We start from the raw sequence: 41,718 nt of genomic DNA, 5'->3' as shown, positions 1-41,718 counted from the left end.
CGCCGCGCGCCGTCATCGAGCACCCACACCTGTCGGCTGTTAGTTTTTAAAGAACATTCGCACGAGGCGCCTTGCCTTCGCTGCGTTGCTGCATCAGCAGCAGAGAAAGGAGATTATGAAGAACCTTTCAGTGTTCGTCAACAGGTTTTTACTACCGCAACCCCCGCCGACTCCGCCGGAAAACCGCGTTACTGCCGGCTCCCCCGCCTTCCCCGCTTCCCTCGCGCCGCGGTGTCCGCCGCGCGAAAGAGCGGAATTCTAGGCGCTTGCAATCGCAGTTGCAAGCGTTTTTTCGACATTGCCATCAGCGATGTTTGAAGACGGGTTTGCGCTTCTCGACGAACGCAGCCATCCCCTCCTTCTGGTCCTCGGTTGCGAACAATGAATGGAACAGCCGGCGCTCGAAATGCACACCCTCCGCCAAAGTTGTTTCGTAAGCGCGGTTGACGGACTCCTTCACCATCATCACCGCTGGCATCGGAAACTCGGCGATCGTTGCTGCCGCGGCAATCGCCTCATCGATTAAGGTCGCCGCGGGAATCACACGCGACACCAGACCCGCGCGCTCGGCTTCAGCGGCCTCCATAAACCGAGCCGTCAGGCACATATCCATCGCCTTCGCCTTCGATACTGCCCGCGGCAATCGCTGCGTGCCGCCCGCGCCCGGCATGACCCCGAGCTTGATTTCCGGCTGACCGAACTTTGCCGTGTCGGCTGCAAAGATGATGTCGCACATCATCGCGAGCTCACAGCCGCCACCCAATGCGAAACCGGCCACTGCTGCGATGATCGGCTTCCGAATCGATCGGACGGCTTCCCAATTTCGAGTGATGTAGTCGCCCTTATAGACGTCCATATAGGAATAGGTCGCCATCATTCCGATGTCCGCACCCGCCGCAAACGCCTTTTCACTCCCGGTGATGACAATGGCGCCAATGCCCTCATCCGAGTCGAACGTACGCAGGGCCTCACCGAGTTCGTCCATCAGAGCGTCGTTGAGCGCGTTGAGCGCTTTTGGACGGTTCAACGTAACAAGACCGACGCGGCCACGCGTCTCAACCAGAATGTTCTCGAAAGCCATGCACTCCTCCTAAGTGTTTACCTGCAGGCGCGAGGGGCTCGCGCTGCATCCTAATAATGCTAACATTCACCAACCAACCGGTCGGTCAATGAATCGACAAGGTTCCTTCTAACGATCAGTGAGTACCTCGCCCGCCATGACCCATCCGTTATTTACGAAGCACGAAGACACGCTGCAGAAAGCTCTTACCGCTATCGAGACCCGCGGCTACTGGAGTCCGTTCCCGGAAATGCCGAGTCCCAAAGTGTACGGGGAAACCGCGAACGCGGACGGCGAAGCGGCATTCAAGGCCCATCTGAACAAGACGTTCGAACTCGACCAGCCAATCACGGGCGAGACGGTTGGCGCAGAGCAATCGCCGTTCGGCTTTCCACTTGGCATCCGCTACCCGAAGTCGGAGCCGGATGCACTGATCACTGCCGCCGCCCAAGCCCAACGCAAATGGCGCGAAGGCGGTCCGAAAGCGTGGATCGGCGTGAGCCTCGAAATCCTCGCGCGTATCAATCGCTTGAGCTTCGAGATCGGCTATAGCGTCATGCACACGACTGGCCAGGCTTTCATGATGGCGTTCCAAGCGGGTGGTCCGCACGCCCAGGACCGCGCACTCGAAGCCATCGCCTACGCGTGGGACCAACTGCGCCGCATTCCTGCCGATGCTCACTGGGAAAAACCGCAAGGCAAGAACCCGCCGCTCGCGATGCAAAAGCGCTTCAACATCGTGCCGCGCGGGACTGCCCTCGTACTCGGATGCTGCACGTTCCCGACTTGGAACGGCTACCCCGGCCTCTTCGCCGACCTCGCAACCGGCAACACTGTCATCGTCAAGCCGCATCCGGGCGCGATCCTTCCGCTCGCGATCACCGTGCGCATCGCCCGCGATGTGCTGCGTGAAGCCGGCTTCGATCCGAACGTCGTGACCTTGCTCGCGACCAATCCCAACGACGGAGACCTCGTCCAGAACCTCGCGCGCCGCCCGGAAATCAAGTTGATCGACTTCACGGGCAGCACGCAAAACGGTACCTGGCTGGAGCGCAACGCGCACCAGGCACAGGTGTTTACCGAAAAGGCGGGCGTCAACCAGATCGTGATCGACTCCGCCGACGACCTCAAATCGGTCGCGCGCAACATTGCGTTTTCCCTCGCGCTGTACTCCGGACAGATGTGCACTGCTCCGCAAAACATCTACGTGCCGCGCGACGGCATTCGCACCGCCGAAGGCACGGTCTCTTTCGATGCCGTCGCTGAGGCAATCGCCGGCGCTGTCCAAAAACTCTGCTCCGATCCCGCGCGCGCCGTCGAACTGCTCGGCGCGATTCAGAACGAAGGCGTGATCCAGCGTATCGATGAAGCGCGCAAGCTCGGGCGTGTTCTCGCGGACAGCCAGTCACTCGAACACCCGGCGTTCGCGGACGCCCGCGTACGCACCCCGCTCGTTCTGCAACTGGATGCCGCGAAAGACGAGGCCCAGTTCACACGAGAGTGGTTCGGCCCGATCGCCTTCGTGATCGCGACGGACTCGACAGACCAGTCGCTCGATCTGGCCGGACGTATCGCCGCCGAGCACGGCGCGCTGACGCTTTCCGCCTACAGCACCGACGACACGGTGATCGAAGCAGCCGAGGAAGCATCGATTCGCGGCGGCGTCGCGCTGTCCATCAACCTGACGGGCGGCGTGTTCGTCAATCAGTCAGCAGCGTTCTCGGACTTTCACGGCACTGGCGCCAACCCTGCTGCCAACGCCGCGCTCGCCGACGCAGCCTTCGTGGCGAATCGCTTCCGCGTCGTTCAAAGCCGGGATCATGTTGAACCGAAGGCTGTTCCGGCGTAAGTCGGCCGAACGATGTAGGACGTTTGACCGACGTTTTGGCCTATGACTTTGGGCCGACTGATCGCGCACCAAACGTCGCACTAACATGCAGTCCATGGGCCGGTGTCCGCGCCGGCCCTCACTTTGCAGGAACTCCGACATGACTGATGCCTTTATCTGTGACGCGATCCGCACTCCCTTCGGCCGCTATGGCGGCGCCCTGAAAGACGTCCGCGCCGACGACCTCGGCGCCGTTCCGATCAAAGCGCTGATCGAACGAAACCCGGGCGTCGACTGGCGCACGCTCGACGATGTGATCTACGGCTGCGCGAATCAGGCGGGTGAAGACAACCGCAACGTCGCGCGCATGTCGGCGCTGCTCGCAGGACTGCCGACGGATGCGCCCGGCGGGACGATCAACCGTCTATGTGGATCGGGCATGGACGCAGTCGGTACGGCAGCCCGTGCCATCAAGGCCGGCGAAGCGCGCTTGATGATCGCGGGCGGCGTGGAAAGCATGACGCGCGCGCCGTTCGTGATGGGCAAGGCAACGTCCGCGTTTTCGCGGCAATCCGAAATCCACGACACGACTATTGGCTGGCGCTTCGTCAATGCCCAGATGAAGCGCGACTACGGCGTCGACTCGATGCCCGAAACAGCCGAAAACATCGCCGTCGACTTCAACGTGAGTCGCGCCGATCAGGATGCATTCGCGCTGCGCAGCCAGCAAAAGGCCGCCCGCGCGCAACGCGACGGTACGCTCGCGCAGGAAATCGTCGCCGTCGAGATTCCGCAGAAAAAGGGCGAGCCGGTTCGCGTGACGCTCGACGAACATCCGCGCGAAACGTCGCTCGAAGTGCTCGGCAAACTGAAGGGCGTCGTGCGCCCGGACGGATCGGTGACGGCAGGAAATGCATCGGGCGTCAACGACGGCGCGTGCGCGCTGCTGCTCGCCAATCAGGCCGCCGCAGACCAGTATGGCTTGCGGCGCCGCGCCCGCGTGCTTGGCATGGCAACGGCCGGCGTCGAGCCGCGCATCATGGGAATCGGCCCCGCGCCCGCCACGCAAAAACTCCTGACGCAGCTCGACATGACGCTCGAGCAGTTCGACGTCATCGAGCTCAATGAAGCGTTCGCATCGCAAGGTCTTGCCGTTCTGCGCCAACTCGGCGTGCGCGACGACGACCCGCGTGTGAATCCGAACGGCGGCGCCATTGCGCTTGGCCATCCGCTCGGCGCATCGGGTGCGCGTCTGATCACGACGGCGCTGTATCAGCTTGAGCGCATCAATGGACGTTTTGCCCTGTGCACGATGTGCATTGGCGTCGGTCAGGGTATCGCGCTCGCCATCGAGCGCGTCTGAACGGCGCGACATTGAATTCCGTATGGAGACGAGGAGACAACCGATGCCATATGAAGCGATCCGCGTAGATATCGACGCGGCCACGCGCGTCGCCACTGTGACGCTGAACCGTCCCGACAAGCTGAACAGCTTCACACGCGCGATGCATCAGGAACTGAGCGCGGCGCTGGACGAAGTCGAAGCGGCAGGCGCCCGCGCGCTCGTGCTCACGGGTGCGGGCCGCGGCTTCTGCGCCGGCCAGGATCTCGCCGATCTCGACTTCACGCCGGGCGCAATGACCGACCTGGGCGACCTGATCGACAAGCACTTCAATCCGTTGATCCGCCGCTTGCAGGCCCTCCCGCTGCCGGTGATCGCGGCCGTGAACGGCACTGCGGCAGGAGCCGGCGCGAACCTCGCGTTGGCGTGCGACCTCGTGTTGGCCGCTCGCTCGGCGAGCTTTATTCAGGCATTCGTGAAAATCGGTCTAGTGCCCGATTCCGGCGGCACGTGGTTCCTGCCGCAACGCATCGGCATGGCGCGCGCGTTGGGTCTCGCGATCACCGGCGACAAGCTCAGCGCCGAAAAGGCGGAAAGCTGGGGCCTCATCTGGCAAGCCGTCGACGATGCCGACCTGCAAAGCACGGCAGCTAGACTGGCGGCGCAACTCGCGCAGCAGCCGACGCGTGCCATCGCCGCGATCAAGCAGGCCATGCGGGCAAGCGCGACACAAACACTCGATCAGCAACTCGATCTCGAACGCGACATGCAGCGAGAACTGGGCGCATCGCATGACTATGAAGAAGGTGTCCGCGCGTTCATCGAAAAACGCGCGCCGCGCTTCGAGGGCCGCTGACATGTCCACGCAACCCGACCTGAGCAATACGATGACGCCCGACGAACTCGCCCGCGCAACCGCCGACGCCATGTACGCCAAGGACGCCTGCAGTCAGGCGCTCGGCATCGAAATTGTCGAGGTACGCGCGGGCTACGCGCGTATGCGCATGAGCGTGCGACCCGAGTTTTTGAACGGGCATCAGATCTGTCACGGCGGACTGATGTTCACGCTCGCCGATACTGCGTTCGCCTTCGCCTGCAACTCATACAACATCACCACCGTCGCCGCCGGTTGCTCGATCGAATTCTTGCGGCCTGTGCAAGGCGGCGACATCCTCACTGCGGAAGCTGTCGAACAGACGTTGAGCGGTCGCAGTGGCATCTACGACATTCGTGTCACGAATCGAGCAAATGAAACCGTAGCGATGTTTCGCGGCAAGTCCGCGCAGATCAAAGGCACGGTGATTCCCACTGACAACTGACGGTGCGCCTGATCGCGCCATAAATCACTGCTCCGCCTCTCGCGCGGAAACCTATTCTGAAAGAAAGGAGACACCCGATGACTACCCCGCTCCCGCTCGACCCGATCGAAAAGGCGAGCCGCGACGAGCTCGCTGCACTCCAGCTCGAACGGCTGAAATGGTCGCTCACGCATGCGTATGAAAATTCGCCCGTCTATCGTCGTAAGTTCGATGAAGCAGGCGTACATCCGTCAGAGCTGAAGTCGCTTTCCGACCTGTCGCGTTTCCCGTTCACCACGAAGAAGGATCTGCGCGACAACTACCCGTTTGGCCTCTTCGCCGTGCCACAGGAGCAGATTTCGCGGATTCACGCGTCGTCGGGTACGACGGGCAAGCCGACGGTCGTCGGCTATACCGCGCGCGACATCGACAACTGGGCCAACCTCGTCGCGCGCTCGATTCGCGCAGCAGGTGCGCGGCGCGGCGACAAAGTGCATGTGAGCTACGGCTACGGCCTCTTCACGGGCGGCCTCGGCGCGCACTATGGCGCCGAGCGCGCGGGCCTGACGGTGATTCCGTTCGGCGGCGGGCAGACCGAGAAGCAGGTGCAGCTGATCCAGGATTTCCGCCCCGACATCATCATGGTGACGCCGAGCTACATGCTGTCGATCGCCGACGAAATGGAGCGCCAGGGCATCGATCCCAAGGAATGCTCGCTGCGCATCGGCATTTTCGGCGCGGAACCGTGGACCAACGACATGCGCGTTGCGATCGAAGAGCGGATGGGTATCGACGCAGTGGACATCTACGGCCTGTCCGAAGTGATGGGGCCCGGCGTGGCGTCGGAATGCGTCGAGACCAAAGACGGTCCGACGATCTGGGAAGACCACTTCTATCCGGAGGTCATCAATCCCGAGACGGGCGAAGTGCTGCCGGACGGCGAGCTTGGCGAACTCGTGTTCACCTCGCTGACGAAGGAAGCACTGCCCATCATCCGTTATCGCACCCGCGATCTGACGCGCCTGCTGCCTGGCACCGCGCGAACGATGCGTCGAATGGAAAAGATCACGGGCCGCTCGGACGACATGATGATCATCCGCGGCGTCAATGTGTTCCCGACGCAGATCGAAGAGCTTTTGCTGAAGCAGCACGCGCTGGCGCCGCACTATCAGATCGTGCTGACCAAAGAAGGCCCGCTCGACGTGATGACGCTGAACGTCGAACCGTGCCCGGAGACCGCGCCGGATACGGCCGCGCTCATCGCCGCGAAACAGGCGCTCGCGTACGACATCAAGGCGATGATCGGCGTCACCGCGAATGTCGTCGTACTGGCTGTCAACGGCATCGAGCGTTCGGTGGGCAAGGCGCGTCGCGTGGTGGACAAGCGCAAAGCAGGCGCTTGACCATCGACGTTAGCGTGCGGAAGCAGAGTGGATAAGCAAAGCCCGACGGTAGCCATACGAGCCGCCGTCGGGCCATTCATCGGCAAAAAGCGTCAAGAGCAAGACCCGAAGCCAAGAAAGGAACAAAGCTCACGAATTGGGCAACAGCAGCCACATCCGTCCAGCCTGTTTCATCTTCCCCGCCAGATCGCCGGCTTCGTCGCCGAGCCCCCAGAAGTAGTCAGCGCGCACGCCGCCCTTGATCGCCGTGCCCGTATCCTGCGCGAACACCAGGCGATTCATCGGCGCATTGGTCATCGGACGCGTGGTCTGCAGGAACACCGGCGTGCCGAGCGGAATCGACGAAGGATCGACGGCAATAGACCGCTGGGGCGTCAGCGGCACACCCAGCGCGCCGATCGGGCCATCGGCGCCGCCCGACGGCGTCGGCTCATTGGACGGCATCTCGCGGAAGAACACGAAGCGCGGGTTCGTATCGAGCAACGCATCGACACGCGTCGGGTTCGCGCGAGCCCAGCCCTTGATGCCTTGCATGGTTGCCTGTGCGGGCGTGAGTTCGCCATGGTCGAGCAGCCAGCGGCCAATCGACTTGTACGGCTGGTTGTTCGTGCCGCCGAAGCCGACGCGCATCACGCTGCCGTCTTCCATCACGATGCGTCCCGAGCCCTGTACCTGCAGAAAGAAAGCCTCGATGGGGTCGTCCACCCAGACCAGTTCATTGCCGTTCAGCACGCCCGCGCGCTCGAGTTGCGCGCGCACCGGCAGAGGAGCGCCCGGACGATACGCCGAAGGCCAACCGTACAACGCGGTCTGATACACGCCATGACGCACGCGCGAACCGCGCAGCAGCGGCTCGTAGTAGCCTGTCACGAGGCCGTCCAGCGTCCCGTCGGTATTGGCGAACTGAAACGGCGTGAAGTAGGTTTCGAAGAAGGTGCGCGCGCTGGCCACGTCGAGGTCATCCAGCAGCAACGCCGCCGCGCATGCGCGCCGCCACGTCGGCTGGCTCGCGAGTCGCACGCAGTTCTGCCGCAGCGCAGCCGCCGCGCCGATCAGCGAATCGTCCTGCCAGCCAGGTACCTGTCGCCACGCAACGGCCGTCAGTCGCTGGGCGGCCATCTGTCCGGGGATGACCGCGGCGCCCGTCGGCGGCGCAACGGACGGCCGCAGCGCGCCGCCTCCCCCGCACGACGCAAGCAATACGGCAACCGACAGTGCACCCGCCCAGGCGGCGGCCCGGCGGGCAAAGCGCATACAATGATTGTTCTTGATGGAAACTGCCATGTCTGATCTGTTCGACGAATACCCGATGCTCATCTTCGCGCTGGAGTCGCTCCTCGCGCTCTTCCTGCTGATTTTCATCGTTGTGTGGACGGCGTCCGGCAAGAAGAAAGCCGCACGCCAGAAGCAGGACGCGAAACCGGTCCCGCCGCAGCAACAACCGCGTCGCTGACAGAACGCGCGCGGCACTTTCCGTTCAATGCAGCGTGCGCGGCATGCGCAAAACGAATTCCGGCACGGGCGCTTCCCAGCGCTCGCCATCCTCGGCAACGCAGAAATATTCTCCGCGCATGGTGCCGACGGGCGTCGCGATCACCGCATAGCTCGTGTATTCGAACTGCTCGCCGGGCTTCAGCAGCGGCTGATGCCCGACGACGCCCAGCCCTTTCACTTCCTGAACGCGATTTTCGCTATCCGTGATGATCCAGTGTCGCGCGATCAATTGCGCCGTTACCTGGCCGGTGTTGCGAATGCTCAGCGTATAGGCGAACGCGTACTTTCGATGCTCCGGGTCCGACTCTTCGGAGATGTATCGGACTTGGGAAGAGACGCTAAATTCGTACTGACTCATGCTGGTTCGCCTGATTCCGATAGGTGAGCAACGCGGGCTATCGACCGCGCGAGACCGTCTGCGAGCGGCTCGCGCGCTGATCGCGGCGCGCCGCAGAGGAGGCATTGATGGTTTGGCATTCTGCTTCATGCCGCGCACGCTCGCAACCGCGTCGGCCGAAAGGACAAGGCGGGGACAGGTCACAGACAGAACGTCGAGCGGCGCGGCCAGCAATGCCGCCGCTGCGTCTCGCCCAAGGCCGCAGCGCGCGTGGCGGCGCTAAAATAACGGCTTTCCGTCTCCCGCCCTCCCCACTGCCATGACCCAATTCCGCATCGCTCCCAGCATCCTGTCCGCCGATTTCGCGCGGCTCGGGGAAGAAGTCCGCAACGTTGTCGCCGCCGGCGCCGACTGGATTCACTTCGACGTGATGGACAACCACTACGTGCCGAACCTGACAATCGGCCCGCTCGTGTGCGAAGCGATCCGCCCGCACGTGCAGGTCCCGATCGACGTGCATCTGATGGTGCGCCCCGTCGACCGCATCGTGCCCGAATTCGCGAAGGCCGGCGCGAACGTGATCAGCTTTCACCCCGAAGGCTCGGATCACATCGACCGCACGCTGTCGCTGATCCGCGATCACGGCTGCAAGGCCGGCCTCGTGTTCAATCCCGCCACGCCACTGAACTACATCGATCACGTGATGGACAAGCTGGACCTGGTGCTGATCATGTCGGTGAATCCGGGCTTCGGCGGACAGTCGTTCATTCCCGAGGCGCTGAACAAGCTGCGCGAAGCGCGCGCCCGCATCGACGCCTACAAGGAAAAGACCGGCCGCGAGATTCATCTCGAAGTGGACGGCGGCGTGAAAGTCGACAATATCGCGGAAATCGCGGCCGCCGGCGCGGACACGTTCGTCGCGGGCTCGGCGATCTTCGGCAAGCCCGACTACAAGTCTGTGATCGACCAGATGCGCGGCGCGCTGGCTTCCATCGGGCGCTGACATGGACGCGACGTCCCGTTACCCTGTCCCCGTGTTCCCGGCCGGCAAGCTGCAAGCGGCCATCGTCGACCTCGACGGCACGATGGTCGATACGGCCGACGATTTCACGGCATCGCTGAACGGCATGCTCGCGCAATTCGACGCGGAAGAAACCACGCGCGAAGAAGTGATCGATTATGTCGGCAAGGGCTCCGAGCATCTGATTCGCAGCGTGCTCGCGCCGCGCTTCGAGACCGAACTGGCGCAGTCGCGATTCGACGAGGCGCTCGCGATCTACCAGGAAGAGTACGCGAAGATCAATGGTCTGCATACGCGGCTCTATCCCGATGTCGCAGCGGGCCTGATCGCGTTGCGCGAAGCGGGGCTCAAGCTCGCGTGCGTGACCAACAAGCCGCATCGCTTCGCGACGCAGCTGCTCGAACGATATGGTCTGCTGCGCTACTTCGGCGTCGTGCTGGGCGGCGACAGCGTCGCGGCGAAAAAGCCCGATCCGCTGCCGATGCTCACCGCCTGCGAAGCGCTTGGCGTCGAGCCGAAAGCGGCCGTCGCGATCGGCGATTCACAGAACGACGCGTTCGCGGGCCGCGCGGCCGGCATGGCGACGCTCACCGTCCCATACGGCTACAATCACGGCGAATCTGTTCAAACCATAAAATCCGATGGTATAGTTGCGTCGCTGTTGGGCGCCGCCAAGGCGATCGCAGCGCACAATGCAGTACAATCGGCAGCATCTAATCCCTGACTTAACCAAGTCTTCCTCATGTTTCTGAATAAAAAACGGAGTCTGAGCACGATCGACCGGGGAGCCTGGCCCTGGCGTCGCTGGTCGCGCTAACACCTCGCCTGAGGTACGCTGAAGCTCGTCTTCGGCGCCCGTTTTTTACTTCGCTGCGCTCACGCGCTTTTCCCGAACTGCCGCGATCGTTAAATCGACCGGCTTAACTTCGCTGCACCGCGTTTCAGCTAGCCGTCGCGTACCTTGCGTACTATCGTCGTGCTGTGAGGCCGTGCCACGTCGTCGGGAAAGCTCGCCGGTCTCATCACCTGTGACGAGCACATTCGACCGGTAACGCAGCCCCGCTTTGTCCGACGCCCGCCGCGGCCGGACGCACGAACAGGATCGGAACATGACCGAACTCGAATTTCAGTCCCTCGCAAACGAGGGCTTCAATCGCATCCCGCTGATCGCCGAAGCGCTGGCCGACCTCGAAACGCCGCTCTCGCTGTACCTGAAGCTCGCGCAGACCGAGCGCAACGGCGCGAATTCGTTTCTGCTGGAATCGGTGGTGGGCGGCGAGCGCTTCGGACGCTACTCGTTCATCGGCCTGCCGGCGCGCACGCTGGTCCGCACGCGCAACGGCGTGACGGAAGTGGTGAAGGACGGCAAGGTCGTCGAGACGCACGAAGGCGATCCACTCGAATTCATCCAGCAGTTCCAGAGCCGTTTCAAGGTGGCGCTGCGTCCGGGCCTGCCGCGTTTCGCGGGCGGCCTCGCCGGCTACTTCGGCTACGACGCCGTGCGCTACATCGAGAAAAAGCTCGAGCACACTGCTCCGCCCGACGATCTGAATCTGCCCGACATCCAGTTGCTGCTGACGGAAGAAGTTGCCGTCATCGACAACCTCGCGGGCAAGCTGTACCTCGTGATCTACGCCGATCCGACGACGCCCGAAGCGTACACGCGCGCGAAGCAGCGTCTGCGCGAACTGAAGCAGCGCCTGCGCACGACCGTGCAGCCGCCCGTCACGTCGTCGAGCGTGCGCACCGATATCTATCGCGAGTTCAAGAAGGACGACTATCTCGCCGCCGTGCGCAAGGCGAAAGAGTACATCGCCGCAGGCGAACTGATGCAGGTGCAGGTCGGCCAGCGCCTGACCAAGCCGTATCGCGACAACCCGCTGTCGCTGTATCGCGCGCTGCGCTCGCTGAATCCGTCGCCGTACATGTACTACTACAACTTCGGCGAGTTTCATGTGGTCGGAGCGTCGCCGGAAATTCTCGTGCGTCAGGAGAAGCGCGGCGAAGACCGGATCGTCACGATCCGTCCGCTCGCGGGCACGCGTCCGCGCGGCAACACGCCCGAGCGCGACACGGAACTCGCAACTGAACTGCTGAACGACCCGAAGGAAATCGCCGAGCACGTGATGCTGATCGACCTCGCGCGCAACGACGTGGGCCGCATCGCGCAGATCGGCTCGGTCGCCGTGACCGACAAGATGGTGATCGAAAAGTACTCGCACGTGCAGCACATCGTCAGTTCCGTCGAGGGCACGCTGAAGCCGGGCATGACCAACTTCGACGTGCTGCGCGCGACGTTCCCGGCGGGCACGCTGTCCGGCGCGCCCAAGGTGCGCGCGATGGAACTGATCGACGAACTCGAACCCGTGAAGCGCGGCCTGTACGGCGGCGCAGTCGGCTACCTGTCGTTCACGGGCGAGATGGACCTCGCGATCACGATCCGCACGGGCGTGATCGCCAACGGCAATCTGTATGTGCAGGCGGCGGCGGGCATAGTCGCAGACTCGGTGCCCGAATCCGAATGGCAAGAGACCGAGAACAAGGCGCGCGCCGTGCTGCGCGCCGCCGAGCAAGTGCAAGACGGCCTCGATAGCGACTTCTGACGGAGACTGACCATGCTGCTGATGATCGACAACTACGACTCGTTCACCTATAACCTGGTCCAGTACTTCGGCGAACTCGGCGAAGACGTGCGGACCTATCGCAACGACGAAATCACCCTCGACGAAATCGCGAAGCTCAACCCCGCGCGCATTTGTCTGTCACCGGGTCCGAGCAATCCGCAACACGCGGGCATCACGCTCGACGTGCTGCGCGAATTCTCCGGCAAGTATCCGATTCTCGGCGTGTGCCTCGGCCATCAGGCGATCGGCGAAGCGTTCGGCGGCCGCGTCGTGCGCGCGAAGACGATCATGCACGGCAAGGTGAGCCAGATCGAAACCGATTGCAAAGGCGTATTCGCCGACCTGCCGAAGCATTTCACCGTCACGCGCTATCACTCGCTCGCGATCGAGCGCGAATCGCTGCCCGATTGCCTCGAAGTGTCCGCATGGACCGACGACGGCGAAATCATGGGCGTGCGTCACAAGACGCTGCCTGTCGAAGGCGTGCAGTTCCATCCGGAATCGATCCTCTCGGAACATGGCCACGCACTGCTCGAAAATTTCGTGAAGCAGTCGAAGGCTGCCGTCCGAACCGCATAAGCAGCGCACAACAAGGAGACATCACCATGATCACGCCACAAGAAGCGCTGCAGCGCACGATCGAGCATCGCGAGATTTTCCACGACGAAATGCTGCACCTGATGCGCCTCATCATGCGCGGCGACATGTCGCCCGTGATGGCGGCCGCGATCATCACGGGACTGCGCGTCAAAAAAGAGACCATCGGCGAAATCACCGCTGCCGCGACGGTGATGCGTGAGTTCGCACGTCACGTCGACGTCGAGGACAACTCGAACTTCGTCGATATCGTCGGGACGGGCGGCGACGGATCGCACACGTTCAACATCTCGACGGCGACGATGTTCGTGTCGGCGGCAGCGGGCGCGAAAGTCGCGAAGCATGGCAATCGCGGCGTGTCGAGCAAGTCGGGCAGCGCCGACGTGCTCGAAGCGCTCGGCGTCAACATCGACCTGCAGCCGGAACAGGTGGCCGCATCGATCGCCGAGACAGGCATGGGCTTCATGTTCGCGCCGAACCATCACCCCGCGATGAAGAACATTGCGCCCGTGCGCCGCGAACTCGGCGTGCGGACCATCTTCAACATCCTCGGTCCGCTGACGAACCCCGCCGGCGCGCCGAACCAGCTGCAAGGCGTGTTTCACGCGGACCTCGTCGGCATTCAGGTTCGCGTGATGCAGCGTCTCGGCGCAAAACACGTGCTGGTCGTGTATGGTATGGACGGCATGGACGAAGTGTCACTGGGCGCAGCGACGCTCGTCGGCGAACTGCGCGACGGCGAAGTGCGCGAGTACGAGATTCACCCGGAGGACTTCGGCATGCAGATGGTGTCGAACCGGACGCTGAAAGTGGCGGACGCCAACGAATCGAAAACGCTGTTGCTCGAAGCACTCGACAACAAGCCGGGCGTCGCGCGCGAGATCGTCACGCTGAACGCGGGCACGGCGCTGTACGCGGCGAACGTCGTGGCATCGATCGCGGGCGGCATTCAACAGGCCCGCGAAGCCATCGCCAGCGGCAAGGCGCGCGCGAAGGTCGACGAACTGGTCCGCTTCACGCAGCAATTCAAGCAATGACCACGCATTAACCAGGCATTAACCAGGCATTAACCAGGCATTGGCCTGGCATTTGGCTACGCGTCAATCAGGCTTTAACGAGGCAACGGGATTCATATGAGCGACATTCTGGACCGCATCATCGACGTCAAGCGCGAAGAAGTGCGCATCGCGCAGCAAAGCGCGCCGCTCGAAGAATTGCGCCTGCAGGCGTCGACACGCGATCTGCGCGATTTCGTCGGTGCGATTCGCGCGAAGCATGAGGCCGGCCTCGCAGCCGTGATCTCCGAGGTCAAGAAAGCGAGCCCGTCGAAAGGCGTGCTGCGCGAACACTTCCTGCCCGCCGACATCGCGCGTTCGTATGCGAAGCATGGCGCGGCGTGTCTGTCCGTGCTCACCGATGTGCAGTTCTTCCAGGGCAGCGCTCAGTATCTGGAAGAGGCGCGCGCCGCATGCACGCTGCCCGTTCTGCGCAAGGACTTCATCGTCGATCCGTATCAGATCCTCGAAGCGCGCGCGATGGGCGCCGACGCAATCCTGCTGATCGTCGCCGCGCTCGAAACCTCGCAGATGCAGGATCTCGAGGCGTACGCGCATTCGCTCGGACTCGCCGTGCTCGTTGAAGTGCACGACAAGAACGAACTGATCGAAGCGCTCACGCTGAAGACGCCGCTGATCGGCGTGAACAATCGCAATCTGCGCACGTTCGAAACGTCGATCGAAACGACGCTCGGCCTGCTGGACATGATCCCGAAGGACCGTATCGTCGTGACCGAGTCAGGCATCCTGTCGCGCGCCGATGTGGAGCGAATGCGCGCGATGGACGTGAACACGTTCCTCGTCGGCGAGGCGTTCATGCGCGCCGAAGAGCCGGGCGCGGAGCTTGCGCGAATGTTCTTCTGATCCGGCAAGTTCGGGAGCGAAGCACGCGATGGGCATGGAACAGGAAATCAAGCTGTCGCTGCCGACGGATCAGGTCGGCGCGGCAACGCAATGGTTCATCCAGTGCACCCGCCGCGCGGGCCGCACGATCGCGCTGGAAAACAGCTACTTCGACACGCCGGCGCTGACGCTTGCGCGCGCAAAGAGCGCGGTGCGCGTGCGCCGCACGCCAGACGGCTGGCTGCAAACATACAAGACAGTCGGCACGTCGAAAGACGGTTTGCACGACCGGCACGAATGGGAAGTGCCCGTCAACGGCAATGCACTCGAAGTCGACGCGCTGCTCGATGCCTGCGATGACGAGCCGTCGAAAGAAGCGCTGCGCAGCGCGCGCAACGAACTGATCCCGCTTTTCAGCACCAATTTCTCGCGGACGCTGTGGCACGTGAGGATCGAGGGCGCTGACATCGAAGCGGCCATCGACCAGGGCGAAATCCGCGCGGACGTGAACGGCGAAACGCGCCGCGCGCCGATCTGCGAGATCGAACTGGAGCTGAAACACGGCGATGCGGGCGCGCTGCACGCGTTGTCGGCGGAACTGGCGAAAGCGGTTCACGGCCTGCGCCCCGATGACATCAGCAAGGCGCAGCGCGGTTATCGTCTGCGCGAAGGCGGCGGCTCGCGGTAACGCGGCTCACCGAGCGCAAGACACAAGGCAAGACGCGAACGCAGCGAAGCTTGAGCGCTCACGCGTTTGCTGCCACACTAGCCCGCCATGAATTCCGCAAAACGCTCCCCCATCCAGCCGGCGCAGCCGTCCCTGTTCGCCGACGACACCGACGCCGCGCCCTCTCCCGCAGCCGATATCCAGACGCTCGAATCGCAGTTCGACGCATTGCCGCCCGCATGGCGCGCGCACCTGAAGCCGTTCATCGACAGCGACACCTACGCGCCGCTATGCCGTTTCGTCGACGGCGAGCGTGCGGCCGGAAAGACCGTCTATCCCGCCGACGTATTCCGCGCGCTGCGCCTGACGAGTCCCGACGACGTAAAAGTCGTGATCCTCGGGCAGGACCCGTATCACGGCGAAGACCGCGGCACGCCGCAGGCGCACGGGCTCGCGTTCTCGGTGCCGCCATCGGTGCGTCCGCCGCCGTCGCTGCGCAACATCTTCAAGGAGATCGCCGCGAGCCTCGGCTATGAAACGCCCCAACACGGCTGTCTCGATGCGTGGGCCAAACAGGGCGTCCTGCTGCTCAACACGGTGCTGACCGTCGAACGCGATCGCGCTGCGAGCCACGCGAAGCGCGGCTGGGAAAAATGCACCGACACGCTGATCCACGAGCTTGCGATGCGCCACGACAACCTCGTCTTCATGCTGTGGGGCGCGCATGCGCAAGCGAAGCGCGCGCTGCTCGACGGCAAGTCGCATTGCGTGCTCGAAGCGCCGCACCCGTCGCCGCTGTCCGCGCATCGGGGGTTCCTCGGCTGCAGGCACTTCGCGCTCGCCAACGAGTTTCTCGAAGCGCACGGCCGCCCGCCTATCGACTGGCGTTTGCCGGAAAACGGCGAAGTCTTCGCCTGAGCGCGGGCCGGTTTGGAGCACCCATGAAGGGTCCCAAACAAGGCGGCCCAAAAACAAAAACGCCACGGAATCGTGTTCCGTGGCGTTTTGTTTTGCTGACACGACGCGGCCGATAACCGTATCGCGTCGACGGGCGGCTGGCGGCCGTTCAGACCGCTCAGGCTGCTGCGATCGCTTCGCGTGCGCCCGCGAGTGCCGCCGTCGCTGCGTCCGGACCCATGTTCAGGCCTTCGGCGTAGATGAAGTTCACGTCGGTCATGCCGAGGAAGCCGAGGAACGTCTTCAGGTAAGGCGTCTGCGTGTCGCCCGGCGTGCCGACGTACTTGCCGCCGCGAGCCGAAACCACGAACACCTTCTTGCCGTTCACAAGGCCTTCCGGACCGTTCGCGCCGTACTTGAACGTGATGCCAGCGCGTGCGATGAAGTCGAAGTAGGTCTTCAGTTGCGACGAGATGCCGAAGTTGTACAGCGGCGCGCCGATCACGACGATGTCGGCGGCTTGCAGTTCGGCGATCAGCGCTTCGCTGCGCGACGAAATCGCTTGCTGCTCGGCCGTGCGCTGCTCGACGGGCGTGAAGAATGCGCCGAGGATCGTGTCGTCGAGGTGCGGCAGCGCCTCTTCGTGCAGGTTGCGAACGACGACTCGCGCACCCGGGTTCGATTGTTGCAGCTTTGCCGTCAGTTCGTTGGCGAGGAGCGTCGACTGAGCGCCTTGCGAGCGAGCCGACGAGTTGATTTGCAGGATCGTGGTCATCTGTGACTCCAGTGAGAGGCGCGCTGTGTTGCGCGAGTGGAGCCATTGTGTTTTTTTACCCGACTCGGAAAAAGTACCGCGGCGGCGACGGATTGTTGCATCGATAGAACAATCCGCCGCCCTGTTTCGAGCCGGCGGCGGGGCCGGCGAGCGGTTGCGCGCCGTTATTTCCCCAGCCAGCGCTTGCGCGCCGAGCTTGCCGACGTGCGCTTGTCGTTCGGCGTGAGCTTGTAGCGCGACACGTCGGGCCCGTCGAGCCTGACCTGCGCGACGCGCAGCTCATCGCGCCGGAACGCGTGCACTTCGACTTTGGCGCTGGGCACATAGCGCGACAGCAGCGCGTCGAGATTCGAGCCCGTCACGCGCAGCCCATCGATCGCGATCAGCACGTCGCCGGCCGAAAGGCCCGCCTTCTGCGCCGCGCTGCCGTCGTGAACGGCCGCGAGCGTGCAGTCCGCGCCGTTGCGCACGCGCGCGCCGAGCGACGGCTTTGCCTTCGCGTCGACGTCCGCCTCGAGCGTCACGCCGAACGGTTCGAGCAGTGCCTCGAGCGGCAGATCGCGCGTGCCTCGCACGCCTTCGGCGAAAAGCTCGGACAGATCGGCGCCCGTCGCTTCCGCGAACAGCGCCTCGACCTCCGATTCTTCGATGCCGTTTGCCTTGCCGCGATAGAAGTCGCGTCCGTAGCGCTGCCACAGGAGGCGCATCACGTCATCGAGCGACTTGCGGTTCTGCGTTTGCGCGCGGATCGCCAGATCGAAAGCGAGCGCGACCAGTGAGCCCTTTGTGTAGTAGCTGACGATCGCGTTCGTGGCGTTCTCGTCCTGGCGGTAGTACTTGACCCATGCGTCGAACGAGCTTTCGGCGACCGTCTGCTTCAGACGCCCGCTGCCGCGCAGCACGCCGCCGATCGTCTTGCCGAGCAGCGTGAAGTAATCGGCTTCCTTGATCAGACCGCTGCGCACGAGCATCAGATCGTCGTAGTACGACGTGAAGCCCTCGAAGAGCCACAGCAGCGACGTGTAGTTTTCCTGCGTCAGGTCGTACGGCGCGAACGCGGCGGGCTTGATGCGCTTCACGTTCCACGTGTGGAAGTATTCGTGGCTGCACAGCCCCAGATACGTGCGATAGCCGTCCGTCATCTCGTCGCGGCCCACGACGGGCAAATCGGAACGGTTGCAGATCAGCGCCGTCGACGCGCGATGCTCGAGCCCGCCGTAGCCGTCGCTGACGGCCTGGGTCATGAACACGTAGCGGTCCATCGGCGCCTTTTTCGAGCGCGGCTCGAAGAGCGCGATCTGCGCTTCGCACACGCGCTTCAGATCCGCCGACAGCCGCGCCATATCCAGCCCGACGACGCGCCCCGCGATCACGATGTCGTGCGGCACGCCGTGCGCCTTGAAGGTTGCGAGTTCGAACTCGCCGAGCGTGACGGGGTGATCGATCAGCTCGTCGTAGTTCTGCGCGGTGTACTCGCCGAAGCCGTAGCGCTTCGTGCCGCGCGCTTCCGTCAGCGCCGTCGCGACCCGCCAGCTGCGGAACTGCGGGCCCGCCGGTTTCTGGATGTCGACGACGCACCGCGCGTCCTCGAAACCGAGCGGCGACAAAAACACACTCGTTCCGTTGAAAAAGCCCGTCGTGTCGTCCAGATGCGCGGCCCGCACCGACATGTCCCACGCGTACACCTCGTAGCGCAGCGTCAGCGCGCCCTTTACTGGGGCGGCCTGCCACGCGTGCTTGTCGGTCTTTTCGATGCGCACCTTGCGGCCCGCATCGTTGAAGGCGCGCAGCGTGGCGATGTTGCGCGCGAACTCGCGGACCATATAGCTGCCCGGAATCCAGACGGGCAGCATGAAGCGCTGGCCCGACGGATCGGGTTCGGCGATGGTGACGGTGACTTCGAAAATATGGGCGGCGGGGTGCTTCGGAACGATGGTGTAGCGGATCGGCTTCATCGGCGCTCGTGTGTGAATACTTGGGAAGGGATTCGGAAGGCTTCAAACGGGCAGCGATCGTGCTGCATGGGATTGGAGGCGCCGCGCGCCTCCTTGTTCAGACAGATTCGGACTGACGATGCGCGTCGTTCAGCGCGCCGCCGACAACGCCTTGTCCAGTTCCTCCGCAGGCACGGCGCCCGGCAGACGGCGGCCGTCGGCGAGGAAGATGGTCGGCGTGCCGCTCACGTTCATCGATTGGCCGAGCTTCAGATTCTTGTCGATGGCTGCCGTATCGCAGGTGCCCGGCGCGGTCGGCGCGCGGCGATCCTGCATCCACGCTTCCCAGGCCTTCGCGCGGTCGGCGGAACACCAGATCGACTTCGACTTCACCGTCGAGTCCGGCGACAGAACCGGGTACAGGAACGTGTAGACGGTGATGTTATCCATCGACTTCAGCGTCGATTCGAGTTGCTTGCAGTACGGGCAGTTCGGATCGGAGAACACGGCAATCTTGCGGCTGCCGTTGCCCTTCACCACCTTCACGGCGTCGCCGAACGGCAGGCTCGCGAAGTCGATGCGGTTGATCTCCGCCAGACGCGCCTCCGTCAGGTTCTTGCGGGACTTCGCGTCGACCATCTCGCCGAGCAGCAGATAATCGCCCGTCGCGTCGCTATAGATGATTTGCGAGCCGAGGTTCACTTCGTACAGACCCGCGATCGGCGATTTCGTCACGCTCTTGATCGACGCTTCGGCAAGGCGCGATTGCAGCGTTGCCTTGAGCTTGTCGGTGGTCTGGTCGGCCTGCGCGGAACAGCCAAGTGCGGCCGTCACGACGGCCAGCGCCAGCGCGGCGATGCGGATACGTTGCTTCATGCTGCTACTCCTGATTCGATTTTGGCGCCGAAGTTTGCGGCCTTCTGCCGTCTGCGGCGCCCATGTTTATGTTTCGCCCGTGTTCCCGATCGTGCGTTCGACGCACCGGGAGCCGCGTAACGGATGGTATGCCTCGCGGCCCGTCCTGTCAGACATCCGCCCTCCCGATTGAGGGCGCAACGTCCATGCCCGGCGTTTCAACCCAGCGCCGCCGACACCAGCCAGCGTTTGACCAGCGGCTGCCCGCCGACGAACGCCATCCCCGTATTGCGGGCCGCGCGCGCGATGTTGCCCGGCAGAGAGAACAGCCGCTGAAGGCCGTCGGTGGCGATGGTCAGCGCGCGGATGTCTTCGCTGCGCGAGCGTTCGTAGCGGCGCAGCAGCACCGTGTCGCCGAGATCGCGGAACGCCTCTTTCTTCGCGATCACGTCCACCAGCGACGCCACGTCGCGCAAGCCCAGGTTCATCCCCTGACCGGCGAGCGGATGGATCAGATGCGCGGCATCGCCGACAAGCGCCACGCGCGGCGCAACCAGCCGGTCGACCGTTTGCAGCGCGAGCGGAAAACCTTGTGCAGGCGTCACGCATTCGAGCTTGCCGAGCGCGCCCATCGTCGCGCGTTCGACTTCCGCCGCGAGCTGCGCCGGATCGAGCCTGATGAGCGTGTTCGCATGATCGGTCAGCGCCGACCAGACGAGCGACACATGGCCGTCGGGCAGCGGCAGCAGCGCGATGATCTCGCCGTCGCGAAACCACTGATACGCGGCCTCGCCGTGCGGACGCTCGGCCTTGAAGTTCGCGACGACACCCGTCTGCCTGTAGTCGCGCCGGTTCGTCTTCGAGCCGATCTGCGCGCGTACCCACGAATGCGCGCCGTCCGCACCCACGACGAGATCCGCTTCGAGCACGTTGCCGTTCGCGAGGCCAATCGTCGCGCCGCCCGTTTTTACGTCGAGCCCTTGCGCGCGCGTATCGAGCCACGTGAGATTGGGCTGAAAGCGCAGCGCAGCGTCGAGCGCATGTTCGATCAGCGACGATTCCGCAATCCACGCAAGCTGCGGCACCGAGGCCTGAAACGCCGAGAAATGCAATTCGGCGTGCGCGTCGCCATAGACGCGCATGTCGTAGACGGGCGAGAGCCGCGATGCGTCGAGCGCCTGCCACACGCGCAGACGCTCGAGCAGCGCCTGCGAACTCGCGGACAACGCGTAGATGCGCGAGTCGAACACGGCATCGCCGGGCAGCGGCTGGCAATGCTGCGCGAGCAGCGCGACGCGCAGCCCGCATTGCGTGAGCGCCAGCGCCGCCGTCTTGCCGACGAGCCCGCCGCCGATCACGGCGACGTCGAAGGATGAGTGGTGAGCGTTCATCCGCGCATTATAGCTGCGAGGGGTGTCGGGGACGGACGGGCGGGACCGCGCTGCCGCCGCGTTTGCGCCTTCGTAGATCGATGGTTGATGCATGTCGGGCGCAGGCGGGATCGACTGATCGGAATGCGCGCTGCGGCGCTCGCATGGCGCGGCGGACGCCGCGGTTCTTCCGCTGCCGCAAACGCGCCGCCCGACAGGGTTACAATTGCGGTTTTCGGTTATCCGGCACGCCGCCGCGCTTTTGCCGCGCGGCCGGTGCTATACGACAAGTACGGACGAGTCCGCCCGTGCCGCGCCATCCGGCGCCAGCGGACCTTCGGGCCGCGGCCGCAGAGCGCCGCCGCGCGGAGCCCATGCGGAAATTCCGCCCGTTCGCCGAAGCCCGTCACCACCTGATTTGTAGAGAACCTCATGAGCCTCCAATGCGGCATCGTCGGCCTGCCTAACGTCGGCAAGTCCACCCTGTTCAACGCGCTGACCAAGGCGGGCATCGCCGCCGAAAACTATCCGTTCTGCACGATCGAGCCGAACGTCGGCGTGGTCGAAGTGCCGGACGCTCGTCTGAAGGCGCTCGCGGAAATCGTCAAGCCGGAACGCATCCTGCCCGCCGTCGTGGAATTCGTCGATATCGCCGGCCTCGTCGCCGGCGCGAGCAAGGGTGAAGGCCTCGGCAACCAGTTCCTTGCGAACATCCGCGAAACCGACGCGATCACGCATGTCGTGCGCTGCTTCGAAGACGATAACGTGATTCACGTCGCGGGCAAGATCGACCCGGTGTCGGATATCGAAGTGATCAACACGGAGCTCGCGCTCGCCGATCTGGCGACGGTCGAAAAGGCGCTCACGCGCTACGCAAAGGCCGCGAAGTCGGGCAACGACAAGGAAGCGGTGAAGCTCGCCGCCGTGCTGGAAAAGGTTCGCGCGCAACTGGACCAGGCGAAGCCGGTTCGCGGGCTCGATCTGACGGACGAAGAGCGTCTGCTGATCAAGCCGTTTTGCCTGATCACGGCCAAGCCGGCCATGTACGTGGCGAACGTGAAGGAAGACGGCTTCAAGAACAACCCCCATCTGGATGCCGTGTGCAAGTACGCTGAAACGGAAAAGGCGCCCGTTGTCGCCGTGTGCGCGGCAATCGAAGCCGAAATCGCCGATCTCGCCGACGAAGACAAGGAAGTGTTCCTCGCCGACATGGGCATGCACGAGCCGGGTCTGAACCGGGTGATTCGCGCCGGCTTCAAGCTGCTCGGCCTGCAGACGTACTTCACGGCGGGCGTGAAGGAAGTGCGCGCGTGGACGATCCATGTCGGCGACACGGCACCGCAAGCCGCGGGCGCGATTCATACGGACTTCGAACGCGGCTTCATCCGTGCGCAGACCATCGGTTTCGACGACTTCATCACGTACAAGGGCGAGCAAGGCGCGAAGGAAGCGGGCAAGATGCGCGCTGAAGGAAAGGAGTACGTCGTGCATGATGGCGACGTGATGAATTTTCTGTTCAACGTCTGACGAAGAATTGTCAAATGCATCTCGCCGCATGACCGCGAGATGCCAGACGCAAGAAAAGCCGCGCATCGACGCGGCTTTTTTTCGCCCTCGTTGTGCGAACACCGATCGGTGCTTCGGGTAATCGCGCTTTCTCGCACCATTCTTCGATGTTAAATTGCCCCTTCGACACACGACCTGGCACTTAGAAAAATCACCGACGCTTTCCTGTCATCGACCATAACTAAAATCGCGCACCGCACAACGCGCGTTCGATGCGCTGTAGGGCATGGGACCTGAGTAAGGTGCTCTGCATGGGGCTGGAGTAAGTGCTAAAGCACTAACTCCAACCGACAACTAAAGCACTAACTCCGGTCGACCGCTCTGCATGGGACCAGAGTAAGGCGCTAAAGCGCCAACTCTGGTCGACACACAAGGAGACTCTCGATGCAAAGCAAGCCGCTGTTCCGTTCGCTGTCCGTCGCGGCCGTTCTGGCTTTGGGCGTTCATCAAGGCGCACATGCCGCCACTGAAATCCAGTTCTGGCACGCAATGGAAGCCGCGCTCGGCGAACGCCTGAACGCGATTGCCAACGACTTCAATGCATCGCAGAGCGATTACAAGATCGTCCCCGTCTTCAAGGGCACCTACGACCAGACGCTTGCCGCCGGCATCGCCGCGTATCGCAGCGGCAATGCGCCCGCGATCCTGCAGGTCTACGAGGTCGGCACGGCAACGATGATGCAGGCGAAGAAAGCCGTCGTCCCCGTATCCGACGTGTTCAAGCAGGCAGGCATGACGCTCGACGAGAAAGCCTTCGTGCCGACCATCGCCAGCTATTACAGCGATTCGAAAACAGGCCATCTGATTTCGATGCCCTTCAACAGTTCGACGCCCGTCCTCTACTACAACAAGGACGCCTTCAAGAAAGCCGGCCTCGATCCGAACGCGCCGCCCAAAACCTGGGCCGAAGTCGAACAGGATGCGCAGAAGCTGAAGGCAGCGGGACTGTCGTGCGGCTATTCGTCGGGGTGGCAAAGCTGGATTCAGCTCGAGAACTACAGCGCGTGGCACGGCGCGCCGTTCGCGACGGAAAACAACGGCTTCGACGGCGCCGATGCGCAACTCGAATTCAACAAGCCGCTGCAGATCGCCCACATCGCGTTCATGCAGAAGATGGCCAAGGAAGGCACGTTCACCTACGCAGGCCGCAAGGACGAACCCGTATCGAAGTTCTATAGCGGCGACTGCGGGATCATCACGAATTCGTCCGGCTCGCTGGCGACGATCCGCAAGTACGCAAAGTTCAATTTCGGCACGGGCATGATGCCGTACGACACGAACGTGAAGGGCGCGCCGCAAAACGCGATCATCGGCGGGGCGAGCCTGTGGGTGCTGTCGGGCAAGGACCCGGCCGTCTACAAGGGCGTCGCGAAGTTCCTGGCCTACCTCAGCTCGCCGCCCGTCGCCGCGAAATGGCATCAGGACACAGGATATCTGCCCGTCACGACGGCCGCTTATCAGCTGACGCAGCAGCAAGGCTTCTACGAGAAGAACCCGGGCAGCGACACGGCCATCAAGCAGATGCTCAACAAGCCGCCGCTGCCGTTCACGAAGGGCCTGCGTCTGGGCAACATGCCGCAGATCCGCACGATCATCGACGAAGAACTCGAACAGGTCTGGGCCGACAAGAAGACGCCCAAAGATGCGCTCGATTCGTCGGTGTCGCGCGGCGACGATCTGCTGCGCCGCTTCGAGAAAGCGGGCAGCTGATCAGCACGAGAGGCGCGCTTTCGTTCGCTGCATGAAGTCGAGTAAAGCAACGAAGCACGCCTGATTCGCTCACCGTTGGGAAGGACGTCGATGGACAAGCGCTCCCGCTTCGGCACCAGCTTCCTGCCTTATCTGCTCGTCGCGCCGCAGCTCGCGATCACGCTGCTGTTCTTCCTGATGCCCGCGGGCGAAGCGCTCTGGCAATCGACGCAAACTCAGGACGCGTTCGGCACGTCGAGCGAATTCGTCGGGCTCGGCAATTTCAGGCAGTTGTTCGCCGATCCGCTGTATCTGTCGTCGTTCGAAACGACACTGATCTTCTGCGCGCTCGTCACCGTTTCGGGGCTCGCGATCTCGCTGCTGCTCGCCGCCTGCGCCGACCGCGTGACGCGCGGCGCAAAAGCCTATCAGACGCTCCTGATCTGGCCGTACGCCGTCGCGCCCGCGATTGCGGCCGTGCTGTGGTCGTTCCTGTTCAACCCGAGCATCGGTCTCGTGACCTTCGCGCTCGGCAGGGCGGGCATCGTCTGGAATCACGCGCTCAATCCCGGTCAGGCGATGTTCCTCGTCGTGCTCGCATCGGTGTGGAAACAGGTCAGCTACAACTTTCTGTTCTTCTACGCCGGCCTTCAGGCGATTCCGCGCTCGCTGATCGAAGCGGCCGCGATCGACGGCGCCGGTCCCGTGCGGCGCTTCTTCGGCGTCGCGCTGCCGCTGCTTTCGCCCACGACGTTCTTTCTGCTCGTCGTCAATCTCGTCTACGCGTTCTTCGATACCTTCCCGGTCATCGATGCCGCGACAGCCGGCGGCCCCGCGCAGTCCACGCGCACGCTGATCTACAAGATCTTCGCCGAAGGCTTCCAGGGACTCGACATCGGCAGCTCGGGCGCGCAATCGGTCGTGCTGATGGTGATCGTCGTCGGGCTGACTGTCGTGCAGTTCCGCTTCATCGAGCGGAGGGTTCAATACTCATGATCGAGAATCGCCGCGGCTTCGACCTCTTCTGCCACGCCGTGCTGATCGTCGGCGTGCTGCTGGTCGTGTTTCCCGTCTATGTCGCGTTCTGCGCGGCGACGATGAGCGAGCGCGAAGTGTTCAGCGTGCCGCTTTCGCTGGTGCCAGGCACGCATCTGTTCGAGAACGTCGCGAACATCTGGACGCACGGCACGGGCAACGCCGCGAGCCCGTTCGGCGCGATGCTGCTCAACAGTCTCGTGATGGCTCTCGTGATCGCGATCGGCAAGATCGCCGTGTCGATCGTCTCGGCGTTCGCGATCGTGTTCTTCCGCTTTCCGGGCCGCAGCGCCGCGTTCTGGCTGATCTTCGTCACGCTGATGCTGCCCGTAGAAGTGCGCATCTTTCCCACCGTGCAAGTCGTGTCGTCGATGCATCTGAGCAACACGTACGCCGGGCTCACGCTGCCGCTGATCGCCTCCGCCACCGCGACGTTTCTGTTCCGCCAGTTCTTCCTCACGCTGCCCGACGAGCTGATCGAAGCCGCGCGCATCGACGGCGCAGGTCCGCTGCGCTTCTTCTGGGACGTCGTGCTGCCGCTCTCGAAGACGAATCTCGCGGCGCTCTTCGTCATCACATTCATCTACGGCTGGAATCAGTATCTCTGGCCCATCCTGATCACGAGTCAGCAGTCGCTGACGACGGCCGTGGTAGGCATCAAGAGCATGATCGCTTCCGGCGACACGGCGACCGAATGGCATCTCGTGATGGCCGCGACGCTGCTCGCGATGCTGCCGCCGCTCGTCGTCGTGCTGGCGATGCAGCGCTGGTTCGTGCGCGGCCTCATTGATGCTGAAAAATGAGGCTGAAAAATGAGGCTGAAAATGAGGCCGAAAAATGAATGCTGAAAAAAGAGGCTGAAAGATGAGGCCGAAAGACGGGTGCTGAAAACAAGGATAAGAAATCATGTCTGCACTGACGCTGAAAGGGGTGAAGAAATCGTACGACGGCAAGCAGAACGTCCTGCACGGCATCAACGCCGACGTGCGCGACGGCGAATTCGTCGTGATGGTCGGGCCATCGGGGTGCGGCAAGTCGACGTTGCTGCGCATGGTCGCGGGCCTCGAAGCGGTCACCGAAGGTGAAATCGCGATCGACGGCAAGGTCGTCAACGATCTCGAACCGAAAGACCGCAACATCGCGATGGTGTTTCAGAACTACGCGCTCTATCCGCACATGACGGTCGCGGAAAACATGGGCTACGCGCTGAAGATTGCCGGGCTGCCGAAATCGAAGATCGAAGCGCGCGTGCTGACGGCCGCAAAGATTCTCGAACTCGAACCGCTGCTGTCGAGAAAGCCGCGCGAGCTGTCGGGCGGCCAGAGGCAGCGCGTCGCGATGGGCCGCGCGATCGTGCGCGAGCCGGCCGTGTTTCTGTTCGACGAGCCGCTGTCGAATCTCGACGCGCGGCTGCGCGTGCAGATGCGGCTCGAAATCCAGCGCCTGCATGGTCGGCTCAAGACGACGAGCCTGTACGTGACGCACGATCAGATCGAAGCAATGACGCTCGCACAGCGCGTGATCGTGATGAATCGCGGCCACGCGGAGCAGATCGGCGCGCCGACGGAAGTCTACGAGCGGCCCGCGACGATTTTCGTCGCGGGCTTCATCGGCTCGCCGGGGATGAATCTGCTGAACGGCCGGATCGCCGACGACGGCGCCTCGTTCGAAGTCGCAGGAGAAGGACGGAAGCTACCGCTTGCGGACGTGCCGTGCATCGGCCGCGAAGTGGTGGTGGGCCGCGTGTGCGTTCTCGGCATCCGGCCCGAACACATGACACCCGGGCAGCCCGGCACGCCGGCTGCGCCGCTCGCCGTCGACTCGTGCGAACTGCTCGGTGCGGACAATCTTGCGCATGGGCGCTGGGCGCAGCACGACGTCACCGTGCGGTTGCCGCATGGGCACCGGCCGAGTGCCGGTGAAGTGCTTCAAGTCGCGCTGCCCGCGCAGCATCTTCACTTCTTTGATGAGGAAGATGGCAGGCGGTTGAATTGAGGTTTTTTTCGTCTGCGACGCTGTTTGTCTTTTGCTCTTTCGCTGGCATTCAGCGATTGCGTGGGTATTTCAGCGTGCCGCTGGCATCCGCGTTGGCGTGGGTATTTCAGCGTGCCGCTGGCATCCGCGTTGGCGCCTCGCGGCGCAGGCGTTGCCCCTGTGCGGGGCGGCACCTACTCTTCTTTGCCGCGGCAAAGAAGAGTAGGCAGAAGAAAGCCGCTCACACCGCCAGTGCTTGACGTTTACCCACGGGCTCTCAACGGCCCCATATTTCTTGCGGAAGTGTGCTGGCTTGCGTTCGTTGCCAACGCTCCGGCCAAACGCCTCACCCACTTCATGCACATGTGGCACGGCCAAGGGTATCAAATGTTTCGGAGCCGCATGTCGGTAGTGAATGTGGGTTGTTGTGTCGTACAGGGTAACGCTCTCACCTGCAGCCGTATCGCGTAGCGCGGGTTTCCTGTGCGTCGCGAACGCCTACACACAGTTTGCCGCAAAGAGGCGCCGGATATTCGATGTCGCGAGCCGTAATTCGGGTGAGCGAGCAGGTGAGGCGTCTAGGTAGTGCGTTGGCAACGGATATGGGTCATGTGTGCTGCCGGCTGAAGAACGGGGACGTTGAGAGCCCGTGGGTAGAGGTCAAGCATTGGCGGTGTGAGCGGCTTTCTTCTGCCTACTCTTCTTTGCCGCGGCAAAGAAGAGTAGGTGCCGCCCCGCACAGGGGCAACGCCCGCGCCGCGAGGCGCTAACGCGGATGCCAGCGAAGGGCGAAGCAAGCCAACGCATTGCGGATGCCAGCGGCACGCTGAAATAGCCACGCAATCGCGGATGCCACCGCAAAGGCAAAAACGCCAAAACAAAAGCCGTTGCAAACAAAGGCAAGTGCCGCCCCGCACAGGGGCAACGCCCGAGCCGGGAGGCGCTAACGCGGATGCCAGCGAAAGAGCAAAAGACAAACCGCGTCGCAGACAGAAAGAGAAAGCCCCCAAACACCCAAGTACAATGACACATCCGCCCGCCCGGGCGCCGGCACGCTTAGTGCCGTATCCACTCAACGCCCAATTCAAGCAAATGGCCCAATACGTCTTCACCATGAACCGGGTCGGCAAAATCGTGCCGCCCAAGCGTCAAATCCTGAAAGACATTTCGCTGTCGTTCTTCCCTGGTGCGAAAATCGGCCTGCTCGGCCTGAACGGCTCGGGCAAATCCACGCTGATCAAGATCATGGCCGGCGTCGACAAGGACATCGAAGGCGAAGCCACGCCGATGCCAAACCTGAACATCGGCTATCTGCCGCAGGAACCGCAGCTCGATCCGCAAAAAACGGTGCGCGAAGCCGTCGAAGAAGGCCTCGGCGACGTGTTCAACGCGCAAAAGAAGCTCGACGAAATCTACGCCGCCTACGCGGAACCGGACGCCGACTTCGACGCGCTCGCCGCCGAGCAGGCGAAGTACGAAGCGATCCTCGCGACGTCCGACGGTGGCAGCGCCGAGCAACAACTCGAAGTGGCCGCCGACGCGCTGCGTCTGCCGCCGTGGGACGCGAAGATCGAGCATCTGTCGGGCGGCGAAAAACGCCGCGTCGCGCTGTGCAAGCTGCTGCTCGAAAAGCCCGACATGCTGCTGCTCGACGAACCGACCAACCACCTCGACGCCGAATCGGTCGAATGGCTGGAGCAGTTCCTCACGCGCTTCCCGGGCACCGTCGTCGCCGTGACGCACGATCGCTATTTCCTCGACAACGCCGCCGAGTGGATTCTCGAACTCGACCGCGGCTACGGCATTCCGTGGAAAGGCAACTACAGCAGCTGGCTCGATCAGAAGGAAGACCGCCTGAAGCAGGAAGAGGCGTCCGAATCGGCGCGTCAGAAGGCGATCAAGAAAGAACTGGAATGGGTGCGCCAGAATCCGAAGGGCCGTCAGGCGAAATCGAAGGCGCGTATCGCCCGCTTCGAGGAACTGAACAGCCAGGAATATCAGAAGCGCAACGAAACGCAGGAAATCTTCATTCCCGTCGGCGATCGCCTCGGCAATGAAGTGATCGAGTTCAAGAACGTCAGCAAGTCGTACGGCGATCGCCTGCTGATCGACAACCTCAGCTTCAAGATTCCGGCGGGCGCGATCGTCGGCATCATCGGGCCGAACGGCGCCGGCAAGTCGACGCTCTTCCGCATGCTGACGGGCAAGGAACAGCCGGATTCGGGCGAGATCATCAAGGGCCCGACCGTCAAGCTCGCGTACGTCGACCAGAGCCGCGACGCGCTCGACGGCTCGAAGACCGTGTTCGAAGCCGTCTCCGGCGGCGCCGACGTGCTGACGGTCGGCAAATACGAAACGCCGTCGCGCGCGTATATCGGCCGCTTCAACTTCAAGGGCGGCGACCAGCAGAAGATCGTCGGCAACCTGTCGGGCGGCGAGCGCGGCCGTCTGCATCTGGCGAAGACGCTGATCGCGGGCGGCAACATGCTGCTGCTCGACGAGCCGTCGAACGACCTCGACGTCGAAACGCTGCGCGCGCTCGAAGACGCGCTGCTCGAATTCGCCGGCTCGGTGATGGTGATCTCGCATGACCGCTGGTTCCTCGACCGCATCGCGACGCACATCCTCGCGTTCGAAGGCGATTCGCAAGTGACGTTCTTCGACGGCAACTACCAGGAATACGAAGCGGACAAGCGCGCGCGTCTCGGCGAAGAAGCAGCGCGTCCGAAGCGTCTGCGTTACAAGCCAATCACCCGTTAAGCGTTCGCTGTGCCGCCGTCCGCACACGAGCCGCTCGCGCGGCTCGATGCGAACGGCATATGGCTTGCTGACTCGTCACACGCAGACGAGGAGATGGCATGGCGATATCGACGGGCAAGCGCGTGGTGGCGGCCTTGGCGGGCGTGATCGTGCTGCTCGCCGTGATCGCGCTCGGCGGGCTGTATTTCGTGCAACACGAAGTGAAAGAGCGCGTCGTCGAGGCGCTCGCGCCCATCGGCAGCGCACAGAGCATCGACGTCGGACTCACGTCGATCACGCTCAACCGCGTACGGCTGACGGCGCCGAAAGACTGGCCGACGGCCGACTCCCTCACTGCCGAGCAGATCACGATGACGCCCGATGTCGGCGATCTGCTTGCGCATCGGGTGCACATGAAAAGCGTGGTGCTGCGCGGCTTCAGCCTTGCGCTTGTGCGCACGGCGGCCGAGCGTCTCGAACTGCTGCCGAAGCTGCGGCAATCGATGAGCCAGTCCGCGAACGCGGCAAGCGGCGCGAGCGCGGCGAACGGCGCAGCGTCGAGCCGGCCGCCCTTGCCCGCCGAAAAGCTCATCGAGCACATCGCGTTTGCAGACGGCCAGTTCATCTTCTACGACGAATCGGTCAGCAAGCCGCCGTACAAGGTGGTCATCAGCGACGCGAGCGCCAGTGTCGACCATATCCATCTGCCCGATCTCACCGAACCGACCAATCTGTCGGTCCGGGGCTCGATCAAGGGTCCGGCGCATACTGGCAAGGTGACGTTCAACGGCTGGATGAAAATCGCCAGCAAGGACTCGCAGACAACCACGACCCTGCGCGGCGTCGACGTCGTCACGCTCGATCCGTATCTGCTGAGGCAGGCAGGCGCGAGGACGCAGGTAACGGGCGGCACGCTCGACCTGAACATGCAGGCGACCGTGACCAGTTATCACATCCACGCGCCGGGCACGGTCACGCTGCATCGTCTGCAACTGGCCGACACGGGCGATCCGCTCGACACCTTCATGCAGATTCCGACCCGCGCCGCCGTCGCCGCGCTGAAGAAACACGGCGACGACATCACGCTGCATTTCACGATCGACGGCAATTTGCGCGACCCGAAGTTCAAGCTCAACGAAAGCCTGATGACCGAACTGCGCGCGAATTTCGCGAAAGCGCTGGGCGTCAGCGCAGAAGGCGTCGCGAAGGGCGCGGGTGAAACGGTGAAAGGACTCGGCAACGCGCTGAAGAATCTGCTCGGGCAATGACGCTCGCTTCAGCGGCAGGACGCAGTTGCCAGGCTCAGACGGGCAAGCCTAACGCTCGCAGCCTCGCTTCCGTTTCATCAGCGTTCGTGTGATGCACGCCATGCCAGCCGAGTTCGGTTGCCGCGTTGGCATTCTTGATGTTGTCGTCGATGAAGACGAGTTCATGCGGCTGCACATCCGGCAGATGCGCGCGAATCCGGCGCAGCATTTCATCGAAGATCGCCGGGTCGGGCTTGACCATCTTCACGCGGCCCGACACGACGATGTCCCTGAAGCGGCGCAACACCGGGTAGTGCTCCCACGCATACGGAAACGTCTCGTCCGACCAGTTCGTCAGGCCGAAGAGCGGCACGTTCGCGGCTTCGAGTTTCTCGACGGTCGCGACGCCGTCGTCGAGCACGCCCGCGACCATTTCATGCCAGCGCTCGTAGAACGCGCGAATCAGCGGCTCGTGCCCGGGAAACTTTTCGATCAGCTCGGCCGTGCCTTCCGCGATCGGCTGACCGCCGTCCTGGCGGATCACCCAGTCCATCGTGCAGACATTGGACAAGAACCAGCGGCGCTCGGCGTCGTCGGGAATCAGCGCGCGGTACAGATACTCGGGGCTCCAGTCGATCAGCACGCCGCCGAAATCGAATACGACTGCCTTGATGGTCATGCAAACTCCGTTTGCAGAATGTCGGCGAGGGGCCGCACTTTGACGCGCTTGCCCGTCATCGACGAATTGGTCCAGACGAAGTTCTGGTGCTCGACGATCTTGTCGGCGGCGATGTGCGGCTTGTGCTGCGTCGTGTGAAGGTCGGACACGACCGTCGTGCGCAGGCCGAGCAATTCGGCGCGCCGCGCCGTGGCGTTGACGCAGAACTCCGTCGCGTAACCACATAGGATCACGCTGTCGATGTCGCCTTGTTGAAGCTGCGCGGCGAGTGGCGTGTCATGGAACGAATCGCCGACAGTCTTGAAGATGGAACGGTCCTTCTGCTCGCGAACGAGCGCGGCGGGCAATTGCCACGCGTCGCTGCCGCGCGCGAGCGGCCCGTTCGCATCGCTTTCGTGCTGCACGAAAAACACTGGCGCATTCGCATCGCGCGCAGCCGACGTGAGCCGGTTGATGCCGTCGATCACGTCGCCGGCGCGATGAGCGGCCGACGGGCCGCTGAAGAACATCTGCTGTACATCGACGACGATGACGGCAACACCGGACATGCGGGCCTCGCTATTCGTTGGTCTTTTCTTGCGGCGGACATTTGCCGCGAACACGGCGGCATCGACGCACGAGACGCCGCCGCAACAAGTGGCTGCGACGGCGTCCCGCGCGTCAGATCGGCTGCGTGCGCGTTTCGAGCCACGCCTTCGCGTCGCCCGACACATGCGGCGAGACGCGCGCACGCACCAGCTCGTGATACGCGTTGAGCCACGCGCGCTCGTCGTCGCGCAGCAGGTTCAGCGCGATGCAGCGCGTGTCGATCGGGCACAGCGTCAGCGTTTCGAATTCGAGGAAATCGCCGAACTCGGTTTTCTGCGCCGGACGGTTCAGCACCAGATTCTCGATGCGAATGCCCCATTTGCCCGGACGATAGATGCCCGGCTCGATCGACGTGATCATGCCCTCTTCCATCGCTGTCCACGCTTCGGCGGGCGCGTAGTGCGAGATCACTTGCGGACCTTCGTGGACGTTCAGGAAATAGCCCACGCCATGACCCGTGCCGTGCCCGTAGTCCGCGCCCATTTCCCAGATCGGCGCGCGCGCGATGGCGTCGAGCATCGGCGAACGGATGCCGCGCGGAAACTTCGCGCGCGACAGCGCCATCGTGCCCTTCAGCACCGTCGTGAAGTCGCGGCGATGCTCGTCGTTGATCGTGCCGATGGGCACGACGCGCGTGATGTCGGTCGTGCCGCTCAGGTACTGGCCGCCCGAGTCGATCAGCAGCAGGCCGTTGCCTTCGATCGTCGAATGCGAAGCGGGCGTCGCTCGATAGTGCGGCATCGCGCCGTTCGCGTTGAAGCCGGCGATCGTCGCGAAGCTCAGCGTGACGAAGCCCGGCCGCCGCGCGCGCGACGCAGTCAGCTTTTCGTCGATCGTGAGTTCGGTGATCTTTTCACGGCCGAGCGCGCCCTCGAACCACGCGAAGAATTCGGCGAGCGCCGCGCCGTCCTGCTCCATCGTCGCGCGCACATGCGCGGCTTCGGCTTCCGTCTTGCGCGACTTGAAGAACGTCGACGGATTCACCGACTCGACGATTTCCACCGACGCCGGCACCGATTGCAGCAGGCCATACGTGATGCGGCGCGGATCGATCAGCAGCGTCTGGCCGCCAGGCAGCGCGGCGAGCGCGTCGGCGGCCTTGGCGTACGGCTCGACGCGGATGCCGTCGCGCGCCAGCGATTCCGCCAGTTCCGCGGGCACTTTACTGTCCGTCACGAACAGCGACGCGCGCTCCAGCCCGATCAGCGCATGCGCGACGAAAACCGGGTTGTAGCTCACGTCCGCGCCGCGCAGATTCAGAAGCCAGGCGAGGTCGTCGAGCGTCGAAATGAAGTGCCATTGCGCGCCTTTTTCCTGCATCGCGCGGCGAATCCGGTCCAGCTTTTCTGCACGCGAGACGCTCGCGTGCGGCGCGACGTGCTCGTAGACGGCGCCCGTCGGCAGCGGCGGACGCTGCGGCCAGACGACATCGAGCAGATCGAGGTCGGTGCGCAGCTTGACGCCGCGCGCCGTCAGCGCATCGCTCAGCGCGCGCGCCGCCGCGACGCCGAGCACCGCGCCGTCGACGCCGACCGTCGCGCCCGCCGGCACGTTCTGCGCGAGCCAGTCGATATGAGGCGACGTCAACTGGCCGCCGAACATCTTCATCAGCTGAATGCCCGTGCCCGCCAGCTGGGCCTCGGCCTGCACCCAATAGCGGCTGTCGACCCACAGGCCGGCGAATTCGGCCGTCACGACCAGCGTGCCGACCGAGCCGGTGAACCCGGACAGCCACTCGCGGCCCTGCCAGCGGCCTGGCAGATATTCGGAGAGATGCGGATCGGCCGACGGCACGAGCCAGGCGGCGAGCCCTTGCTGCGTCATCGCGCTGCGCAGTTGTGCAATGCGCTCGGGGATCGAGGCGGTTTCGGGGAGTCGTACATTCATCGGTTTCACCTGCAAAGAGTCATCGACGGGATAACAAGCCGACCGTCACGGCAACGGCAACAAGAGCGAAAGCGGTGCAGACGGGCCATTCGAGCGTATCGCCGTCATGGAAGAGCTGGACGACGTTGCCAGCCATGTGCGCGATGGCCGCTCCCGCCACACCGACCAGGAGCGCCACCCACAGCCTCACGCGGCTCGCGCGCCGCAGCGGATGCAGCCACCAGCTGACCAGACCGACGACGGCGCCGAGGAGGATCAGTCCGGGCCAGCCCATCAACGCACTCCGCCGCTGATCATCAATTTAAGACTCATCTGATAGGCGGCTGTTTTATCGATGGCTAGCATTTTTTTCTCTTTCACTAGAAGGTCAGCACGGCTTTCTGCGTAGCGGTTGAGTTTAGGGGCCCGGGGTAAGGTTAGGCAAGCCGAAAGCCTCCCGCGCCAAGCCGCTGCTTCCCGCCTTCGTCCCATGCGAATCGCCCTTATTGAGCCAGACCTGCGGCATGCGGAAATCGTCGGCCGGCTATTGTTTGCCGGTGGGCATGCCTGTCACCACTTTTCCGCCAGCGCGCCGTTCCTGGCGGGCGCTGCTCGCGAATTCTTCGATCTGCTCGTCACCGACGCTTTTTGCGGCGACGCCGCCGCCGAGGACGTCATCGCGCGCGTGCGCGAGGTGTTGCCGGGCTTGCCCGTCGTCGTGCTCATGACGTCGCCGCGCGAAAGCGAACTGGTTGCGACACTGCAGGCGGGCGCCGACGACTGTCTGTCGAAACCCGCGCGCGGGCCCGAAATGCTCGCGCGCATCGACGCGCTGATGCGCCGGGCAGGCATCCGCCGTCCGCGCAACCGGGCGCGCGAAATGTTCGGCGAGTACGCGTTCGATACGGGCCGCTCGGTCGTCACCTTTCGGGGCCAGAGCGTCGCGCTGACGCCGAAGGAACTCCAGTTCGCGCTGCTGCTGTTCACCAATATGTCGCGTGCCGTTTCACGCGCGCACATCCTCGAAACCGTCTGGTCGCGCCGCCGCGACGTTAAGTCGCGTACGCTCGATACCCATGCGTCGCGCATCAGGACGAAGCTCGAATTGCGGCCGGAATTCGGCTACACGCTGGTTCCGCTGTACGGCTACGGCTACCGTCTGGACCAGATTCCCGTAGAAAAGCCGGATGGCGCGGATAAGGCCCCCGCGAATGAAAGATTCGTGGAAACGCTATAATATTGGGCTTAACCATAGCCCCAATACGTCGCCTTGCAAGGCCGTAGCGTCCCCGTGCAACTCTTAACGATCGGAATCAATCACCACACCGCGCCCGTCGCCCTGCGCGAGCGCGTGGCGTTTCCGCTCGAACAGATCAAGCCGGCACTGTCGACGTTCAAGGACATCTTCCTCGGCCGCACGGCCCGTACTGCGCCGGAAGCAGCGATCCTGTCGACCTGCAACCGCACCGAGCTGTACTGCGCCACCGACGACCACGCCGCCCGCGAAGCGGCGATCCACTGGCTGTCGAAGTACCACAACATCGCCGTCGACGAACTCGCGCCGCACGTGTACGCGCTGCCGCAGTCCGAAGCCGTGCGCCATGCGTTTCGCGTCGCGTCGGGGCTCGACTCGATGGTGCTCGGCGAGACGCAGATCGTCGGCCAGATGAAGGATGCCGTACGCACCGCTTCGGAAGCCGGCGCGCTCGGCACGTACCTGAACCAGCTGTTCCAGCGCACGTTCGCAGTCGCGAAAGAGGTGCGGACCACGACGGAAATCGGGGCGCAATCGGTTTCGATGGCGGCGGCCTCCGTGCGCCTCGCGCAACGCATTTTCGACAAGGTGTCGAACCAGCGTGTGCTGTTCATCGGCGCGGGCGAAATGATCGAGCTGTGCGCGACGCACTTTGCCGCGCAGCAGCCGCGTGAGCTGGTCGTCGCGAACCGCACGGCCGAGCGCGGCGAGCGCCTCGCCGGCCGCTTCAATGGCCGCGCGATTCCGCTGTCCGAACTGCCCGCCCGCATGCACGAATTCGACATCATCGTGTCGTGCACGGCGTCGACGCTGCCCATCATCGGCTTGGGCGCCGTCGAGCGCGCGGTGAAAGCGCGCCGTCACCGGCCGATCTTCATGGTCGATCTCGCCGTTCCGCGCGACATCGAACCGGAAGTCGGCAAGCTCGAAGACGTGTTCCTGTACACCGTCGACGATCTCGGCGCGATTGTCCGCGAAGGCAATGCGTCGCGGCAAGCCGCCGTCGCGCAAGCCGAAACGATCATCGAGACGCGCGTGCAAAATTTCATGCAGTGGCTCGACGCGCGCGGCATCGTGCCCGTCATCCGCCACATGCACACGCAGGCCGACACGCTGCGCCGCGCCGAGGTCGAGAAAGCGCAGAAGATGCTCGCGCGCGGCGACGATCCCGCCGTCGTGCTCGAAGCGCTGTCTCAGGCGCTCACCAACAAGCTGATCCACGGCCCGACGCACGCGCTCAACCGCGCCAGCAGCGAAAACCGCGATCAGCTGATCGAGCTGATGGGCGGCTTCTACAAACACGCTCACTCTTCGTCGGAGCGTTAGCGGCGCTCTACGCCGACGCATCGCGCGTGTTGCCGTCCCGACCCGCACGGTGCCTTATCCGCAGCGTCCCGGGCATTCGTCCCCGGTTTTCGTCCTGAATCCCGAATCCAGCCGTCCTTTTCGGAGTCCGCTCCGACCGCCCCAATGAAAACGAGCATGCAAGCCAAGCTCGACCAGCTCACCATCCGGCTGGCCGAACTGAACGACCTGTTGAGCCGCGAAGACATCACGTCGAGCATCGAGCAATACCGCAAGCTCACGCGCGAGCACGCGGAGTTGCAGCCTGTCGTCGAACATTACGGTCTGTGGCGCCAGGCGCTGAACGATGCGGCGACGGCGCAGGAATTGTTGTCGGACGCATCGATGAAAGATTTCGCGGAAGAGGAAATCCGCACGTCGCGCGATCAGATGGAAAAGCTCGAAGGCGAACTGCAGAAGATGCTGCTGCCCAAAGACCCGAACGACGACCGCAACATCTTCCTCGAAATCCGCGCGGGCACGGGCGGCGACGAGTCCGCGCTGTTCGCGGGCGACCTGCTGCGCATGTATCTGCGCTACGCGGAGCGCAACCGCTGGCAGGTCGAGATGATGTCGGCGAGCGAATCGGATCTGGGCGGCTACAAGGAAGTGATCGTGCGGATCGCGGGCGACGCCGCGTACTCGAAGCTCAAGTTCGAATCGGGCGGCCATCGCGTGCAGCGTGTGCCGGCGACGGAAACGCAGGGCCGCATCCACACGTCGGCGTGCACGGTCGCGGTGATGCCGGAAGCGGACGAAATCGGTGAAGTCGAGATCAATCCCGCCGATCTGCGCATCGACACGTTCCGCGCGTCTGGCGCGGGCGGCCAGCACATTAACAAGACCGATTCTGCCGTGCGCGTGACGCACCTGCCGACGGGCATCGTCGTCGAATGCCAGGACGATCGCTCGCAGCACAAGAACAAGGACCGCGCGCTGAAGGTGCTCGCCGCGCGCATCAAGGACAAGCAATACCACGAGCAGCACGCGAAGGAAGCAGCGACGCGCAAGAGCCTGATCGGCTCGGGCGACCGCTCGGAGCGCATTCGCACCTACAACTTTCCGCAAGGCCGTCTCACGGATCACCGGATCAACCTGACGCTGTATCGTCTCGAAGCGATCATGGCAGGCGATCTCGACGAACTGATCGCGGCGCTCGTGTCCGAGCATCAGGCTGAATTGCTGGCGTCGCTCGGCGACGCGGACTGAGCGCCCGCGCATGAATACAGCCGATACCGTCGCCACGCTGCTGCGCGCGTCACCGCTACCTGCGCTCGAAGCGCGCATTCTGCTCGGGCACGCGCTTGGCTGGCGCCGCACGGAACTGATCACGCGCGCCGACGACGCGCTCGATCCGCAGCAAGTCACGGCGTTCCGCGAGTTGCAGGCGAGACGCGTCGCCGGCGAGCCCATTGCACAGCTGATCGGATCGCGTGAATTCTTCGGGCTCGATTTCGAAGTCACGCGCGATGTGCTCGTTCCCCGTCCCGAAACCGAATTGCTCGTCGAAACGGCCGTGCAGTCGCTCGAAGCGCATGCCGCGCGCGCCCGCGTGCTCGATCTCGGCACGGGCACGGGCGCGATCGCCGTGTCGATTGCGTGGTCGCGCCCGGATGCGCGGGTCTGGGCCGTCGACCGGTCGGCGGAAGCACTGGCCGTTGCCGCGCGCAATGCGGTCCGGCTGCTCGAGTCGAAGCGCCCCGGCGGCGACGTGCAGTTCGCGCAAAGCGACTGGTACGGCGCGCTCGATGCCTCGCTTACGTTCGATGTGATCGTCAGCAACCCGCCGTATATCGCGAGCGGCGATCCGCATCTGTCGCAAGGCGATCTGCGTTTCGAGCCGCGCGGCGCACTCACCGACGAGGCCGATGGGCTATCGGCGATCCGTGCGATCGTCGCGGGCGCGCCGTCGAGGCTGGCGCCCGATGGCGTGCTGTGGATGGAACACGGCTACGACCAGGCGGCAGCCGTCCGCGCGATTCTGGCGGCGCAAGGCTTCGCCGATGTCCGTTCCGAGTTCGATCTGGCCGGCATCGAACGCATCAGCGGCGGGCGCTGGCCGGGCTGACACGCGACGAAATCACCGCGCCATGTGGGATTCCGCCGTCGGCCGGCATCTGCGAAATCCGCTATCATTTGTGTCTATCCCCAACACATACCGGAACCGCAAGGTCAGTCATGGACACGCAACAACGCATCAAGCAAATCGTCGACGAAAACCCCGTCGTGCTTTTCATGAAAGGCAACGCGCAATTCCCGATGTGCGGCTTCTCGGGCCGTGCGGTGCAAATCCTGAAGGCATGCGGCGTCGATCAGTTCAAGACGGTCAACGTCCTCGAAGACGAAGCCGTGCGCCAGGGCATCAAGGAATTCTCGAACTGGCCGACCATCCCGCAGCTATACGTCAAGGGCGAATTCGTCGGCGGCTCGGACATCATGATGGAGATGTATCAGTCGGGCGAACTGCAGCAGCTCTTCGCCGCAGCCTGATTCACGCAGACGGCGCCGCACGCCATGGAACCTCGCGCCGCGGCGCCACGTCGTCTCATCATCGCCATCACGGGAGCGACGGGCGCGATCTACGGCGTCCGGCTGCTTCAAGTGCTGCGCAAGGTTGGCGGCGTCGAAAGCCATCTGCTGATCTCCAGCGCAGGGTGGCTCAATATCCAGCACGAACTCCAGTTGTCGCGTGAAGACGTGCATCCGCTCGCGGATGTCGTTCATTCCGTGCGCGACGTCGGCGCAAGCATCGCGTCGGGCTCGTTCGCGACGGACGGCATGATCGTCGCGCCCTGCTCGATGAAAACGCTCGCGAGCGTTGCTCACGGACTCTCCGACAATCTCATCACGCGCGCCGCCGATGTCACGCTCAAGGAGCGTCGACGACTCGTGCTGATGGTTCGCGAAACGCCGTTCAATCTCGCGCATCTGCGCAACATGACGGCCGTCACCGAAATGGGCGGCGTGATCTTTCCGCCGTTGCCCGCCTTCTACAACCGGCCGGCGACGATCGACCAGATGGTCGACGACACCGTCGCGCGCGTGCTCGATCTGTTCGCGCTAGGCCCGGCGCTCGCGCCGGCGTGGCAAGGGCTGAATAGTCCGGAGCAATAAGCCGGGCGCTGTTGTCCCACCTCGCGGGCCGCACGCGCCGATCATCCCGCTGGATTCGCAACAGCGGCGAGACAATCAAATCCGCCTTGGGCCGTTTATCAATCACGAGTGCGGCCGTATATTCGAATCAACGAAACCATTCCGGCCACACCGGCCCGCACCGCCATGACCCGCTTGCCCTCCCTCTTCCTGTCACACGGCGCGCCGACGCTGCCGATCGATCCGTCGATGCCGCGCGAGCAATTCGCGTCGCTTTCCGCCAAAGTGCCTCGCCCGAAGGCGATCCTGATGCTGTCCGCGCATTGGGGCACGTTGCAGCCCGCCGCCAGCACGTCGAACGCGCCTGAGACGATTCACGACTTCTACGGCTTTCCGCGTCAGCTGTATGAGATTCAGTACCCGGCGCCGGGCGCGCCCGAAGTCGCGCGACGCGCGGCGGAATTGCTCGGCGAACAGGGCATGCCGACGGCGACGCAACCGCACGGCCTCGATCACGGTGCATGGGTGCCGATGCTGCTGATGTTTCCGCATGCCGACGTGCCGATCGCCCAGTTGTCGATCCAGCCGAGGCTCGATCCCGCGCATCACTTCCGCGTGGGGCGCGCGCTGCGTCCGCTACAGGACGAGGGTGTGATGATCGTCGGTTCCGGCCAGATCACGCACAATCTGCGCGAGGCGGATTTCTCTGCGCGGCCCGAGGATGCCGATCCGCGCGTCACCGAATTCACCGACTGGTTCGAGACACGCCTTGCCGCCTGCGATATCGACGCGCTGCTCGACTATCGACGCCAGGCGCCGCACGCCGCGTTCATGCATCCGACCGACGAGCATCTGTTGCCCGTATTCGCGGCGCTCGGCGCGGCAGCCGACCATTACAAGCTCGGCATTCAATCGCTGGGGACGTTCCAGCGCTCGCTGGCGATGACGAACTACGTGTTCGGCAACGCATAAGCACTGCCGTCGCCGGACGAAAAAAAGCCCGCCAGAGTTATTCTGGCGGGCTCTTGCTTTAGCGAATCAGGCAATTCGGGGCGATCAGACGCCGATGCCTTCGAGAATCTCGTCTTGCGCTTCGCGCTCGTCCAGATACCCGGTGCGATATCCCGTATGCACGCCCCAGTAATAGAACACGAGCGAGAACACGATCACGACCAGCATGTCCCAGCCATACGACAGCAGCCCCATCCCGCCGAACTGCCTGCTGCCGATCAGCGACAGGATC

40 protein-coding genes and 1 pseudogene are annotated in these 41,718 nt (G+C 63.6%); 29 read left to right on the top strand and 12 right to left on the bottom strand.

Going from position 1 to position 41,718, the window contains the following annotated elements:
* Nucleotides 1-318, top strand: a 318-nt coding sequence (locus AB4Y32_RS37590) for a hypothetical protein (protein WP_368726132.1), incomplete at its 5' end; no start/stop codon positions are given.
* Here AB4Y32_RS37590 and AB4Y32_RS37585 read toward each other — a convergent pair.
* Nucleotides 305-1,081: an enoyl-CoA hydratase gene (locus AB4Y32_RS37585; RefSeq protein ID WP_368726131.1), complete on the bottom strand. Its 777-nt coding sequence runs from the start codon at nt 1,079-1,081 to the stop codon at nt 305-307. The genes AB4Y32_RS37590 and AB4Y32_RS37585 overlap by 14 nt on opposite strands.
* 136 nt (nt 1,082-1,217) lie before the next feature.
* On the opposite strand from AB4Y32_RS37585, the gene paaN reads away from it, so the two are divergent.
* The 5 genes from paaN to paaK all read left to right on the top strand — a co-directional run bounded on the left by paaN (nt 1,218) and on the right by paaK (nt 6,931).
* A complete protein-coding gene (gene paaN, locus AB4Y32_RS37580) occupies nt 1,218-2,909 on the top strand; it encodes a phenylacetic acid degradation protein PaaN (protein ID WP_368726130.1) in 1,692 nt (563 codons plus the stop codon).
* 139 nt (nt 2,910-3,048) lie between these two features.
* The gene (gene pcaF, locus AB4Y32_RS37575) at nt 3,049-4,251 is read left to right on the top strand and encodes a 3-oxoadipyl-CoA thiolase (protein WP_368726129.1); all 1,203 of its coding nucleotides are present in this window, start codon (nt 3,049-3,051) and stop codon (nt 4,249-4,251) included.
* A 43-nt stretch (nt 4,252-4,294) separates the two neighbouring features.
* On the top strand, nt 4,295-5,086 hold the full coding sequence (gene paaG / locus AB4Y32_RS37570; protein WP_368726128.1) for a 2-(1,2-epoxy-1,2-dihydrophenyl)acetyl-CoA isomerase PaaG: 792 nt from the start codon (nt 4,295-4,297) through the stop codon (nt 5,084-5,086).
* A 1-nt stretch (nt 5,087) separates the two neighbouring features.
* Entirely contained in the window at nt 5,088-5,549 is a 462-nt protein-coding gene (gene paaI, locus AB4Y32_RS37565; RefSeq protein WP_368726127.1) for a hydroxyphenylacetyl-CoA thioesterase PaaI, read from the top strand.
* A 77-nt stretch (nt 5,550-5,626) separates the two neighbouring features.
* On the top strand, nt 5,627-6,931 hold the full coding sequence (paaK, locus tag AB4Y32_RS37560) for a phenylacetate--CoA ligase PaaK (RefSeq protein WP_368726126.1): 1,305 nt from the start codon (nt 5,627-5,629) through the stop codon (nt 6,929-6,931).
* Nucleotides 6,932-7,060: 129 nt separating this feature from the next.
* On the opposite strand, the gene AB4Y32_RS37555 is transcribed toward paaK, so the two are convergent.
* Nucleotides 7,061-8,293, bottom strand: coding sequence for a murein transglycosylase A (locus tag AB4Y32_RS37555; protein WP_368726125.1), 1,233 nt, complete (start codon nt 8,291-8,293; stop codon nt 7,061-7,063).
* On the opposite strand from AB4Y32_RS37555, the gene AB4Y32_RS37550 reads away from it, so the two are divergent.
* Nucleotides 8,214-8,384, top strand: a complete 171-nt coding sequence (locus AB4Y32_RS37550; protein ID WP_342937595.1) for a hypothetical protein — start codon at nt 8,214-8,216, stop codon at nt 8,382-8,384. The genes AB4Y32_RS37555 and AB4Y32_RS37550 overlap by 80 nt on opposite strands.
* 24 nt (nt 8,385-8,408) lie before the next feature.
* On the opposite strand, the gene apaG is transcribed toward AB4Y32_RS37550, so the two are convergent.
* Nucleotides 8,409-8,783 carry a Co2+/Mg2+ efflux protein ApaG gene (gene apaG / locus AB4Y32_RS37545; protein ID WP_087732412.1) on the bottom strand — a complete coding sequence of 125 codons (375 nt, stop codon included), beginning with the start codon at nt 8,781-8,783 and terminating at the stop codon, nt 8,409-8,411.
* 298 nt (nt 8,784-9,081) lie between these two features.
* Here apaG and rpe point away from each other — a divergent pair, with 298 nt between their 5' ends.
* The 8 genes from rpe to AB4Y32_RS37505 all read left to right on the top strand — a co-directional run bounded on the left by rpe (nt 9,082) and on the right by AB4Y32_RS37505 (nt 16,487).
* Nucleotides 9,082-9,765 carry a ribulose-phosphate 3-epimerase gene (rpe, locus tag AB4Y32_RS37540; RefSeq protein ID WP_368726124.1) on the top strand — a complete coding sequence of 228 codons (684 nt, stop codon included), beginning with the start codon at nt 9,082-9,084 and terminating at the stop codon, nt 9,763-9,765.
* A gap of 1 nt (nt 9,766) precedes the next feature.
* Nucleotides 9,767-10,507 (top strand): phosphoglycolate phosphatase, encoded by a 741-nt coding sequence (locus AB4Y32_RS37535; protein ID WP_368726123.1) that lies wholly within the window; start codon nt 9,767-9,769, stop codon nt 10,505-10,507.
* A 385-nt stretch (nt 10,508-10,892) separates the two neighbouring features.
* Nucleotides 10,893-12,386 (top strand): anthranilate synthase component I, encoded by a 1,494-nt coding sequence (gene trpE / locus AB4Y32_RS37530; protein WP_368726122.1) that lies wholly within the window; start codon nt 10,893-10,895, stop codon nt 12,384-12,386.
* A gap of 12 nt (nt 12,387-12,398) precedes the next feature.
* Complete coding sequence (locus AB4Y32_RS37525; protein WP_368726121.1) at nt 12,399-12,986, top strand: aminodeoxychorismate/anthranilate synthase component II; 588 nt, start codon at nt 12,399-12,401, stop codon at nt 12,984-12,986.
* Nucleotides 12,987-13,012: 26 nt separating this feature from the next.
* Nucleotides 13,013-14,041: an anthranilate phosphoribosyltransferase gene (gene trpD, locus AB4Y32_RS37520; RefSeq protein ID WP_368726120.1), complete on the top strand. Its 1,029-nt coding sequence runs from the start codon at nt 13,013-13,015 to the stop codon at nt 14,039-14,041.
* Between the two features lie 96 nt (nt 14,042-14,137).
* Nucleotides 14,138-14,923 carry an indole-3-glycerol phosphate synthase TrpC gene (gene trpC, locus AB4Y32_RS37515; protein ID WP_368726119.1) on the top strand — a complete coding sequence of 262 codons (786 nt, stop codon included), beginning with the start codon at nt 14,138-14,140 and terminating at the stop codon, nt 14,921-14,923.
* 28 nt (nt 14,924-14,951) lie between these two features.
* Nucleotides 14,952-15,590: a CYTH domain-containing protein gene (locus AB4Y32_RS37510; RefSeq protein ID WP_368726118.1), complete on the top strand. Its 639-nt coding sequence runs from the start codon at nt 14,952-14,954 to the stop codon at nt 15,588-15,590.
* A gap of 87 nt (nt 15,591-15,677) precedes the next feature.
* Nucleotides 15,678-16,487, top strand: coding sequence for a uracil-DNA glycosylase (locus tag AB4Y32_RS37505; protein WP_368726117.1), 810 nt, complete (start codon nt 15,678-15,680; stop codon nt 16,485-16,487).
* Nucleotides 16,488-16,644: 157 nt separating this feature from the next.
* On the opposite strand, the gene AB4Y32_RS37500 is transcribed toward AB4Y32_RS37505, so the two are convergent.
* From AB4Y32_RS37500 to AB4Y32_RS37485, 4 genes are all read right to left on the bottom strand, one after another.
* Nucleotides 16,645-17,241 carry an FMN-dependent NADH-azoreductase gene (locus AB4Y32_RS37500; RefSeq protein ID WP_368726116.1) on the bottom strand — a complete coding sequence of 199 codons (597 nt, stop codon included), beginning with the start codon at nt 17,239-17,241 and terminating at the stop codon, nt 16,645-16,647.
* A 164-nt stretch (nt 17,242-17,405) separates the two neighbouring features.
* The gene (locus AB4Y32_RS37495; protein ID WP_368726115.1) at nt 17,406-19,196 is read right to left on the bottom strand and encodes a M61 family metallopeptidase; all 1,791 of its coding nucleotides are present in this window, start codon (nt 19,194-19,196) and stop codon (nt 17,406-17,408) included.
* 129 nt (nt 19,197-19,325) lie between these two features.
* Nucleotides 19,326-20,051, bottom strand: coding sequence for a DsbC family protein (locus AB4Y32_RS37490; RefSeq protein ID WP_368726114.1), 726 nt, complete (start codon nt 20,049-20,051; stop codon nt 19,326-19,328).
* A 197-nt stretch (nt 20,052-20,248) separates the two neighbouring features.
* The gene (locus AB4Y32_RS37485) at nt 20,249-21,421 is read right to left on the bottom strand and encodes a UbiH/UbiF family hydroxylase (RefSeq protein ID WP_368726113.1); all 1,173 of its coding nucleotides are present in this window, start codon (nt 21,419-21,421) and stop codon (nt 20,249-20,251) included.
* A gap of 411 nt (nt 21,422-21,832) precedes the next feature.
* On the opposite strand from AB4Y32_RS37485, the gene ychF reads away from it, so the two are divergent.
* From ychF to AB4Y32_RS37450, 7 genes are all read left to right on the top strand, one after another.
* Nucleotides 21,833-22,927, top strand: coding sequence for a redox-regulated ATPase YchF (gene ychF / locus AB4Y32_RS37480; RefSeq protein WP_368726112.1), 1,095 nt, complete (start codon nt 21,833-21,835; stop codon nt 22,925-22,927).
* A gap of 423 nt (nt 22,928-23,350) precedes the next feature.
* Nucleotides 23,351-24,676: a sn-glycerol-3-phosphate ABC transporter substrate-binding protein UgpB gene (gene ugpB / locus AB4Y32_RS37475; RefSeq protein ID WP_368726111.1), complete on the top strand. Its 1,326-nt coding sequence runs from the start codon at nt 23,351-23,353 to the stop codon at nt 24,674-24,676.
* A gap of 90 nt (nt 24,677-24,766) precedes the next feature.
* A complete protein-coding gene (gene ugpA, locus AB4Y32_RS37470) occupies nt 24,767-25,651 on the top strand; it encodes a sn-glycerol-3-phosphate ABC transporter permease UgpA (protein WP_368726110.1) in 885 nt (294 codons plus the stop codon).
* Nucleotides 25,648-26,493, top strand: coding sequence for a sn-glycerol-3-phosphate ABC transporter permease UgpE (ugpE, locus tag AB4Y32_RS37465; RefSeq protein ID WP_368726109.1), 846 nt, complete (start codon nt 25,648-25,650; stop codon nt 26,491-26,493). Before ugpA ends, ugpE begins: the two co-directional genes overlap by 4 nt.
* A gap of 103 nt (nt 26,494-26,596) precedes the next feature.
* Complete coding sequence (locus tag AB4Y32_RS37460) at nt 26,597-27,685, top strand: sn-glycerol-3-phosphate import ATP-binding protein UgpC (protein ID WP_368726108.1); 1,089 nt, start codon at nt 26,597-26,599, stop codon at nt 27,683-27,685.
* Between the two features lie 1,071 nt (nt 27,686-28,756).
* Entirely contained in the window at nt 28,757-30,424 is a 1,668-nt protein-coding gene (ettA, locus tag AB4Y32_RS37455; RefSeq protein ID WP_368726107.1) for an energy-dependent translational throttle protein EttA, read from the top strand.
* A gap of 98 nt (nt 30,425-30,522) precedes the next feature.
* Entirely contained in the window at nt 30,523-31,671 is a 1,149-nt protein-coding gene (locus AB4Y32_RS37450; RefSeq protein ID WP_368726106.1) for a DUF748 domain-containing protein, read from the top strand.
* A 34-nt stretch (nt 31,672-31,705) separates the two neighbouring features.
* Here AB4Y32_RS37450 and AB4Y32_RS37445 read toward each other — a convergent pair whose 3' ends face one another.
* From AB4Y32_RS37445 to AB4Y32_RS37430, 4 genes are all read right to left on the bottom strand, one after another.
* Nucleotides 31,706-32,329, bottom strand: coding sequence for an HAD family hydrolase (locus AB4Y32_RS37445; RefSeq protein ID WP_368726105.1), 624 nt, complete (start codon nt 32,327-32,329; stop codon nt 31,706-31,708).
* A complete protein-coding gene (locus AB4Y32_RS37440) occupies nt 32,326-32,877 on the bottom strand; it encodes an isochorismatase family protein (protein WP_368726104.1) in 552 nt (183 codons plus the stop codon). Before AB4Y32_RS37440 ends, AB4Y32_RS37445 begins: the two co-directional genes overlap by 4 nt.
* A gap of 112 nt (nt 32,878-32,989) precedes the next feature.
* Entirely contained in the window at nt 32,990-34,804 is a 1,815-nt protein-coding gene (locus AB4Y32_RS37435) for an aminopeptidase P family protein (protein WP_368726103.1), read from the bottom strand.
* 19 nt (nt 34,805-34,823) lie between these two features.
* Nucleotides 34,824-35,078, bottom strand: coding sequence for a hypothetical protein (locus AB4Y32_RS37430; protein ID WP_368726102.1), 255 nt, complete (start codon nt 35,076-35,078; stop codon nt 34,824-34,826).
* Nucleotides 35,079-35,273: 195 nt separating this feature from the next.
* Here AB4Y32_RS37430 and AB4Y32_RS37425 point away from each other — a divergent pair, with 195 nt between their 5' ends.
* The 7 genes from AB4Y32_RS37425 to AB4Y32_RS37395 all read left to right on the top strand — a co-directional run bounded on the left by AB4Y32_RS37425 (nt 35,274) and on the right by AB4Y32_RS37395 (nt 41,447).
* Complete coding sequence (locus AB4Y32_RS37425; RefSeq protein ID WP_368726101.1) at nt 35,274-36,020, top strand: response regulator transcription factor; 747 nt, start codon at nt 35,274-35,276, stop codon at nt 36,018-36,020.
* Nucleotides 36,021-36,074: 54 nt separating this feature from the next.
* Complete coding sequence (gene hemA / locus AB4Y32_RS37420) at nt 36,075-37,364, top strand: glutamyl-tRNA reductase (protein ID WP_368726100.1); 1,290 nt, start codon at nt 36,075-36,077, stop codon at nt 37,362-37,364.
* A 144-nt stretch (nt 37,365-37,508) separates the two neighbouring features.
* Nucleotides 37,509-38,591 carry a peptide chain release factor 1 gene (gene prfA / locus AB4Y32_RS37415; protein ID WP_368726099.1) on the top strand — a complete coding sequence of 361 codons (1,083 nt, stop codon included), beginning with the start codon at nt 37,509-37,511 and terminating at the stop codon, nt 38,589-38,591.
* A 10-nt stretch (nt 38,592-38,601) separates the two neighbouring features.
* The gene (gene prmC / locus AB4Y32_RS37410; RefSeq protein ID WP_368726098.1) at nt 38,602-39,450 is read left to right on the top strand and encodes a peptide chain release factor N(5)-glutamine methyltransferase; all 849 of its coding nucleotides are present in this window, start codon (nt 38,602-38,604) and stop codon (nt 39,448-39,450) included.
* A 110-nt stretch (nt 39,451-39,560) separates the two neighbouring features.
* Nucleotides 39,561-39,872 (top strand): Grx4 family monothiol glutaredoxin, encoded by a 312-nt coding sequence (gene grxD, locus AB4Y32_RS37405; RefSeq protein WP_368726097.1) that lies wholly within the window; start codon nt 39,561-39,563, stop codon nt 39,870-39,872.
* A gap of 24 nt (nt 39,873-39,896) precedes the next feature.
* Nucleotides 39,897-40,496 (top strand): UbiX family flavin prenyltransferase, encoded by a 600-nt coding sequence (locus AB4Y32_RS37400; protein WP_368726096.1) that lies wholly within the window; start codon nt 39,897-39,899, stop codon nt 40,494-40,496.
* Nucleotides 40,497-40,661: 165 nt separating this feature from the next.
* Nucleotides 40,662-41,447, top strand: coding sequence for a class III extradiol ring-cleavage dioxygenase (locus AB4Y32_RS37395; protein WP_368726095.1), 786 nt, complete (start codon nt 40,662-40,664; stop codon nt 41,445-41,447).
* An 84-nt stretch (nt 41,448-41,531) separates the two neighbouring features.
* On the opposite strand, the pseudogene AB4Y32_RS37390 reads toward AB4Y32_RS37395, so the two are convergent.
* Nucleotides 41,532-41,718 (bottom strand): annotated as a pseudogene (locus AB4Y32_RS37390) (amino acid:proton symporter); the annotation flags it as partial.

This window comes from Paraburkholderia phymatum (genome assembly GCF_040965635.1).
GTDB lineage: Bacteria > Pseudomonadota > Gammaproteobacteria > Burkholderiales > Burkholderiaceae > Paraburkholderia > Paraburkholderia phymatum_B.
The sequence above is the reverse complement of the archived record's forward strand: the minus strand, read 5'-3'. Positions and strand labels throughout refer to the sequence as shown.

What these genes read in the sequence shown, in the direction of transcription:
- AB4Y32_RS37585 (WP_368726131.1), bottom strand. Translation starts at nt 1,081, where the DNA reads ATGGCTTTCGAGAACATTCTGGTTGAGACGCGTGGCCGCGTCGGTCTT.
- paaN (WP_368726130.1), top strand. Translation starts at nt 1,218, where the DNA reads ATGACCCATCCGTTATTTACGAAGCACGAAGACACGCTGCAGAAAGCT.
- pcaF (WP_368726129.1), top strand. Translation starts at nt 3,049, where the DNA reads ATGACTGATGCCTTTATCTGTGACGCGATCCGCACTCCCTTCGGCCGC.
- paaG (WP_368726128.1), top strand. Translation starts at nt 4,295, where the DNA reads ATGCCATATGAAGCGATCCGCGTAGATATCGACGCGGCCACGCGCGTC.
- paaI (WP_368726127.1), top strand. Translation starts at nt 5,088, where the DNA reads ATGTCCACGCAACCCGACCTGAGCAATACGATGACGCCCGACGAACTC.
- paaK (WP_368726126.1), top strand. Translation starts at nt 5,627, where the DNA reads ATGACTACCCCGCTCCCGCTCGACCCGATCGAAAAGGCGAGCCGCGAC.
- AB4Y32_RS37550 (WP_342937595.1), top strand. Translation starts at nt 8,214, where the DNA reads ATGTCTGATCTGTTCGACGAATACCCGATGCTCATCTTCGCGCTGGAG.
- AB4Y32_RS37555 (WP_368726125.1), bottom strand. Translation starts at nt 8,293, where the DNA reads ATGAAAATCAGCAGGAAGAGCGCGAGGAGCGACTCCAGCGCGAAGATG.
- apaG (WP_087732412.1), bottom strand. Translation starts at nt 8,783, where the DNA reads ATGAGTCAGTACGAATTTAGCGTCTCTTCCCAAGTCCGATACATCTCC.
- rpe (WP_368726124.1), top strand. Translation starts at nt 9,082, where the DNA reads ATGACCCAATTCCGCATCGCTCCCAGCATCCTGTCCGCCGATTTCGCG.
- AB4Y32_RS37535 (WP_368726123.1), top strand. Translation starts at nt 9,767, where the DNA reads ATGGACGCGACGTCCCGTTACCCTGTCCCCGTGTTCCCGGCCGGCAAG.
- trpE (WP_368726122.1), top strand. Translation starts at nt 10,893, where the DNA reads ATGACCGAACTCGAATTTCAGTCCCTCGCAAACGAGGGCTTCAATCGC.
- AB4Y32_RS37525 (WP_368726121.1), top strand. Translation starts at nt 12,399, where the DNA reads ATGCTGCTGATGATCGACAACTACGACTCGTTCACCTATAACCTGGTC.
- trpD (WP_368726120.1), top strand. Translation starts at nt 13,013, where the DNA reads ATGATCACGCCACAAGAAGCGCTGCAGCGCACGATCGAGCATCGCGAG.
- trpC (WP_368726119.1), top strand. Translation starts at nt 14,138, where the DNA reads ATGAGCGACATTCTGGACCGCATCATCGACGTCAAGCGCGAAGAAGTG.
- AB4Y32_RS37510 (WP_368726118.1), top strand. Translation starts at nt 14,952, where the DNA reads ATGGGCATGGAACAGGAAATCAAGCTGTCGCTGCCGACGGATCAGGTC.
- AB4Y32_RS37505 (WP_368726117.1), top strand. Translation starts at nt 15,678, where the DNA reads ATGAATTCCGCAAAACGCTCCCCCATCCAGCCGGCGCAGCCGTCCCTG.
- AB4Y32_RS37500 (WP_368726116.1), bottom strand. Translation starts at nt 17,241, where the DNA reads ATGACCACGATCCTGCAAATCAACTCGTCGGCTCGCTCGCAAGGCGCT.
- AB4Y32_RS37495 (WP_368726115.1), bottom strand. Translation starts at nt 19,196, where the DNA reads ATGAAGCCGATCCGCTACACCATCGTTCCGAAGCACCCCGCCGCCCAT.
- AB4Y32_RS37490 (WP_368726114.1), bottom strand. Translation starts at nt 20,051, where the DNA reads ATGAAGCAACGTATCCGCATCGCCGCGCTGGCGCTGGCCGTCGTGACG.
- AB4Y32_RS37485 (WP_368726113.1), bottom strand. Translation starts at nt 21,421, where the DNA reads ATGAACGCTCACCACTCATCCTTCGACGTCGCCGTGATCGGCGGCGGG.
- ychF (WP_368726112.1), top strand. Translation starts at nt 21,833, where the DNA reads ATGAGCCTCCAATGCGGCATCGTCGGCCTGCCTAACGTCGGCAAGTCC.
- ugpB (WP_368726111.1), top strand. Translation starts at nt 23,351, where the DNA reads ATGCAAAGCAAGCCGCTGTTCCGTTCGCTGTCCGTCGCGGCCGTTCTG.
- ugpA (WP_368726110.1), top strand. Translation starts at nt 24,767, where the DNA reads ATGGACAAGCGCTCCCGCTTCGGCACCAGCTTCCTGCCTTATCTGCTC.
- ugpE (WP_368726109.1), top strand. Translation starts at nt 25,648, where the DNA reads ATGATCGAGAATCGCCGCGGCTTCGACCTCTTCTGCCACGCCGTGCTG.
- AB4Y32_RS37460 (WP_368726108.1), top strand. Translation starts at nt 26,597, where the DNA reads ATGTCTGCACTGACGCTGAAAGGGGTGAAGAAATCGTACGACGGCAAG.
- ettA (WP_368726107.1), top strand. Translation starts at nt 28,757, where the DNA reads ATGGCCCAATACGTCTTCACCATGAACCGGGTCGGCAAAATCGTGCCG.
- AB4Y32_RS37450 (WP_368726106.1), top strand. Translation starts at nt 30,523, where the DNA reads ATGGCGATATCGACGGGCAAGCGCGTGGTGGCGGCCTTGGCGGGCGTG.
- AB4Y32_RS37445 (WP_368726105.1), bottom strand. Translation starts at nt 32,329, where the DNA reads ATGACCATCAAGGCAGTCGTATTCGATTTCGGCGGCGTGCTGATCGAC.
- AB4Y32_RS37440 (WP_368726104.1), bottom strand. Translation starts at nt 32,877, where the DNA reads ATGTCCGGTGTTGCCGTCATCGTCGTCGATGTACAGCAGATGTTCTTC.
- AB4Y32_RS37435 (WP_368726103.1), bottom strand. Translation starts at nt 34,804, where the DNA reads ATGAATGTACGACTCCCCGAAACCGCCTCGATCCCCGAGCGCATTGCA.
- AB4Y32_RS37430 (WP_368726102.1), bottom strand. Translation starts at nt 35,078, where the DNA reads ATGGGCTGGCCCGGACTGATCCTCCTCGGCGCCGTCGTCGGTCTGGTC.
- AB4Y32_RS37425 (WP_368726101.1), top strand. Translation starts at nt 35,274, where the DNA reads ATGCGAATCGCCCTTATTGAGCCAGACCTGCGGCATGCGGAAATCGTC.
- prfA (WP_368726099.1), top strand. Translation starts at nt 37,509, where the DNA reads ATGAAAACGAGCATGCAAGCCAAGCTCGACCAGCTCACCATCCGGCTG.
- prmC (WP_368726098.1), top strand. Translation starts at nt 38,602, where the DNA reads ATGAATACAGCCGATACCGTCGCCACGCTGCTGCGCGCGTCACCGCTA.
- grxD (WP_368726097.1), top strand. Translation starts at nt 39,561, where the DNA reads ATGGACACGCAACAACGCATCAAGCAAATCGTCGACGAAAACCCCGTC.
- AB4Y32_RS37400 (WP_368726096.1), top strand. Translation starts at nt 39,897, where the DNA reads ATGGAACCTCGCGCCGCGGCGCCACGTCGTCTCATCATCGCCATCACG.
- AB4Y32_RS37395 (WP_368726095.1), top strand. Translation starts at nt 40,662, where the DNA reads ATGACCCGCTTGCCCTCCCTCTTCCTGTCACACGGCGCGCCGACGCTG.